Raw genomic sequence first — 43,656 nt, 5'->3', positions numbered from 1 at the left:
CTTCGTCCCCTTCGTGTTGATATGAGCGAATCGAAGGATTACGGAGTGGCCGTCTCTTGTCACATGGATCTCACCCGTACCAGTCCAGGGCTTGATCACCCGCACACCATCTCCCTGGACGTGAACACCGGGGTGGGCCCGCCGCATGCATCCCAACAAGTCGAAGAAGTGGGTCGTCAAACGCTACTTCGGCAAGTTCCACAGGTTCAGAAACGACCAGTGGGTCTTCGGTGACCCCGCCTCGGTCACTGACCATGGCGGCACCCACCACCTGGTCAAATTCTCCTGGACCAACATTGTTCGGCACCAACTCGTCACCGGCAGGGCGTCCCCCGATGACCCTGATCTGATCGAGTACTGGGCCACACGGCGACGGAGGGTCAAACCCCCGCTGGACGGCTACACCCTGGGCCTGCTCACCAGGCAGGACGGCCACTGCCCGCTCTGCCGGGAGCCTCTCCTCGCCGCCGACCAGCCGCCACAGTCCCCACACGAGTGGGAACGATGGTGGCTGAATGTCGTGAAGCGGGCGATAGCCACCGACTATCTCACCCACGAGCGACATGGCCCGCCGGACGGGAAACAAACACGCCTGGTGCATGCCTCCTGCCACCGCAGCCACCTGGCTCGCAAAGGCGGGAGACCGGCTACATTCTCACCCCCGTGACGCCCTCGGGGCTCGCTTGAGCCGTGGTGCGGGGAAAGCTCGCTCGCCCGGTTCTGAGGGGGGCGGCGGCGATCTCCCAGAGTTCATGCGAACTGAAGGTTCCGCGGGATGAACCCGCTGGTCTTCATGGTTTATGGGCGCTTCTGTCCTTGGGTTGGCTGGAACCGGTGGGGTTGTGCTGCTCGGCGGGGGTCTGCAGGAGGTGGCGGGCGATGGTGGCGTAGCGGATGGCGGTGGTGTCGTCGATGCCGAACACGGCGGCGAGGTGGAGCGGGTCGCCGTTGTGGGTGAGGGCTTCCTCGAGTTGGCGGTCGACGCGGAGTGCTTCGAGGGTGGCGGTGAGTCCGCGGCAGGTCTCGGTCAGCCAGTTCTCGCTGACCGCCCGGGTGGTCATGGCGGTCTGCTGGTTGACGATCAGGTGCGGGTTGGCGGTGTCGGGCCATCGTTGGTCTCGATGGTGGAGCCAGGTCACGAGCAGATGCCGGGTGAGGTCGTCGAGGGGGCGGGCTCGGCCGGTGAGGACGAGTCGCCGGTTACCAATGTCGATGTCGGTGAGGCGGAGTTCCCGGATGGTCTTGGGCCGGGCTGCGTGGACGGCGGCCAGGGCGAGCGTGAGGCGGGCTGCGGGGGTGGTGGCGGCTGCTGTGGCTTGGCCGATCTCGTCGGGGCGCAGCGGCTGGATGATGATCAGCGGGCGTTCGCCATCGTGGAGGCCTCGGGTTGGATCACGGAAGATCCTGCCGGTCTTCTTGCAGTGGCCGAACAGCGACCGCAGGGCCGTGAGGGTCTGGCGGCGCCGGGTGGAGTGCAGGGACTCGGTGGCCGCGATGATGTCGGCTGCGGTGACCTCGCGCAGGTGGATGGGTCTGCATGCGGCCGGGGAAACTGCCTGACACCCCCGCGGCAGTGCTCATCCTGCGGGACGGTCCGGTGAGGTTGGCCAAGCTCGCGCACCGCTTCTGCGCCCGGTCTGGGCTGATCGACGTGCCTGGCCTGACCGCCGTGATGTACGACCCGGCCAGGGCGGTCAGCGTCGACGGGGTGGCGGCGTTCCTGCCCTACCAGGCGGGCCACCGCCCGGCTCTGCTGCTGGAGGTCCGTGCGACGGTGAGCACGGACGTCGGGCAGGGTGAGCGCGTCGACCGGGTGGCCGGCTGGCTGCTGGAGCACGGCTTGCACCTGGTGGCCGCCGCCGACGGTGAAGTCGAGGCAGCGCCCGGATGGGCCGTGCACTTGCGCGGCGGCAGTGGGCTGCGGGTGAGCGGCCCGATCGGCGAGCTCTACGACGGCGACCTGCAGGCGGACCTGGCCTGGCAGGACGCGGTCACCACGCAGGGTAGCTGCCTGCTGCTGGTGGGCACCGGCCTGGGCTTGGACCAGGCCCCGCACGGCCTGCAGGAGGCCCTCGACCGGGTCGACGCCGTCGCACGCCAGGGACGGCTGACCGGCGCCCTGGTGACGGTGGAGATCCGTTGAGGCCCCCGATTTCGTCGGCGGCCTGTTGTAGATTGCCGGGTACGGCTAGCGCACAGCCGGTTCCGAGCCGCCCCGCCCACGCCGGGGACGGCGCCGATGAGCGAAGGTCCATGATCGCGCGTTCCTACGAAGCTCACCTTGCGGCTGACGTTTCCTGGGCGAAGACGCGTGGGGCACGCCCTCAAGGGACACCGCCATGACGAAGGACGCCAGGAACAAGCAGAAGACCCGCGCCTACGCCGCCGCGCACAACCTGACCTACCAGCAGGCGCACCAGGCCCTCACCCGTCAGGCCGGCCAGCCCGATCAGCAGCCTAAACAGCAGTCGCGGGCTTCACTGCTCTCCGTCGATGCCGACGAGCTCGTGCGCCTGGTCCTGGCCGATAAGGCGGCGGCGGGCATCCACACCACCGAGGAGCAGGCCCGCCGGGACGTGGCCTTCACCCTCGGGATGCTGGACCGGTACCTGACCTCCGAGCCGTACACGCCGACCAAGACGGACGGGATTCCCCTCCTGGTAGGGCCGCACTGCCAGCACGACGAGAACTGCGCCACCGACGTGTGCCAGGACGGGTACGCGCACTTCGCGTGCCGCAGGCCCGGCTGCCCGATCTGCGGCGCCCCGCCGAACAGCACACCCGAACATTGGGCCGGCGACGTCGTCGCGCAGGCCGTCATGAGCCCGGCCGACGTGGCACGCGCCGAAGCGCATCTGAAGGCGTTCCCGCTGCTGCGCCGCCCGAACGACCTGCCGGTCCTCTCGGAGGAGCGCTTCCACCAGGCGTACCCCGAGGGGTTGGAGTGGTGGGACCCGGACAGATGCGATGAGTGCGGCGCCTACCCGCCCGAGGGCTACAGCTGCGACTGCCCGGTCGGGGGCGACTGGTGATCCCCGACCCGTACGCGGTGTCCGCGCGCGGCCTGGCCGTGTTTGCCCTGAAGCCCGGCAGCAAGCTCGTGTACGGGCCCGGCTGGCAGCGCGTCGCGACCAGCGACCCCGACGTCCTGGCCGCGACCTGGCGGCCGGGAGACAACATCGGCGTCGGCTGCTGGCGCTCCGACGTGCTCGGCGTCGACCTGGACGTCAAAGACGTCGACGGGCCCGCCCGGTTCGCCGCGATCTGCACCGATCACGGCGCGGCATGGCCTGACACCCTCACCGTCCGCACCCCCAGTGGGGGCTTGCACCTGTACTTCCGTGTGGAGGAGGGCGGCCCCGTGATCGGATCGACCACCGGACGCAACCCACGAGCGCCACTCGGCCCCGGCATCGACACCCGCGGGCCCGGCCGCGGCGGCCGCGGCGGCTACCTGGTCGGCCCCGGCTCCGTCATCGACGGCACCGCCTACACCATCGAGGCCGACCTGCCGATCGCCACTGTGCCCGGCTGGTTGGCCGGCCTGCTCGACCTCGCCCGCCCCGTCGCTTCGGCCCGGAGAACGCCATGACCCACCACGACCACCACGACGATGACCTGGACCTGGCCGCGCTGGTGCGCGAGCTCGCCGCCGAACACGGCGACAACCTGCACGTGGTGGACTTCGCCGAGCTCGGCGCGCTGCCGCCGCAGGTGCGCAAGGCCGGCCACCAGCTGGCCGCCGCCACCGCCGCGATGGAGCTTGTGACCAGCTTCCACGAGATCGGCACCTACCATCTGGCCGAGACCATTGCCGCTGCTTACGAGCAGGCCAGCGGCGCCGACGACGGCGGCGGCCTGGAGCTCGACTTGGACGGCGCGGCCACCGCCACCGCTGCCGACCCTGACCTGACCGAACTGTGGGAGGCCGCCCAGACCGGTGCGCGCCGCGACCTGGTCGCCTCGCTCGCCCAGCTGCTGGCGCTCACGCGCCGCCGTCGCGGCCTGGACGCCGATGACGTCGCCGCGATGATCGGCAGTCACGCCCACCCCGGTCGGCTGTGGATGCTCGCCGAACGCCAGCTCGACGACGCCGCGGCATCCGGCCGCGACTTGGAACGCGAGCCGATGCTGCCGGACGCGTCGCACCTACCCGCCCTGGCCACCTCACGGGGCACCGACGAAACCCTTTGACCTGGAGCAATGCGCACTCGAAACTAGGCCTGTTCCGCGCTAACTAAGATCATCTTCCATTGAGGAGGCGGTGGATCAGGCTGGGGCGCGTGCGGCCTGACAGCGGCCCCTTTCGAGCGCTCATGGTTACTGGGCGTGGGCTCGCCAGGAGATGCTGTAGCGGCGCGACCTGGTCGCCGTTGTGCGCCGCGTGGTTCGAGGCCGGCGGCGACACGGGCTCGACTTCGGCGGCGGAGTCCAGCGGGAACGGCGGCGCATGGAGCACACCTCGCCCGCGACTCGGCCGGGATACAAGATGCGCGCCCCAAGGTGCCGTGGCGAGCCTACCTGCCTCCGGCGGCAGGCAATCCGTGCTACGCCCTGAGATGTAGCCGCACCCGTGTCTACTTCCCTGGCGGCAGCGGCAACTGCCGTCGCCTGGGTGACGACGCACCCGGATCGGCCGGGGCAGTATCGCCGCCATGACGAACTCTCACCTTGCGCGGTGGCACACGACGCTGTTCACCCTCCGCATCGTCACCGGTGTGGGCGCAATCTCCCGTTTTCCGCACAAGACGCCCGCGCGTAGATCGTCGGCGTGGCTGCGGTCAGCGACCGTGGTCTTGGCGGTGGCCGTGGCCGGAGGGGGTGTCCTCGACATCGCCCGGCCTGATCCGGCAGCCGCCGCACCCGGCAACGGATCGAACCTGGACAAGTACCTGGGGACATGGAACTACGACCAGCCGGACCGCAAGAGCATGAGGAACATCGCGGAACTCAGCTGTCCGGCCGCGGAGCCGGACTGTGAGAGCTTCAATCCGTTGGCGCCGTCGGGCTCGGTGTTGCAGGTCCCGCAGATCGGCCGGATCGTGTTCTCGAAAGAGGCCGACGGGAAAGTCGTGGGGCGGACGGACCGCGGCTGCACGTGGCGGTTCACGGCCCGGTCGGACTCCCTCCAACTCGACCCGCCGTCCCAATCCTGCTTCAACCGCGTGATCAACTCCGGCTACACCATTACCCGCTGGTCGGTGACCGTCTCGGGCCGGCATGAGAAGGAAACCATCGCAGGCGTGAGCCACCATCCGAGCGGCGACTACGACTTCGCGCTGGAGCACGGCGCCCGCACCAAGGTCACGACAGAGCCGTGGGCCAAGGTGGCGAGGCGATTCACGGGCCAGTGGGAGTACGTCCCGGCAGACCGCTCGCGGCTGGTCAACATTGTCACGTACCGATCGACGGGGCCGGACGGTTCAGCGCAGGTCAGCCACGGGGAGCAGCGCGGTGTCGTCGAGTTGACGGTGAAGCCGGATCGTACGGTGGTCGCCCGGACGGCGGACGGGTGCCGGTGGACCCTGACGGCGCGCGGGAACACGGCCGACCTGAACCCGCCCGGGCAGGTCTGCCGACGCCCCGGCGAGACCATCACCCTCGGCTTCTGGCAGGTGGCGAGCGACGGGAAACAGCAGGCGTCGATCATGAACGGTGCCGTACAGCGTGACGGCCGCACATCCAGCTTCGTACTCAATGTGGGGGCGCTGGCCAGGCGATGACTCAGCAGCCTCCGGCTGTGGGCGCACACGGTCGACCCCGACGGCAAGGATGGCGTGCTCGGCCATCAGCACCTGCAGGACTGAGGGTGCTCAGCAGCCGGCGGGACAGCCGGCGAGCCGACGATCCGGATCCCAGTGGCCGAGCTGCAATGGCGCGGCTTGGCGACGCTGCCTGGCCAGGGTGCACCGAGCAGAATGGTGTCGCCTCATATCGTTCGAGGTCGCCGATGACGCGCATGCGGTCGTCGGCGGCACCACGCTGATCACGCCGTCGGTTAGCCGCAGCGATGTCGGCACACTCATCCAGCGATCGGCCTCACTCAGTCACCGGATCGTGGCCGACGAGGGCAGGCGGTACTGCGGGATCCGCGACCGCCTGCTACGCCTCTCGGTCGGGCTGGAGGACGCCGACGGCCTCTGGGGCCGATCTCGACCAAAGCCTTTCCGCCGCTTATCAGGAGGTACTCCCGTGACATATGACCCGAAGCTTCCGGCTGATCAAGGGTTGATCGACGCGCTGCACGTGACGGGGCCGTCCGGCGAGCACGCCGACAAGCTCATGTTGTTCGGGCAGTTCGTAGGCTCCTGGGACATCGAGTGGTCGGGGATCGGGCTCGACGGCGAGCCCGCCCGGGCCAAGGGCGAGCTCCACTTCGGCTGGGTTCTCGGCGGCCGGGCCGTCCAGGACACCTGGATCATGCCGGGCCGTCACGAGCCGGTGGCGTCGACTCTCCGGGCGTTCCACGGTACGACCGTGCGTTTTTACGATCCGGATCTCGGTGCGTGGCGCTCCACGTGGATCGAACCGGTCAACGCCCGCGTCCGCCGTTTCATCGGGCGACCCGTCGACGGGGACATCATCCTGCTCAGCGACGAGGAGGATCCCTGGCTGAGGTGGCGTTTCACCGACATCACGCGCTCGTCGGCGCGCTGGCTCGGCGAAACCTCCTACGACAACGGGGCGACCTGGGTCTTCGACGAAGAGATGATCCTCACCCGCCGCTCTCGGTGACCGCACGCAACCGGGCCGGGCGGCGATATCGTCCGCTGTCCGGCCCGCTTGGCAAGGGTGAGTCACCGCCGCCGCGTGTATCAGCTTCAGAAGTCGGTGGAAGGTGTAGGTGAGTGGATCGCCCCAGTCGGCTTGGGTGGCGTCGGCTTGACGAGTATGCGGATCATGTGGCGTGAACTCAGGACCCTGGAGCTCTGGGAAATGCCAGGAGAGCACCCCTTGATGTGGGAGTGTGACGCCGCCCTCGCCCGATGTGACTCACCGCTCATCGCGCAGCGGATGTCACATTCCAAGCGCAGAACCTCTCTTGGGAGCATGCGGCGCACCAGATCGTGCTGTTCGAGGATCGAAGTCCGCTTCACCAGAGCTGGCGCGGTCAGGACCTTAAGGCTGTGGCACCACATCACCATGGCGATCAATGAATAACGGACCACTGGGGACGATGCTCGACGACCCCCGATCCGCGCGGACGCCGCCCTTGGCTCAGAACCCGGTCAGGGGGCGCGGAACCGGCTGATGAGATCGCCCCGAGCGAGGGAGTCACGATGGAGGGATTGATGCGGTTCTTCCGCGCATACAGTGCCGTGGCTGCGGCGGTGATGGCAGTGGCCGTCGGTGTGTCGCCGGCTACGGCCGCGCAGTCGCCCACGCGCACCTGGCACAAGCAGACCTTGTGGAAGCAGTACACGACCACGGACCCGGCCACCGGAGGACAGGTGACCACCTGTTTCCGGCTCCCCGCGGTCGTGAAGACCAAGAACGACGTGCTGCTCGCCTTCGCCGAGCGGCGTAACAAGAACAACTGCGCCGACCACGGCGCGTTCGACGTCGTCATGCGCCGTTCCACCGACAACGGTGTCACGTGGGAGGCGAGCCGGACGGTCCTGGCGAGCACCACGGGGGCGGCCCTGCAGGGGAACGCGACGGTGGTCGCGGACTCGACCGGGCCCGTGTTCCTGTTCACGACGTCTGAGCCGACGCCGACCCAGACCACCCCGCGCACGCCGAAAGTCCAGATCAGCCACGATGACGGGAAGACCTGGTCGGCGCCGAAGGATCTGTCGGACGTCATCAAGGCCCCGGCGGGTGCCGGGGATTGGTTCGCCACCGGGCCCGGGCACGGGATCCAGCTGACGCGGCCCGACCACGAGGGCCGGCTCGTGGTGCCTGTCTACTTCGCCGTCGGCAGCCGGCAGAGCGTACGGCTGATCTACAGTGACGACCACGGCGAGAATTGGAAGATCGGCGCGACGGCCACCTATGACAAGTCCGTGCTGAAGCTGGGCGAGCAGACCCTGGTGGAGCGGACCGACGGCAGCATCCTCGTGATCGCCCGCAACGGCGCGGTCCCTGACGACCAGACGTCCGTCCACGGCCTGGCCAAGGGCGTGAGCAGGGACGGTGGCCTGACCTTCGACGGCGGCTTCCGGGCCGACAACGCCATCACCGCCCCGCCCACCCATCCGGCCTTGCTGCGCCAGCGCTGGGACGGTGGTCCCTACACTCGGATCCTGCTGTCCGTGCCGGCCACCCCCAAGACGAACAACAACCCCGTGGGCATGAACGTCCGCTCGTCCTTCGACGAAGGTATGACCTGGCGCAACTGGGACGACACCGTCAACAACGCGGGTGTCCGGATCGACGACGATCATGCTGGATATTCGGACATGACGCTCATCGGCAATGGCGCCATCGGCGTCCTGTACGAGGCGGGCGCGGCCCGCTTCCGGGACGAGATCCGCTGGAACTGGTTCTGGGAGAGCGCCATCGGGCTGTACTGAAAGACGTCGGCATTCCCGGCCGAGGCCACAGCCCAACGTGGCGACGCCTATCGAAGGCGGGACCTTCCTGGTGTCGATGGCGGGCCGAGAGCGCCGTCGGCTGCTCTCGGATCCCAGCGATCAGCGGCGAGCGTAGTCAGGGACGTGTTCCGGGCGCGGGCCGTAGGCGATCAGCCGGGATGGGAACTTCTTGAAGGCGGGGAAGTGCCGTGCCAGGAAGACCAGCGGCCTGGGCGGACGGGCGCCTTTGCCGGCGAAGGCGGGCACGAACAACGTGCGGTGCAGCATGCGCTGGACGGCCTGGACGACAACGGTCGGCCGCCACCTGCGCTTTTGAACCTTAGCCAGGTCGGCGGTGGTGACGTGGCGCCGCCGCAGCGGCTCGGCGAGGATCGTCGCGGCGGCCACGGCATCCTGGATGGCGAGGTTGATGCCCATCCCGCCGGCGGGTGACATGGCGTGTGCGGCGTCGCCGATGAGCAGGGCGCCATCGGCGTACCAGCGCTTCAGCCGGTTCAGCCGCACATCGAGCAGGTGCAGGTCCTCCATGCCGGCGATGTGGTCCACGCGGTCGGCGTACTGAGGGAGCACATCTGCGATGCGCTGGCGGAAGCGTTCGACGCCCTCGGCGCGCAACCGGAGGTCGGCGCCTTTCCTGGTGAAGTACGCGATCTGGTAGTAGTCCTCGCGAGTGAAGGTGAGCGCGATCTGGTCGCCTTTGAACTCGCCGGCGAGTCTGGCGATCTCGTCCTGCTCTCCGGCGTGCCGCGGCAGGCGAAACCACCACGTGTCGAAGGGAACCGGATACTCCTTCGGCGTCAGGCCGAGTTCCTTGCGGATGGTCGAGTGGCGGCCGTCGGCGGCCACCGTGAGCTGCGCGTGAATCTCCCCTTCCACGCCCTCTCCAGGGCGGTAGCGGACGCCCGTGACCTTGCCTTCTTCCTTGATCAGCCCGGTGACGGCGGTGTTCATCCGCAAGGTGAAGCTCGGCTCGGTGGCCGCCTCGGCGGCCAGGAAGTCGAGCAGGTCCCACTGCGGGATCATCGCGATGTAGTTGTACGGCGCAGGCAGGGCTGCGAAGTCGCTCAGCGCGATCCTGCCGCCATCCGGAAGCGGAGCCACCAGATCGCCCAGCCGACTCTGCGGCAACCGGCGGAACCTCTCCCCCAGACCGAGCTCATCCATCAGCCTGACGGTCGAGGCGTGCACGGTGTCACCCCTGAAGTCGCGCAGGAAGTCGCCGTGCTTCTCCAGCACGGTCACCTCGATCCCCGCCCGGGCCAGCAGCAGGCCCAGCATCATGCCGGCGGGCCCGCCGCCGCACACCAGGACGTCTGTTCTTTCGAGGGTCATGGTTGTCCTTTCCGGCGCAGGCCGTAGTGGACGAACAAGGCGATGACCGCCACGCGCAGCGCCACGTTCGCCCAGATCGCGGCATGAATCCCCTGTGTGAACGCGTAGATTTCCACGGCGGCCGTGCACCCGTGGAAAACGATCATGGTCCAGGTGGCCAGCCGCACCCCCTCCGGTTGCCGGAGGGTCCTGCCAGCGAACGACAGGAACGCCACGGCCAGCTCGGCGACTCCCAGGAGGTAGCAGACTAGGTAGGCGTCCGGCGCGACGCGTACGCCGACGGCGCCGGGAATCAGGCCGGGCGCGGCGATGAGCACCACACCCGCGGCGAAGGTGACCAGGGCATGCAGGATGAGCAGCCGGCGCAGGTTCACCGGTCCGCCGCCCGCCGTAGATGGCTCAGGGCAGCCTGCCGGTCGTTGAGGCGCGGGTAGGGCTCGCCTGGTACGGCCACGCCGAGGAAGGCGCACAACCGCTCCCAGCCCTCCCCCGTCTGATAGATCAGAACGCGGTCGGCGGGGAGGACGTCCATGACCTCCGCTGTGCGGCGCTGGAACACCTCGATGGCGTGGTGCTCGTCGGGCATCGGATCGGCCAGCGCGGTTCCGAAGGTGTCGCGCCAGATCCGGTCCAGTAGTGGCCGCATGCCGGTGACCACGGGTTGGACTTCCCGAGGTGCCGTACTGGGGTCGTGCAGCAACGCATAGACGGTGTCGCGCATGCTGGCGTACCAGGCGTGGGGATCGCGCACGGTGACGATGACCTTGGCGTCCGGGTACGTCTGTGCGAGCGGGCGCCAGAAGTGGGCGCTCGGCCAGTCCACCGCCGCCCGGTAGCCCCGCAGCACGCCGCCCCAGTCGACCGGCCCGTCCAGGGTGTGCCGCCAGCGCTCTGCCTGTTCGGGATGGGCGCCGATCTCCTGCATATGGTGGCAAGGGCCGAAGCCGAGCCGCTCCAGCGCCGTCTTCAGTGACGTGGTTCCGGTGCGCGGTAGTCCTGCACCGATCACGTTGACCATGTCGAGCTCCTCCGTCCAGGCAACTTACTTCATCATGTGATGAATCTCTGCTTGAGACGATACACACATGAGGTTCAGATAGGAAGCAGTACCATATGGCGTTGTGGACAAGGAGTTGGTGGATGCCGCGCTGGCGGCCGCCGAGCAGCACGGCAAGGACGTGGCCGATGTGCCGCTCAGGGCGATCGCAGCGGCGGCGGGAATCTCCCGCAGCACCCTGCTGCGCAGGCTCGGCGGGTCACGGGCCAGACTGGACGAGGCGGTACGGCAGAGCGGGGTCGACCCGGGCGGACGGGTTCCGGTCCGGGAGCGGGCGATCGAGGCGGCGGCCGAACTGATCAACCGGAACGGGCTCGGCGCGGTCACACTGGAGGCCGTCGCGGTGGCCGCGCAGTGCTCGCCGACCAGCCTGCACGCCGTCTTCGGCGGCCGTGACGGTCTGCTCGCCTGTATGTTCGACCGGTATGTCCCGGTGCCCGATTTGGAGGTGCTGGCCGCGGATCCCCCGGAGCGGATCGAGGAGACCGTTCACGCCGTCTACCGCGCACTGATCGAGGCGTTCTCCCGGGAGCCGCGGGTGCTGCCAGCCATCTTCGGCGACCTGTTCAGCCGCCCCGATGGCACGGCCGCCCGGATGCTGAAGGCCAACCTCCCCAGAATGTTCGCGAGCCTCAGCACCCTCCTGACCTCCCAGATCGAGGCCGGCCGGCTGCGGCCGCTCCCGCTGCCGCTGCTCATCCAACTCATGATCGGCCCGCTCGCGGTGCATATGCTGCTGCGCCCCACACTGCAGGACACGCTGGGCGACCTGCTCCCCCCAGTGGAGGAGGTCTCGCGGACATTCGCCGAGGCGTTCATCCGCGCCGCCGCCCCGTAAGCCGAGCTCGAGATGGTTCGTCGCTGGAGGAGTTGGAGGCGGAAGTCGGCGGCTGTCGGCCGGGGAAGACCTGGTGGCCCCGGCTGCGGATCACCCAGGAGACGGAGCATCAGGGCTGGGGGCGCCTTTGCCCTCATGAAGCGATGGCATCCCAACATGTGCCGGCCCGACCGGCGAACCGGTCGGGCCGGCACAACAGGTGGATACGAGATCTCCTACTGACAGGTCTGCTGGATGAAGCTGTTCACCGCAGCGGCGAACTCTGCAGGCTTGTCCTCCTGCAGGAAGTGGTGGGCACCGGTGATGACGGTGTGGGGCTGGCCCGCAGCACCTGGAATATGGTCACTCAGGGCGCTGTGGTCACCACCGGTGACGTGGTCCTTGTCGCTGAACAGGCACATGAACGGGGTCTGCAGGGTTGTCAGCACCTCCCACGCCGCCGTGAACTCCGGGGTGGCCTCGTCGTGGGGCGAGAGGGGGATGGACACGGCGAACCGGCGGACCGCGTGCTGGTAGGGATCCCCAGGGTACGGCGCGTCGTACGCGGCCCGGACCGCGGAATCAAGCTCTGTGGTGGTGAAGTTGTCGACAACCTGCGACGCGTACAACGGGTTGGTCCGCTGGCTGAACTGCAGCCATTGGGCCAGATACTGCCAGGCTTGGGCGGGGATCTCCTCCTTCCCCGTCTTGAACGAGGTGTTCGACGCCACCACGCGGCGGAACCGGTCCGGATTCTCCGCCAACAGCCGCAGGCCCAGCAAACCGCCCCAGTCGTGACACACCAGCGTCACATCACGCAGGTCCAGCCGATCGAACACGGCTTCGGTCAACCAGTCCATGTGATGTCGGTAGGTGTACAGGAACCGGTCAGTGGGCTTGTCGGACTTGCCCATGCCGACCAGGTCGAGGGCCACGCAGCGGTGACCGGCCGCGACCAGCGGCGGGATGACGTGCCGGTACAGGTAGCTCCAGGACGGGTTGCCATGCAACAGCAGAATTGTCTCGCCGGACCATTTCGCCCCGTCACGCGGCCGTTCATCGACATAATGCACCCGCACCGCGGTATCGGACCCGTCGCCGAGGCCGACCCATACATAGTGCGGCTGGAACGGATAGTCCAACAGTCCAGCGAACCGCTCCTCGGGGGTACGCAGGACCTTCAGGACCTCGACCAGCGCCGTCTCGCTCTCTGGAGCGGCAACGGGTGGTGTTCGCAGGCCGACGGTGGAGCCGGTCGGGGCACCGCCGGCGAGCGCTGCTGCGTCGGCAAGAACCTGTCGCTGATCCGGTTGGATTGGTCGAGTGCTGCGGTCGGCACCGCCTTCGGACTGCGGGGCGGTGGCGTCTGGATTGCTATGGATCATGCCTTTCCTTGCTCTTTCCTGGTTGGGATGGATGGTTTGACCATCGCGGCGGCGTTCAGGTATCCGAACGCGAGGGTGGCGACGGCGGTCCGTACGACGTGGGCGATCTGCTCTTCATCCCGGACGCTGGCCCAGTCCGCCGGCGGGTTTTGCGCGCTCCAGTCGAGCCGGTCGTTGTTGATCGGTACGCTGACCAACAGCGAGACGACGGAGGCGAGGTCGTCGAGCCGGACGAGCTCGACCTGCCGAAACCCGGGCGTGAGCCCGCGCATCGTAGGTTCGCGGAGTCGGCTCCAGGACGAGGCTCCTCGCGAGGAACCCGCCGAAGATCCCGGCGAACGTCAGGCTCGCAAAGCGCGATGCCGATCACGGTGCTGGTTACGCATGAGTCGGCGCCGCTCAGTAGTGGATGGCCAGGTCGAGCGCCAGGGTGGCGACGGCCGAGGGGAGGAAGAAGCAGCTACCCAGGAAGAACGTTGATGAGTAGTCGCTCACACGGATGTGGGTGTATGCCGCGCAGACGAAGAACAGGATCAGGCCGATCGCGGCAGCCGTCCCGACCAGTGGCACACCGAGGAGCCCCAGCGCCAGGCCAACCGCGCCGGCTGTCTTGAGGGTGCCGATCGGAAAGATCAACCACGACATCGATATCTCAGCCGTTGCGAGGGCGGGCCGGAGCACGTCCATCATCAGCTTGGGGCGGAACATGGCGGCGACAATGGCCGAACCACCGGAGAAGGTGTTGGCCACGATCGTCACCAGGGCTGTGACGAAATAGGCGGTGGACATGAGAGCTCCAACGAAGTCGTCTCGTGGCGGCCTGACTCGCCGCCACCCGGTCGACCTCTGAGAGAGCCCTCATCTCGGAGAGTGTGACATCGCCCATGGCGATGTGATTCATGTCGCTCAACGTCACACTCCCGGCCCCCGAACGCTCTCAGATCGTGAAGTCGTGCTCGATCTGTGAGCCAGATATCGGGAGGTATCACCGAATGACCGTCGCTGAACTCGCCGCATCCGAGAGCGTGGGCGCTATCCCGCTTCCGGGGCGAGACAAAGAGGTCCTCAAGATCAACGTGTTCGAGCGGGGAATGTCGCTCAACACCCAGCTCGCACCCATGTTTCCTTATGTCGGGCCGGGCGACCTCGTCCCGACCGCGTGCCTGCTGCGCGGCCGTCCCGGAGAGGAGTACGGGCAGTTCTGGCACGAGAACTCCCAGGAAGAGGTCACCTATGCGTTCGGGTCGAACCTGGCCATGCTGCCGGCAGGGTCCTTGGTGGTCGCCCCCAAGATCCATGGCGTCAACTCCTTTCTCAAGGAGCCGCACAACCCCGATGCCTTCCTGTTCCTGGTCATCGTCCAGCGGCAGAGCGACGCCGACGCCAACCCTGAAGATCAGTACGAGGCGATACATCTACGCTGCGAGGAGTGTCAGGAAATGTTGCTGAGGCACGTCTTCAGCGCCGACCCCACCAGGCCGCAGGATCACGGCGGTCACGAGGACGACCGGTACCCCGCCTTCGCCACAGTTCACGGTGCCGTAGTGGCCGCTGAGAAGTTCAACAACGACGAGGAACTCCGCACCTGCGGCAAGTGCGGTCACCTCAACGCCCCCTTCCCGGCCGCCACCTGGGGTTGGCACCACTACGTCAGCCAGAGTCGGTTGGTCAACACCGCCCGCTCGCAGGTGTCCCCCACGGCCGCCGACGAGGTCTCGCCAGGGGAGACGGCCGAATGATCAAGCGGGCCAGGTACCAGAACGTGTTCGACCTCGCCCACGAGATCGGCTCGTGGGACGAAAGGCTCGTCGCACCGCCGTTCGCCGATCCTCAGGTGTACATGTCGCGGGGTGCGAGCCCGCAACCTTTCTTCCTGATCTGCGAGAAGGACACGCTGGTCATGCAGTGCACCGGCACCGCCGATGCGGAGCTCCGCTACGCCAGCATGCGCAACACCCGGCTGGAGGTCGGTGACCTCCTTTACGTCCCGGCCGGGACGCCCTGCCGGATCGTCCCGCGGGAGGAGGCCATCCACCTCCGCTTCAAGGCGATCAACCCAGGGCTCGAAGCGGTGGCCTGGTTCTGCCCGTCTTGCGACACCGAAGTCTGGCGGTACGGATTCGACGCGGGATCGACTCCCGTCCAACAGGGCTACATGGACGGCTGCCAGGCGTTCAACGCCGAGGTGGAGCGCCGTACCTGCGCCTCTTGTCGCGCAGTCCACCCACACGTTGACATCACTCGAATCGACTGGGCCCGCACGTCGCAGCCCGGCTGAGGTTGGGGAGGAACAAGATGAGAATCGAACTCAACCGTGAGCTCTGCGCGGGCTCCGCCACGTGCACGGGATTCGTGCCCACGGCATTCAAGATCGGTCAAGACGGCCGAGCCGTACTGCTGATCGATGACGCTGACGAGATCGATGCCGACACCCTCGCCGACGCGGTGGCGAACTGCCCCGTCGAAGCCATCACCCTGATCGAAGCCGAATGACCTGAACAGTGAAGCGGATAGTCGTCGTCGGCGCCGGCCTGGCCGGGCTGCGCGCCGCCGAGGCCCTGCGCCGAGCGGGCTTCGACGGTGCGATCACACTTCTGGGCGCCGAGCAGATCGGCCCGTACGACCGCCCGGCCCTGTCGAAACAGGTGCTGACGGGGGAGAAAGATCCTGCCGATACGGTCTACCGAAGTGACGCTCACTTCGCCGATCTACGGGTGGACTTGCGGTTGGGCCAACCGGCGACGGCGCTGGACCTGACCTCACGCAAGGTCGGGACCAGTGACGGCGACTTGCCCTTCGACGGGCTCATCATGGCGACCGGAGCGACCGCCCGCCTGCCGGCCGTCGAAGGCAAGTCTTCGCCGATCCATCGACTGCGGACGTTGGAGGACGCGCAGGCGCTCCGGAACGCGCTGCCGGAGCATCGGCATGTAGTGATCATCGGGGCCGGGTTCATCGGATCGGAGATCGCCTCCAGCGCCCGCATGCTGGGCCTGGAGGTCACCGTTCTGGAAGCCGCAGCAGCGCCCCTCGCGCGGGTGGCCGGTAGGCAGATGGGCGAGATCTGTGCGGCACTTCATCGGGAGCACGGAACCCGATTGATCTGCGGAACCCGGGTCGCCTCCATCGAGGGCGGGGGCCGGGTGAGGCTTGCAGATGGACGGATCGTCGAAGGTGACCTCGTGGTGGCGGGGATCGGGGCGGTACCGGAGACCGGGTGGCTGGCCGACAGCGGACTGACCGTGGCTGACGGGCTCGTCTGCGATCCCTTCCTGAACGCCGGCCATCCCGCCGTGTACGCCGCAGGAGATGTCGTACGGTGGCCGAATCCGCTGTTCGGCACCAGCATGCGAACGGAACAGTGGACCAACGCGGTGGAGCAGGCCCGACGTGCCGCTGCTAATCTGCTGGCCGGCCCGAGGGGAAGGAAACCCTACGCGGGGGTCAACTATTTCTGGTCCGACCAGTACGGCGTGCGCATCCAAAGCGCCGGCATCGCCGCCGCAGACGAGGTCCGCATCGTCGGCGGGTCACCGGCGGAATTCCGCTTCCTGGCCTACTACCGCAAGGGTGACCGGCTCGTCGGCGCCTTCGCCATGGACCAGCCCGTGCCGTTGATCCGCAGCAAGCTGCTGATCGAAGCGCGCACGAGCTGGGACGAGGCGCTTTCACGCGTAAAGGCAGGAGAGATCCTCGCCTGATCCACTTCGGTTCGATGGAGGTACCCTCCTGACGGCGGTCATGAGAAGCGGTTCTGATCCACTCGCTGTGAACTGACCACGCGCGGTTGCTGATGTTCAGTCCGTGTGGAGGATCTGTAGGCGCAGCAGATCGAAGGAAGCGCACCCATAGCCGTCCCTCTTGATCCGCTTAAGTATCAAGATGATCAAAAGGATCATGTACGGGCGAGCCAACCCCGACCTTCTCCGCATCCGTGTCCTGCACGGCTACTGATCACGAAAAGTGGGCCAGACCCACACGCACTTGGCCGTTGACACCAGCGCGGGGTGAAACGACTCGGAGAAATGTTGTTGTGATTGACGTAGGTTCTCTGAATCTCCCCAAGCAGTCGACCCGCAGGAGCAGGTTCTCCACTGGCGGGTGAGCTCTCCCACGGACGAGCCCGGCCTCGACGGTGTGATCCCTCGCACATTCCTCACAAAGGCGTCACATCCGGACGCCTGGGCCGCTCTCAGGTTCTGGTTACGAAAAAAGCAGTGCCCACCTTGTCCGGGGCACCACAGCACATCCATGTCATCAGGAGATCCGCCATGTCCTCAGTGAGAACCCGCTTCGCCGCGACGCTGGCTGCCGCGACCCTGGTCGGTGGGCTTGGGCTTTCCGCCTCGCCCGCGCATGCCGCTGGCTGGACCTGTAGCGCCAGCTGGGCTTCAAAGTCGTTCGATCTGCCCGGCAAGCCGGACGCCACCGTCTGGGCGCGTGGGTGCATATACAAGGACGGAAGCACCAGGGCGGCCAGGATCGAGTACAAGTGGTCGAGCGGCACCGCGGTCGACGATCGCCGCTTCGACAAGTTCGTGATCCAGACCCGCCTCGAGCGCTACGACTTGATCCAGACCACGCGCTACTGCGACATCACAGACGAGATCAACCACCCCAGCGAGAACAGCGGGGAGGGTCACTGCACCACCCTCCCGTACACCAGCTCTCTCACTGGCGGCTGGACCAGCGACGGCAAGATTATCTATAACATCAACAGTGACGGCAAGGGCGACTTCGAGTGGAACCTGCCCGGGTCGCCGCAGGTCACCGTCGCATAGTGCGCAGAGGGCGGGGCGTCACAGCCCTCACCACGCTCCCCATCGGGGGGACATGAAGGGACAGGTAGATCGGCCCCAACCCGTGCTTGCTGGCGGCCACAGCTGAGATGTTGTCCCTGTTCTCCGCCTCACCGAGCAGACCCCGGCGCTGGCCCCTGGCGCCGGGGTCTTCGCGTTGGATCCAGACCCGAGACACTTTGTACACATCGAGCGGCCGCGCAACGCCGCACTCCTCGACTTCTGCCGGGGGTCTTGTCGATGCCCGGCGCGCGGTTGTCGGCGCGCACCATCGCTCACCCACGCTGAAACTGGTGCCCGTCCTTGGCGGCCACGATTATTCGGCGACCTGTTCGGGGATGTGGGTGAGCTTGTCGGGGTTGCTGATGGTGTAGATGTCGCGTACCTGGGTGCCGTCGGGGGTGAGGTCGACGACCATGACGGCGTACGGGGCGTTCTGGACGAACAGCACCGCGGAGGGCTCGCCGTTGACCTGCCGGTAGTGGAGCTCCAGGCCGTCGATGGGCTGAGCAGCGCTGGCGACCAGCACGCGGGCGACGTTGTCGGGGCCGTGGATGGGACGCGGACCGGCGACCGTCGACTTGCCGCCGCCGTCGGACCACAGGGTCACCTCCGGCGCCAGGAGTTCCATCAAAGCGTCCAGGTCGCCGTCGAACGCAGCGGCCACGAAGCGCTCGGTCACCTGCTGGTGGAGGTGTCGGTCGACCTGGGTGCGGGGGCGGCGGGCCTGGACGTGCTCGCGGGCGCGGTGGGCGAGCTGGCGGACCGCGGCGGGGGTTCGGTCGATCATTGCGGCGATCTCGGTGTGCGGGTAGGCGAACACCTCGTGCAGGATGAACACCGCCCGCTCCAGCGGGGTGAGCGTTTCCAGCACCACCAGCAGCGCGATCGAGAGCGTGTCCACCTGCACCGCGTGGTCGGCGGCGTCGGCGGAGGTGAGGAGGGGTTCGGGCAACCAGGATCCGACGTAGGTCTCGCGACGCCGGCGCAGGGCGCTCTGGTGCGCCAGCGTCTGGTTGACCGCGACGCGCACCAGGTAGGCGCGTGGGTGATCGATCTGATCCGGGTCCCTGGACGACCAGGCCAGCCAGGTCTCCTGCAGGACGTCCTCGGTGTCGGTGACGCTGCCGAGCATGTTGTAGACGATGGAGAACAGTAGCTCGCGATGGTCGGCGAACACCTGGGTGGCATCAGACATCACAGATCCCCCTCAATGCGTGACTGCTTTCAAGAGCCCTTGTCAGGGTCGATGTGTGACACCGTCAGACCAAGAGTGACCTAGATCTCATCAGCCAGAAATTCATTCACCGCGCGCCTGAGCGCGGGCTAGAGTCGCGGATCACGATCTCGTGACGGAGGAGTTGCTTTATATGTGGGTCAATCGCGTGCGTCATCTCGCTGGCTCGGTTATTCGACCATCGCACGTTAGGACTCATTCCTTTGGATCTGCCACGTAGCTTCACCATCCGGGAGCACAGCCACCGGATTCTCGACCCGTTCACCTCGGAAAAGCTCGCCATGCTGGGTGCCGCGATCGGGTTGCGCCCGGGCACCTCCGTGCTCGATCTGTGCTGCGGCAAGGGCGAGATGCTGGCCACCTGGGCTCGCGACCACGGCATCACCGGCACCGGCGTCGACATCAGCACGGTCTTCCTCACCGCTGCGCGCAAGCGCGCCGCCGAGCTCGGCGGCGCCGATCAGGTGACGTTCGTGCACGGCGATGCCGCCGAGTATGTGGCGGCCGAGCGCGTCGATGTTGCGGCGTGCGTCGGGGCGACCTGGATCGGCCAGGGCGTCGCCGGGACCGTCGCTCTGCTGGAACGCAGCCTGCGGCCGGGCGGCATGCTGCTGATCGGCGAGCCTTTCTGGCGCGCCGAGCCGCCCAGTCAGGAAGCCGTCGAAGCCTGCCATGTACGGACGCGGGAGGCCCTGGAGACGCTGCCCGGTCTCGTAGCGCTGTTCGACCGTCTCGGCTATGACCTCGTCGAGATGGTTCTGGCTGATGAGGACAGCTGGGACCGGTACGTCGCGGCCCAGTGGCTGAACATCCGCACCTGGCTGGATGCCAACCCCGGCGACGAGCTCGCACCCGAGCTTCGGGCCGAGCTGTCGCGGGAGCCGCTGCGCTACACCACGTTCCAGCGGCGCTTGCTCGGCTGGGGCGTGTTCGCGCTCATGAAGCGCTGACGATTCCGTTTCGGCCCGTCCCCTGGGTCGGGCTGACCATGGCTGGGCGGCCGTCCTCCCCGCGACCGCCCAGCCGTGTCGGCTCCGCCGAGGGGCCGCGGTTTCTCGCCTTCCTGTGGGTTGGCGTCCGTGAGCCTTCCTTGTACGGCAGGTGGTGGCCGGTTGAGCGGCTTATTCGGCGTGGGTGAAGCCGTACAGGAGGCCGTCGACCAGAGCGGTGAGCTCGCCAGGATCAGGCAGAGGCGTGTCGACGGCGACGCGGACGGCGATGACGCCTGAGATCAGGTCCGCGATCAGCAAGGGACTCGTGGACGCGGGGAGCTCGCCCCGGTTCACCGCGCGTTCCACCAGAACGGTGATCAGCTCCAGGCGACGGTCCAGCACCGCGCGGAACAGGTCGGTGAACGCGGGGTCGCGGCAGGCCTCGCCGAGCCCTTGCCTCATCAGCATGCGCATGCGCGGGTCGGCGAACACCCGCATGATCTGCGACAGCGTGTCGTAGAGATCGCCGCGGATGGAGCCGGTGTCGGCGGGCCGGAACTGCTCGATGCTGACCTGAGAGAACGCCTCCAGGATCAGGTCCTTCTTGGTCGGATGGCGTCGGAAGACCGTGGTGCGACCCACGCCCGCATGAGCGGCAACATCGTCGAAGGTCATATCAAACCCGCGCTCGAACAGCAGTTCGGCCATCGCCTTCCGGATGGCATCGTCCACCTCCGGATCCGGTCGGCGACCTCCACGGTTGGTCGGCATTCATCTACTCCTTGACAAGTTCCGGTACCCAGAGTACCAAATAGGTGAATCGGTACTTCGAGTACCGGAACTTTAAGTATCGAATGGGGATGCCATGAGCGTCATCGTCGTCGGAGCCGGTCCCACCGGATTGGCGCTAGCTGGAGATCTGGCCGGCGCGGGAGTCCCGGTCAAGATCCTGGAACGGCGGGCCGAGGAGTCCAACCTGACCCGGGCCTTCGCGATCCATGCCCGCACGCTGGAGTTGCTCGACATGCGCGGCCTGGCCGACGGGCTCGTCGCCCAAGGGATCCAGGTCCCGGAAGTGCGGCCGCATATCAAGGGCGCCGAGCTGGTGTTCAACATGCGCCACCCGGACAGCCGCTTCCCCTACGTCCTCATCCTGCGCCAGGCGCGCACCGAGGCGGCCTTGGAGGCACGAGCACGGGACCTGGGCGTCGAGATCGTCCGCGGCGCGGAGGTGACCGGTCTGACGCAGGACGCCGACGGCGTCACACTCACCCTGGGCACCGGGGACAGCGAACGTGCCGATTACGTGGCGGGTTGCGACGGAGCGCACAGTGCCGTGCGGCGGCTGCTCGGGGTGGGGTTTTCCGGCAAGAGCTACGACACCCGCATCCTGCTGGCCGACGTGCTACTCAAACGCCAACTGCCGCTGGCCGTGAACCCGTTCATCGGCGACGACGGAGCCGCGCTGCTGCCGCCGTATGGGGACGGCTGGTTCCGTGCCACGATCTGGGACCGCACTGGGCAGAACGTCCCGATCGACGAACCGGTGACCATCGAGGAGGTTCGCGACTCGCTGCGCAGGATCGCCGGCGACGACCTGGGTCTGGCGGAGATGAGCTGGTCCACCCGGTTCCTGAGCGAGCGCAGGCAGGCCAGGGCCTACCGGGTCGGACGCGTCTTCCTCGCCGGAGACGCCGCCCATGTCCACTCGCCGCTCGGCGCCATGGGCATGAGCACCGGCATCCAGGACGCCGCGAACCTGTCCTGGAAGCTCGCCGCCGCACATCAGGGATGGGCACCGTCCTGGCTGCTGGACACCTACCAGTCTGAACGCCACCCGGTGGGCCGCACGGTGCTGCGCCTGACCGATCTGCTGCGCCGCCTGGCCGACGCGCCCGCACCGGTCCGCCTCCTGCGCCCCTATATCGCGCCCGCGATCATCAACCATCCGAAGGTTTCCGAGAAGGCTCGGCTGACACTCTCGGGCCTGGGCATCCACTACCCGGTCCCGGATGGCACGCTCACCTCGCCGCTGGCCGGCCATCGGATGCCCGACCTGCAGCTCGGCACCGGCCGGCTGTATGAACGGATGCGCGGCCGCTTCCTCTTGCTCGACGCCACCACCGCACACCAGGCGGCCACACCCTGGCACGACCGCGTCGACGTGCTGCGCACCGACGACCCGATCCTGTACGGCACGGCCACCACGATGCTGATCCGGCCCGACGGCTACCTCGCCTGGACCGCAACCCGCCCCGATCCGCAACACATCCGCCAGGCGCTGCGGCAGTGGTGTGGGGCGGCGCGGTGATCAGCCCTCCGACACCGTGCCGGTCGTGACGACCGCCGTCGCCGAACGGCCGGTCGCGGGAGGACCCCGACCGTCTGTCACACCAGGACGGCCGTCAACCGTTTGATCTCAACGCACTCGCAGGAGCGATCGCGCACGACTTCGGCCAGCGACTCGGGCGGATATATTCTCGGCCTCTTCGCCACGTGCTTCCTTCCCACACCAGGCTGTCTCTGACCCTACTTGGGTCCGAGACCGGAAGGTTCGGGGCACCTCAGGGTGCCGCTTCTTCGAGCACCTTGCGCCCCTCGCCGGTGATGACGACTGAATCCTTCGCTCGCGTCGGGATCAGTCTGACGCAGCAGCAAGCCGGGTTTCTCCAATTGGAAGACCTGGTACGTCAGGCCGTTTCGTGAGGTGATCACCGGTTGGCGAGCTCGGTCATGCACAGCGGCTGAGCGCCGCTGTCCTCCGCTGCGAGCACATCAGCACATTGAAGGAACATCCAGATCAGCCAGTTCGGCCCGGGAACCGACGCCAAGTTTCGGATAGGCCTTGTACAGGTGGTATTCGATCGTCCGCGGGCTGAGGAAGAGGTGGGCGGCTATCTCCCGGTTGGCCATGCCGCCTGCGGCCAGCCTGACCACCTGCAGCTCCTGCGGCGTGAGGAGGCTGGCCAGGCCCTTGGCCCTGGACACAGCCCTAGATCCCAGCGCTCGCAACTCGGTCCGGGCGCGCCGGGCCCAGGGGTGGGCCCCAAGCAGGTCGAACAGCTCGAACGCGGTCCGCAGGTGCTCCCGCGCCGCGGCCCGCTGCTTGTCGCGGCGCAGGAACTCGCCGTACACCAGCTCGGTCCTGGCTCGCTCGAACCTGTGGTCAGAGCCAGCGTGCCGTTCGTGGATGCGCACGGCCTCGGCCAGGTGCGTCCCGGCCTCGGCGCCGCGGGCGAGCATGCCCCTCGACCGGGCGGCGCCCGCTGCGGTCAGCGGGGTTCCCACCGCCTTGGCCCAGTGCTCGAACTCGGCCAGTGGCTCCAGGGCCAGGTCGGGCCGTCCAGCCCGGACCGCCGCCTCGATCAGGTCCGGCGCGGCGTACAGGGCCACGGTCTGGTGCCTGCGCCCGCCGTGCCAGAGGGGCGCCAGATGCTCCAGCGCCTGTCGCGAGTCGCCCAGGCCGAGGTGGAGCAGCCCGGACGCCCAGGCCCCCATCACCCGGCCCGCCTCCACTGCCAGATCCATGTCGGCGGCCAGCGCCCGGCAGCCTGCGGCGTCTCCGGAGATCGCGGCCAGCCACGCGAGGATGCCGCCGAGATGCTGGACGCGGTGGGACTGCCCGATATCGCGGGCCACCCGCAGCGCCTCGTCGGCCGCCTCCGCCGCGTCACGGTGCCGGCCGTTCACCATCTGGGCCTGCGCCAGCAGGGCGAGGGCCGACGGCAGCACCCCGATCAGCCCTTGGCCGCGACACTGGGCCACCAGCGACGCCCCCACGCGGCACGCCATGACGTGATCGCCCGCAAGCAGGCTCAGCGAGCCCGCGAGGAGGTACCGAGCCGGTTGGTCCTGCGCGGTCTCCAGCAGGAAACCCACCGCCTCGCGCACCGGCCCCAGGTCATGCACCGTCTCATCGTCGATCACCTGGGCGACCGTCATCAGCCCCCGCGCCAGCGAAGTACCCGAAACACCGCGCCCGCCACGCCCATCCAGGCAGGCCAGAGCGGCCGCGACGGCGCGGGCCAGCCCGGCATCGCTTCCGAACACGGCGTTCCTGGCCGCGTCGACCAGCATCAGGGTCGCCGCCTCCGGATCCGCCGCCGCGACGCGCCGGGCGCTCTTGACGAGGATGTGGCCGGCTCGGCTCGCGGACCCGCGCTCGAACTCCACCGACGCCCAGATGTGGTCGGCCCTGGCCCGCACTGGCAGGTCGCAGGTGAGCTCGCCGACGCCTTCTGCCAGGGCAACAGCCTTGTCCAGGTGGCCCGCCCGCACCGCAAGCTCCGCGGCCCGGACCAACCTGCCCGCCCTGGTCCGCTCGTCGGTCGTGAGCGCGGCGGCCCGTTCGAAGGCCGCTGATGCGGCAGGGGTGTCCTGCCGGTCCAGGGCCTGCACAGCTGCGCGTTCCAGCTCCGCGGCGACCTCGTCGTCGGTACCCCGCACCGCGGTCGCCAGGTGCCAGGCTCGGCGGCCGGTGTGCGCCTCCCCGGTCAGGACGGCGGCGAGTGCGCGGTGTGCGGCTACTCGGAGGTGGTGCGGCGTTCCCTGGTAGGCGGCGGCACGGATCAGCGGATGGCGGAACCGAATCCGGGAGACCGAGCCGCCGTCGCCGGTGACGTGCACGATGCCGGCCTGTTCCGCGGGGCCGAGCGCGTCCCCTCCGGCGCCCAGCCTCCCGGCGGCCCGCAGGATCGGCTCGGCGTCCCCCATGTCGTCGGCCGCCGCGACGAGCAGCACGAGCTGCGTGGCCTCGGGAAGGCCCTCGATCCGGGCACGGAACGCCCGCTGGACCCGGCTGGGCGACGGCTCCGCGTCGACGGCCGAGGGGAGGGGACCGGCCCGTCCCGCCCGCTGATCGTCCGTGAGCGCGGCCGAGAACTCCAGCAGAGCGAGCGGATTCCCCGCAGCCTCGTTGAGGATCCGCCGGCTGGTCTGCGCCGACATGGCGCCCGCGCGTGCGCGGAGCAGCTCGCCGGCCGCCACGTCCGGCAGCTTTCCCAGACGCATCCGGAGAATTCCCGGAGCGGGGTCGTCCTCGCGGGAGGTGAAGATCATGCAAACACCTTCCGCTTCCAGGCGCCGCGCGGCGAACAGCAGCGCGGAGGCGGAGGCTGAGTCCAGCCACTGCAGGTCGTCGATCAGGCACAGCACCGGGCCGGGACCGTGCTCGGACAGCAGGGTGAGCGCGGCAAGCCCGGTGAGGAAGAGGTCCTGGGAGGTCGAAGGGCCGAGTCCGAACGCGCCGCGCAGCGCCGCCGCCTGCCGCGGCGGGAGCTTGTGGACGTGGTCGAGCAGGGGACGCAGCAACAGATGCAGCCCGGCGAATGGGTACTTCGCCTCGCACTCGACCCCGAACGCCTCGAGTGCGGTCATCCCCGAGGCACGGGCGTAGCCCAGTAGCGCCGACTTCCCGATGCCGGCCTCTCCGTGGATGATGAGGGCGCTACTGCGCCGGTCGTGCGCCGCCGCCAGCATCCGGTCGATCGTGCACAGCTCTTGGGTACGTCCGTAAAGCATCCTTCCTCCGGGCCGTCCCTACCGTTGATCACCCGAATGACCCGCGACACCGCGAGAAACGGGCGGGCGGCGCCTTCCGGATGAACTTCCGCCTATGTGAGGTCCGGGGGAGGCAAAGTGTGACATCCGTTCGCCCGGCGCGCCTGGCGACCGGTGCCGGGCGGCTGCGGCCGGAAAGCCCGTGGGCCCGGGGAGGCGTGTCGTGGGAGAGGCCGCCCGCAGGGGACGGGCGGTGCTTCCGGACGACGCTGGTCTCCGTCGTGGGAAGGCCGGGCACGGCGGCGCCCCGCCGCCCGGGAGGGAGACGGCGGGGCATACGGCCGGCGCGGTTCATGTGCTCGGCGCCCGCCGCTCAGTCGTGCCTGTGTTCAGCGGTTGTCCTGGTAGTAAAGGGCTAGCGCGGCGCGCTGCAGCGGCGGGACACCATTGCAGGACGTCTTGGAGGCGTCCATGTTCTCCCACCGATAGACGCCACACCACGTCCCTGTCTTGGTCGTCCGTAGCGCGCTATGGTTCATGATCGACCCCGTCGTGGACTGGCTGAAGGTGACCCAGTTGTCGGCCCTCCAGTTGTTGGTGGCCGACTTCCTGCCCACCCGCTCGTCGTGATCGGAGGCGATCGCGGTGTACTCGGTCCCCATCTGGGAGCGCGGGTTGTACGACAGCCACTCCAGGAAACCGCTTCCAGGCCTCATGTCACTGCACTGCTCGTGGGTGGGGGCGCAGGCGGTGGCCCAGTTGGAGCCGGCGTGCGGGGTGCCTAGGGTGACGACGTCCTCGATGTACAGGCGCGCTGGCCACTTGCCGTCGCTGCCGCCGCCGTACCGGTTGACGCCCTCAATCGCCGCCCGGGCCACCAGCCCGCCCATCGAGTGGGCCACGATGTCCACCGGCTTGTGGTACTGGTTCCACAGGCTGTTGACGTACCAGGCGAGCTTGCGGCCGACCTCCTGGATACGGGTGTCGGTGGTCCCGGCGAACTTATAGTCGCAGAGGGTATTCCCCCCGTAGTAGCCGAAGGTGACGAAGCGGCCGGTGAACCCCTTGTCCCGCAGCACGTTCTTGGCCGCGGCCCAGGTGGTGGAGCAGTTGGTGTTCGCGCTTCGGTTCCAGCCGTGGATGAACACGGTCGGCCGCGTCTTGGAGTTCGCGCGTGCGGGCGCTGCCAGCGTGTCGACCGGCGCTTCCACGTCCTGCTCCGGCGTGGGGTCCAGTTCCTGGAGCGGGTCGTCAAGTTCCTCCGGGTCGGGGTCCGGCAGCGGGTCGAGGGGTGGCGGGGTGACCGGCTCGGCGTCCGGTTCCTCAGTGGGCTCGGGCTCCGGAGCCGGCTCGGCCGCGGACATCGCGCCTGAGGTCGAGGGGACTTGCGCGACGGCGGGTGCCGTGGCCAGCAGACCGGTGCACACGGCTAACGCGGCGATGACCGTGCTACCCCGGATTAAACGATTCGTTCTCATTTTGAAACCCTTCTGTGTACTCATGACACAGAAGGTAAGGAGCATGGCGGCGACTCCGAATCCGTAGCCACTACTGGAGTACGACGGCCTGTCGGATGGGATTACGGTGACGATCCCCGGCACGGGCTTCCTCGCCATCGTGGAGGCCGTGCACCGTGCGGGGTTTCATCCAGCCGCGGTGGATATGACTGCGGCCTGCCTGACCGTGGTCAGGGTTCGCGTTGCGTTGTCACTTTGAATGCCGTTCGGCCGCAGCCCGCCGAGGCGGTCTCCGGAAGATCAGAGGCACCTCAACCTCTGCGCCTTGTGCGGCCGCAGACCCGACCAGCCTGCGGGTGCCGGAAATGACATTCGCCGGCCCGATCTGATCACGTGCCTGCAAGACAAGGAGCGCAGTTCACGTCTGCTTGGCCGGCATCACCACGATCTCCGGGAGGCTGACGTGGCGCGGTCGGCCGACAGCGAAGGCGATGACCTCCGCCACGTCCTCGGCGGTGAGCGGATCGATTCGCGTCTTCATGTCCTCTTCCCAGGCGATCCCCAGCTCGGAGCCGGACCGCAGCTTGGTGACGACCATCCCGGGCTGGATGTCGGTGACCCGGACGTTCTGCGGCGCGAGCTCCTGCCTGAGGTGTCTGGACAGATGGCTGACGGCCGCCTTGGTCGCCGCGTACACCGCCGCGCCGAACTCCACCTGGCTCGCCGCGATTGACGAGACGTTGATGAGGTCGGCGGCATCTCCAGTGGACGCGGCTTTGAGCAGGTCCGGCAGGAGGGCACGGGTGAGGCGCAGCAGTCCGGTGAGGTTCACCTCGATCTGGCGCTGCCATTCATCCACCAGGCCGTCCGCCAGCATGCTGGGCGACAGGATTCCCGCCGCGTTCACCACGAGATCCACGCCGCCCAGTTCCCTGGCGGCCAGCCGAGCGCCGTCCTCGATCACGCCCGCCTCGGCCCCGGCGAGGTCGAGGGCGATCGGCACGGCCGAGCCACCGGCGTTCTTGATCTCCGTGTGCAGGGCGTCGAGCCGGTCCTGGCGGCGGGCGACCAGCGCGACCCGCGTGCCCTGCGCCGCGAGTAGCCGAGCGGTGGCGGCGCCGATTCCCGAGGAGGCCCCGGTCACGACCGCGCGCCGACCGGCGAGGGGGGACAGAACAGTCATCGCTTACTCCAGTGCTCGAGAATCGCGGGTGTTCGGCACGATGGTGCAACCCGCGGTACGAGGACAGCCAGGCCCCTGGGGAAGGTGGTACTGGCAGGGTCAGGGCAGCACAGCCGAAAGGTTCGATACTGGATGGCGTGGACATGAGTCGGGAATTGGGTGAGTTCCTCCGATCGCGCCGGGCGCGCGTGCGTCCCGAGGACGCCGGGCTTCCCACCTACGGCGAGCGCCGCCGGGTCGCCGGCCTCCGCCGCGAAGAGGTGGCCCTGCTCGCCGGGGTGAGCGTGCCGTACTATGTGCGCCTGGAGCAGGGGCGCGCCACCAACGTCTCCGACGAGGTTCTCGGCGCGATCGCCCGCGCACTGGGATTGAACGAGGCTGAGCGGAATCACCTGCACAATGTGGCCCGCCCCGCGCGCACTCCTGCGGCGCGCGGGCCGTCGCCGCGCGTGCGTCCCACGCTCCAGCGGCTGCTCGACGCAACCGCAGGACCTGCATTCGTCATCGGCCGCCGCAGCGAACTGCTCGCCTGCAACCGCCTGGCCGCCCTGCTCTTCTTCAGCGACTCCGGCACGGAAACCGCCATACCCGCAGGACTGAACTGCGCGCGCCTGGTGTTCCTCGACGAGTCCGTTCGCGCCCTCTACCTCAACTGGGCCGACAAGGCACGCGAGACGGTGGCGTTCCTGCGGCTCGACGCCGGCCGCCATCCTGACGACCAGGACCTCGCCACGCTGATCGGAGAGCTGTCGATGAACAGCTCCGACTTTCGCCGCCTGTGGGCGGAACACGACGTCAGAGAACGCTCGAACGGCAGGGTCCATCTGGATCACCCGCTGGCCGGCGAACTGGTCCTCGACTACGAGAGCCTGCGGGTCGGCGACGAGCCCGACCAGGTGCTGGTGACCTACCTGCCGGAGCCGGGCTCGCCCAGCGACGAGGCGCTCCGTTTCCTCGCCAGCTGGCACGGCGGGAGCGACCATCACCCGACGCCGCCGGAGAGTCCGGTCAGGAGATCAAGCGGTCGCTGAGCTGGTCCAAGCCCTCAAGGACCTCGACCAGGTCAGCATGCTGTTCTTCCCGCCGGCGTTCATGGGCAAGAACATGGTCGAAGCGCCAAGGGTCGGCCTTCGGCTAAGCCCGTTCCCCTCTGCGTTTGCGCGGAGCTTGTAGCTGGACGGTGCCGCGCAGATGGTCTCGGGCTGTTTCCATGATGTCGGCCAGTTGGGCGACCTGCTCGTTGGACAGCCTGTCGAAAAGGCCTTCGCGCACCGTCCGCACGTGCCCTGGTGCCGCTTCCTCGAGCAGTCTGCGTCCCTCGCCGGTGATGACGACCTGGATCCTCCGCTCGTCGTCGGGGTCGGTCTGGCGTTGCAAGAGGCCGGCCTTCTCCAGTTGAGAGACCTGATACGTGAGGCCGTTCCGCGAGGTGATCATCCGGTTGGCGAGTTCGGTCATGCACAGCGGCTGAGTGCCGCTGTCGTTGGCCCAGTGCAGGATCTCGTACTGGACCATGGTCAGCCCGCGGGCCTCCCGGAGTTGCTGCTCGACATGGCGCTGGATGAGGCCGGAGGTCTCCAGGAAGCCGACCCAGGCACGCATCTCCGTCTCGTTGAGCCAGCGGGGTTCGTCCATGGAAAGACAGCATACCAACTTGCGTCGAATTCGACGCATAAGTAGCATGCCGACTAGATGCGTCGAATTCGACGCATTAGCCTCGCTGCGTCCCGCTGCGAGCACATCGAAGGAGACATCCAGATGAAGATCGCCATTATCGGCAACGGCAACGTCGGATCCGCTCTGGCCCGCCGACTCACCGCGACGGGCCACGAGGTCACCGTCGCGAACTCGGCCACCCCTCCATCTCAGGTGGCGGCCCAGGCCGCGGCGGCGGACGCCGTCGTGCTCGCGGTGCGCTTCGGCGTCATCGCTCAGCTCCACGACCAGGTCAAGGCGGCGCTGAACGGCAAGGTCGTGATCGACGTGACCAACCCGCAGACGCCGGACTTCATGGCCCTGACCATCGGGCACACCACCTCGGCCGGCGAGCAGGTCGCCACGACCCTCCCAGGAGCCAGGGTTGTGAAAGCATTCAACACCATCTTCGCCGCCAACATCGAGGCCCCCGACCTTGGCGGCAGCCCGCAGTTCCTCCCGGTCGCCGGGGACGACGACACGGCCAAGCAGACCGTCATCGACCTGAGCATTCAGCTCGGCTTCGACGCGGTCGACGCCGGCCCTCTGGCCAACGCGCGTTACCTGGAGCCTGCGGTGGAACTGCTGGTGCACCTCGCCTTCGCCTCCGGGCTCGGCACGGGCATCGGCTACACGCTCGCACGAGCCTGATATCCCAGGCACCGACCAGCCCGGAAGCGAGATGCCGGTGCCCGAACCGCACGGTCGCCCGGCCCGTGTCGGTGACGCCCTTGCCCCTGTCACGGGTGGAAAGCGGCGCTTCCGGGCCGGTCGGAGATGAACGGGGTGGATCCACTCGTTCGCTGGAGTACCGCGGATGACCCGAAGCAGCCGGAGATGACAACACGGATCTCACCGACCGGGTCGCGTTACTCACCGCGGCCTCCGGTGGAATCGGCAGGGCGCTGGGGCGACAGCTCATCGCGGTCGGGGCGAAGATCGCCTTCACGTACGGCACACGCGCCGACCCGGCCGATCACCCGGTGACGGAGGCCAAAGCCGCCGGCGTCGAGGCGATCGGGTTCCCGCGCGACTGGTGGGCGCGGTGGCCGACGCTCTGCAAGAACCCGTCGACATCTTTGATCCCCAGCGCGGGCCACGCCGTACAGCGGGACTACACCGACGTCGGTCTCGATGGCTGGGATCGCACACTGCCTCCTTGGCGGGCACCCGAACCGGCGGACGTGCCCAGTGGCGAGCTCGGCTGCGCGAGTACCAGGTCGTGGACATATCCGTCCGAGATTCTTGAAATGCGCCATTCCCGTGCTGTCAGCTCAACAGCAGGGCGCTGTCCCACGATGTCATCGGGATGTTCTCCATGGCGTACGTGTGGAGGGCGAGGGCGATGCCCGCGGCGCCTTCCAGGAAGCCGGGGCGGTCGAGGTCGCGTGCCGCGAGCGAGTGTCGGTACCGGAAACCGAACGGCGCCTGCGGGTCGTACCCGTGTATCACCCGCACGGCCAACTCGTCGGCGGCGGCGTGGTAGCCCGGGTCGGCACTGTCGTGTGCCATGCGCAGCACGATCTGTAGCAGCCCCGCCCACCCGTGGCACAGCGCGGAGTCATGAATCAGCTCGTCGCTCGCCGCGCTCAGCGCGCCACGAAGGGCGGCATGCGCGTCGGCGCGCCAGTCCGCGCGGTCCAGCGCGGCGCCGGCCAGATACACGGCACGGGCCGCACCTGCGGCGCCGTAGCACCACGAGTCTCGCCCGCGTTCCGGCGGTTCCCCGCTCTCGATGTGTGCCAGCGAGATCAGGTGCGGCCAGCGAGGGCCGGCCTCGTCGGTCGTGCGCCAGCGGGACAGCAACGCCATGATCTGCTCGATGGCCTCGTCCTGACGCTCCACCCGCAACCCTGCCCGCCAGGCGAGGGAGAGGAGCGCGAGCGGTCCGCAGACACCGTGTGCGAGACCGAAGTTGACGTGCTCGGCCAGGCCGTGCTCGAGTCCTTCGGTGATCCACCACGCGGGCAGGCGGGTGCCGTGTCGCGCGATGTCGTCGGCGGTCGCCGCGGCCACCAGCGACTCGAGCACGTCGGTCAGGGCAAGCCCCGCTGCCTGCCGTGCTGCCGGCTCGGCGGCCGACTCGTACCGCGCCAGCAGGTAGCGGCCGATTCCGGCGGTGCCGCCGAGGACGTCGTAGCGGTTCCACGTGCCGACCGGCTCTCTGGCGCGCAGCCGCTCCCGGTCGGCTCGCGCGCGTTGCCGGACCTGGTCGGTGATGTGCCGGTCCAGTCCTTCCAGCATCGTGGCGTAGCCGCCGAATGCGGTGGCCGCGTTGTGCCCGGCCAGCGCGAGCGCCACCATGCCGTTGAACAGCGACTGCGGCAGCAACCGGATCCCGCGGCCGAGCGCCGCGGACAGGTGCGCGTGCGCGTGGCCGCGCAGTTCCGGCATCTGCGCGGCCAGCTCCGCGAACAGCAGCGCGACTCCGGGGTGACCGTCGGAAAGCAGCAGTGGATCCCACACGGGTTGCGGGTTGCCCGGATAACGCATGAGGTTGTCGGGCGCTCCCGCGATCTCGGCCACCCGGTCCGGCTCTGCCAGCCGGTCCGCGATCTCGGCGACGATGCCGGCGGCCGCCTGCCGGTGGGCCGGTACCTGGTCAGTCGGTGTCGACGCGGGTGACGGCACGGAAGCTCTCCAATTCCTGAAGCAGGTGGCGGACCTCACCGCGCTGCGGCACGGGCAGTTCACCGACGCGTACCACCTCGCCGCCGTTCAGCCGGTCCAGCACCGCGAGGGCTTCGGCGGTGGCCGTGCCGGACGAGACGTTGCCGTTCGCGGCGTATCCGCGGGCGCCGTCGCCGGGCGCGGTCAGCAGGGGAGCGCACCCGCGGACGGGGGTGTCGTCGTCGAGCGGGCGAAGCTCGGCGGGCTGCTGGGTCGGCCAGAACCCGCCCGCCGTTCTGACCCGCAAGGCCAGATCGGTGGCCCGAGTGGCGAACCGGTCCTGGCTCAGAAGCTCCATGAAGGCGTCCACGGAGTCGGCCAGAGTCGTGGGCAACTCACCGGCCAACCGCCCACCCGGACCGGCATCCGGGGAGAACAACGGGGCCGACGCCGCCGGCACGGTGCCCCGGAACAGATCCTTGATCTCGTAGTACGGCCGGTGCTCGCGGCGGGGAATGCCCACGTTGACACTCGTCGCCGGTGCTTCGCCGGCACTCTCCCCGACGTGGTAATACTTCGACGGCCAGTACAGCAGATCTCCCGGCTCGACCTCCGCGACGAACGAGGAGGCCAGGTACGGCTGGTAGTCCAGCACCGTGTGCACCGGATCCGACCACGGGCGCTCGTCCCAGAACCGCATGCGCTTGGTGCCACGCACACAGAACATGAAGGTGGCGAAGCGATCCTGGTGCACGCCGACAGGGCTGTGCTCGTAGGAGCCGTGGAACATCGTGGAGCCCGCGGTGTGCGTCGGCTGACCGACCCGCTCCCAGAGACCGGCGTAGAACCGCTGCGCGCGCGTCCACAGCGGGTGGGAGAAGGAGTGGAAGCGGTGCACCACGAGGGCGTAACGCTGTCCCCGCAACCGGTCGGCCATGCGCCGCTCGTAGCCGCCGAGCGAGCGGTCCGACAGTTCCGGTAGGTATTCGCCCGGCCGTGTCTGCTGCCGCCGCTCCACGAGGATTTGCACATTTCCCGGCACGGCGAGCGGATGTGGCGGCCGGCTGCCGAGCACAGCGGTCTCGAACACCTCCGCCTCGGCGAACGGCACGACGTCGAGCTGCTTGTACAGTACGGGCTTCCGGTCCCAATACCGCTCTACGAAGACGTCCCAGTCGAACGACTTCTCGATCGTCAGCGTCATCGCGTGGGCACCTCGTTCATCTCGACCACCTCTATGCCGCGCAGCCGGTACAGCTTGTCCAGCAACGCAAGCACGTTCTCGTCGTCATCAGCGACGCCGATAGCGCGGCACACGTCGGCAACGCCAGTCTCCTCGCCGTCGCGAAGCGCGGCGAACACCCGTTCGCTCGCGGCTCTCGGCAGGGTGAAAACGTTCCCGTTGATCGCCCACACCTCGTGCCCGGGCCCCTCAGGCATCCGGACGATCTCGCCCGAGCGGTGGATCCGGCTCTGCGGCGTCATCGGGACGCCTTCGCGCGGCACCGGGATCGGTTCGAGACCGGCCGCGGAACGCAGCGCCGCCCAGCGGACCCGCAGCATCCTGCGCAGTTGCTCGCCGTCCACGACCGTGCGCAGCTCGTCGCCGAGCGCGGACAGATGGGGCAGCACCCCGCCCTGTCCGTCGACGCGGGAGCCGGGGCCGAACGGGAAGTACGGCACGGTCTCGTCGTTGCCCTGCCGGCCGTGCACCAGGTCGGCGAGCAAATCCCGCAACTCGGTGAACGGCAGCCGCCGGTCGGTCGGAACCCGCAGGCGCAGCGCCACACACCGCTCGCGGTAGGTGTCCACGTGCCGCTGGTCGCCCGGCCAGTACAGCAACTCCCCGGCGTCGGCGCTCATGGCTCGCACACCGTCCAGATCCCGGTCCGGGTCAGCGATCGCGGCCGGTGGGGGACCGCGGCGCTCGTCCCACAGCCGTACGTCCATCCGCCCGCGCAGCACCCAGGTCAGCGCAGCGTGAGTCGGCGCCTCGGTCGCGCCGACGTGCTGGGTGAACCGATCGCCGATCAGCACCTCGGCGACGACCGGCAGGTTCGGCCAGCCGACCTCCTGCCACAGCCCGCGGATCGCGTCGCGTACCGCGGACCACAGCGTGTAGTCCAGGAGCAACGGCTGCCGGACGGTGAGCAGGTAACCCTGCTCGGACAGGTCGGCGTCCAGCCGGTCGAGGTAGTCGTCCAGGGTCCGGTCGGTGGTGTCCGGCAGCCGTTCGCCCGGCGCGCGCAGCCAGCCGTCGCCGGCCAGGAACCGGACGTCGGGCATCACCCAGAACCGGGTGCCGGCGCGGAACGGGGCGCACGACTGAACGGTCAGAGCATGGATCTGGTCGAGGCCGACCGGCGGCCGTACACACAGCCGGGCGGGCTGCCTCTCCCAGTACCGCTGCCCGAACAGCGCCCAGTCGACGTCGCCAGACGCCTGTGACACCTCGTGGATCAGTGTGGTCATGATGCTTCCTTCCCCGCCAGGGGGAACCGCTGCCGGATCCGGGCCGTGTAGTCCGCCAGCGGCTCCATGCCCATCGCGGCGCGTCGGTGGTCCACGTCGTCCGGCTCCTCGATCGGGTACGGCACCAGCCTTCCGGCCACGGGCTCGAACTTCGTGCCGTACACCTGAGGGAGTCCGTCGGCGAGGCGCAACTCGTCGGTCAGGTACGCGACCTCCCGCCACGGGAGGTCGCCGCCCGCTGCCGCCTGCCGCATCAGCTCAAGGCAGTGCCGGCGAAAGTCCAGGTGCCCTCTCGCGTGCTGCACGAGGCGACTCGCCGCGGCGGCCGCCGCGGCACCGACCATCGCGTGACCCGGCCACCCATGGTCGGTCACGACCCTGGACAACCAGGCGATGCCGGCGTCGGTCAGGGTCCGCAGGCGGCACTCGGCGGTGCCATCGACCATGCCGCCGTCCGCCCACGGCATCCGGATGGCACCGTCGAGCCGGTCCAGCCGCAGCAGCCGGCGCCGGACCTCACCGGCCGGCGCCGGCTCGACCGGGACCTCCGGCGCGTCCACCGCGTCGATGCGCAGGCGTACCTTCTCCCGGTTCCAGATGTAGGTGACCCGCCTGCCAACCTCCGGCCAGTCGAAGCCGACCTGGCCCTCGGCAGGACTCTGCAGGTGCAGCCGGACGCCCAGCGACTCGTCCGTGACGACGTGCTCCGTCACATCGTCGAACACGTGCTCCACCGCGTCCCGAAGTGCCACTCCGAGACCGGCCAGCTCCAGGTTCGCGCCGTTGAGCAGCTCCGGCAGCGGGGGCCAGCCGCCCTCGGGCTCTGGCCGGGCCGCGACCGCAGCCGTCTCGAACCCGGCCGTCTCGAACGGCCGCTGCGGCGGCTCGATCCGCAGCACCGGGCCACCGTCCAGCGGCCGAACGAAGTAGGGCACGTCCATACGCCGGAGCTGGTCGAGTTCCGCCCGGTCGAAATGGACGTCCGGCTCGGCGGGCACCGGTGCGGCACCGCCGCCGGACAGCCATCGCGGCACCAGCGCGTCGAAGTACCGGTACGTGGGCTGCCGCAGCACCCGGACGTAGTGGCCGGAGGCGGCGGTCGACAGGAATCGCCGGATGGCCGGCCGCTGCCGGCACATCAGGGTCCAGGCGTCGAACATGCCACGCAGCATGACCGGCAGGTAGTGGCCGTACCCGGCCCTTCCTTCGGTGTCCGCGACGACGGTCCTGGTCTCTTCCCTGGTGTAGGGCCGCCGGCGGCGATACAGGCGCAGCGCCCCCGTCTCCGTACGCCAGCACACCGCCGGGCCCTCGGCGCTGCACCATCGCGGTGTGCTCTCCAAGCCGACGTGGTGCTGGTCGATCTCGGCGGTCCGGTCGTGCAGCAGACCCGTGTCGTAGAGCCGGGAAACCCGGCAGAAGTAGATCTCCAGGTCGATCGGATACAGCAGCGGTTCATGCTCGCCGGGCCTGGTCCCGGTCACCACGTTGCTGCCGATCACGTCGGTGATCCCGAATGCGAACATCGCGGCGGCCAGCGAGCCGGTCCGGTGCCAGAACCGCGCCGCCTCCTGCGGGGACAATCGGGTGCCGGTCAGCCGCCACTCCCCGGACGTGCGGATCGGTCCCCACTGCGCCGGCGGCTCGATCCATTCCTGCCACAGGTAACCAGGGCCGGCACCGGACCAGCACGAAAGCACCGGCAACCGGACCTCACCGGACGCCGCAGGCGCGTCGTTGAGCATTTCGAACACCGACGCCGGCGAGCCGGCTCCTCCTTGCGCGGTGAACAGCAGCTCGCCGGACGCCGGCCGCGGTTTGTACGCGACCCGGCCACCACCTGCGCAGTCCAGCCGCAACACCCGTTGCCGGCCGTTGTGGGTTTCCTCACCATGCGCCCACAAACCGATGACGGGTCCCTGAAAGGCCGGCTCCTCGGGCCAGCAGACGCGCATGTCCCGCAGTAACCGGTCAAGGAAGAGCGTCAGAAATGCCTGGCAACGCTCCGCCCACTCCGCCACCCGGTCGCGGGCGTAATGCGCTCGTCCGGTCGCGCACGCCACGAACGCCTCGGACACCACCGGTCCGAAGAGGTCGGCGTTGGTAACATCCAGCACTCCACCGGCTATGACCGTCGAATATTGCCGCGCGGCGCGAACGCACCAGCCGTCCAGCCGTTCCAGCATCGCCAGCAGCGGCGTGAACCGCTGGTCCGCGAGCGCGTGCGCGAGCATCCGTGCGTCCGCCGCGCCACCGAGCAACCGGTCGAGCCTGACCGTGCCTTCAGGGCCAGCCGTGACAACAGGAGGGAAAAGCCCTCCCGCCCTGCCTTCGCGGACCGCGACGATCAATCGCCGCGCAACCGGCGGAAGCGCGGCGGAAACGTCCTCATCGGCGTCGCCGGTCGGGGCGCACATCTCCCAGAGCGACTCGACGACCGCTGACGCATCCAGCAAAACTTCCCTCCCAACTCGTTGCTGCGGAGCACAAGGCACAGCCGGGTGGCGCCGCCGTCAGCGGCACCACCCGGCATGTGTCAACAGCAGTAGATGCCTGCGCAGGTGCCACAAGCGGTGCCGCTGCCCGAGTTCGTCGGTGACGCGAGCGGCGGAATCTCCAGTTCCAGATCGCCGATCACCAGGTCGAACACCTCATCGGTGGTCTGCTCCGACCAGACCACGGTCTTCTCGTCGACAGCCTGCATGAGTACCCCTTCTCGAGTGGGCGACAATGTGTCTGACGTATTTCCTGGAAAGGAAAGTGGTCGCATGCTGAGAGGTTCATGTGTCCCCAAAATGTGACATCGGCCAAGGAAGTGTGACTTAGGTCACGAATGATGGCTTTCGAGGCAGCCGTCGATTCAGCAGGTCGGCGGTCGCGAGATCCCGCGCCAGCAGGGCGGGAGTGTAGAAGTGGCGTCCAGCACGTACAGTAGGCGCCCAGACGTGCCCGCCGGATAGCCTCGGCCGCCTTCATCAGTGCTGGGAGTGGCGCGGGTTTCCAAGGTGGTCGATGACCGCGATCGTGTCGAAGCTGAGGTCTTCGGCCATCCGGTAGCGCTCGACCCGCTCGCGACGGTCGCCCGTGGTGTTCCGGTCCGGGTCGGCGACGGCCTCAAGCGGTAGGTGTGTCACCCCGTAGGTGGCGGGCAGCCGGGCCCCATCGCCCCTGATCGTGGCCACTTGACACTCCCTCCGACAAAGGCATTGATGATTTCCGCGAGCCGTTGTGGCTGGTCTTCCTTGACGAAGTGGCCAGCGTTGGTGATCCTGATCCAGGTGGCGCTGGGGATGCGTTCGGCGATGCGTTGACCATGCGGGCCAGTCACCGTGTCCCAGCGCGAGGTGTAGTTGATATCGAACAACTACTTGATCACAGTGGTGAGGCGGGACAGGACGGGCTCCAACGCTGATCACCCAGCCATGGGCACCGGCGCGCAGTTCAGCATCACCGTCATCGCCCTAGTAGTCGGCTTCATCGCCCGCACAGTATTGATCCTCCCGCGCTGACCGCCATCGGTACCTCCCGAACGCGTGGGTAGATCTGTGCGAAGGTGGCCAGCCCCGCCAAGGCCCCTAACGTGAAGAGGAAGAACGCTCCAGTCTTGAGCATGAACGACGGGTAGAGCGGCGCGCTGCAAGCGCGCATCACTCTCTGCGCGTGGATGTCACACTCCAGACGCTCGCGTCGCTCTCAGGATGTGACCCACCCGCGTAGGACCCCTCAGACCCATCCACCCTGCGCCCGGCTTTCGGAACACCCCATCAAGAGAGATCGGAGGGTGGCAAAGACCCATGAAGTCCACTGAGCACGACACCATGAAGTGGTTCGCAAAGGGTGATGTCATCACCCTTCGCAGGCTGACGACCATCCGGTCCGAGCGGATCCTCCTGCCCGCCCTCGACGGGCTGACGCATCTGCAGTTCCGGCGCTACGCCGGATGTCCGATCTGCAATGTGCACCTGCGCTCGATATCCGCGCGGCACGACGAGATCGGCGCCGCAGGGATCCACGAGATCGCAGTGTTCCACTCCTCCGCCGAAGACATGCTGCCCCACCAGGGCGACCTTCCCTTCGACGTGATCGCCGACCCGGGCAAGAAGCTATACGCCGAACTCGGCGTGGAGGCCTCCCTGCGGGCCGTACTGCACTCGCGGGCCTGGAGCGCGCCATTGAAGCCGCGGACCATCGGCGTCGTGGTGCGCGGCATCCGGGCCGGTGGGAAACCTGCCCCGGCCCGGGGTGAGAGCGTCCTCGGCCTGCTGGCGGATTTCCTCATCGCCTCCGACGGGCGGGTGCTGGCGGTCAAGTACGGCAGCCACGCCGGCGACCAATGGTCCGTTGACGAACTGCTGCACCTGGCCGCGACAGCTGACTTCTGAAACACGCGCGGGTCACCCACCCGCCGCTCATCGACGTAAAGGTGAAACGTATGCCACTCCCCAACAGCCGTCCGTTCCGGTTCGGCGTGGCCCTGCACGTGGCGGCCACCCGCCGCGAGTGGGTGGAGAAGTGCCGCAAAGCCGAGGCGATTGGATTCGACACGATCGCTGTCATCGACCATCTCGGCAAGCTCGCTCCATTCCCCGCCCTGATGCTGGCCGCCGAGGTCACCGACCGGGTACGGCTGGGCACGTATGTACTCGACGCCAGCTACTACACTCTCGCCCTGCTCGCGCGGGACATCGCCACCACCGACCTGCTGATCGACGGCCGGCTCGAAGTCGGCATCGGCGCCGGACGGCCGTCGGGCACCCAGGAGAAACTGGCGGCCCTCGGCCTGCCCTACCCGACGGGCGCCGAGCGGGTGGACAAGCTGGAGCACCTGGTGTCCGAGCTGCGGCGGCTGCTCTCCGACCCGGACACGCATCCGCAACCGGCGCAGCGATCAGGACCGCCGCTGCTCATCGGCGGCCGTGGTGACAGGGTCCTGCGGCTGGCGGCACAGCAGGCCGACATCATCGCCTTCACCGGCGCGGCCAGTAGCCGGTATGGGAACGTGGGGCTGCCCGCCTTCGCCGGAGCCGAGGCCGTGGCCCAGCGGGTGGAGTTCGCGCGCGCCGCGCTCGGCGATCGGATCTCCGAGGTGGAGTTCAACCACGAGGCTCCCGCAGTGATGGTGACCGGTGAGCGGCGAGCGGCTCTGGAGCAGCTCCAGCGCTTCGCGCCGTCGCTGAGCATGGAGGAGCGCGGACAGGTGCCGGGCTTCCTGGTCGGTACGGCCGAGCAGATCGCTGACAAAGTCAGAAAGAACCGTGAGCGGTTCGGCTTCAGCTACATCACGGTCCTGGAAGGCGGCGTGGGAGGCGGCATGGACGCCATGGCCCCGGTCATCGAGCTACTACGTCACCAGTAGGGCCCGACCAGGGAGCACACCGGTCGGGTTCGGGCTAGGGTTCTTGCAGGTCGGCTCAGTGTGCCCGGACAGTGGTCTCGACCGGGTCGAGGCCATCGCGGGCAGTCGGCGGTGAGAAGTCACCGCCGGCACGATCGCTCGCCGGCGTCTCCGGGCGGGCCTGGAAACGCCGGCGAGGTCTGTGTTCACCTCGTCCCGTGCTGCTCAGCTGCGACGTGCGATTCCTTGCCGCACAAGCGACGGGCCGAGCGAGCTCGGGGACTCCGAGGTCAAGGGGGCGAACGCCTGCCTCAGGTCAGCAGCGATCAACTCGATCGCGTGACGCCCGGCGGACAGGACGCCGCAGAAGTTCAGGAACGCGTGCATCGTCTTGGCGAATTCCAGGTGCGTCACATCCACCCCTTCGGCGTCCAGCCGCATGGCGTAGCTCCGCGCGTCATCACGCAGCGGATCCCGGCCGGCACCGATCACCAGGGCGGACGGCAGCCCGGCCAGCGTGCCTGCACGCAACGGCGCCGCGTACGGGCTCACCGGTTGCCCCGCCAGATACTGGATCTCGGACCATCGGCCTGGCTTGATGCTCAGAAACACCCCATCGAACTCTCGGAAGGATTCAGTGTCCTGGCCGAAGTCCAGCACCGGATAGCACAGGATCTGGCGAGCCAGGGCCGGTCCACCGTTGTCCCGCGCCATCAGGCATGCACCGGCGACCAAGGCGGCTCCCGCGCTTTGCCCGCCCGCCGCGACCCGCCCGTCGCCGCCGATCATCGATGCGTGCTCGCCCAGCCAGCACATGGCGTCGTAGGTGTCGTACAGCGCGGCCGGAAAAGGATGCTCGGGCGCCAACCGGTAGTCGAGGGACACTACGGTGACCTCGGCCAAGTATGCGAGCCGGGAACACACGTGGTCGAGATCGTAGACGGATCCTCCGATGAAGGCGCCACCGTGCAACCACAGCAGAACGGGCTGCGCTTCGAGCGCCGACCGCGTCCGGTAAACGCGGGCCAGTACCGGGCCACCTCGCGCCGCTAGGTAGAGATCTGCCACCTGTACCGATGGATCGAGGTGGCCCGACAGTGCCGGGTCTGGGAGCGCCGCGCGAGCAGAGAGCAACGTCCGGTAGTCGGCGATTTCGTGCCGTGGCCCGATTTGCCCGAGCAATGCTTCGGTCTCCTCAGCGAAGCCCGGCTCGTCACAGTGATGCGTTCTCATCCGAACATGCTTTCCTTCCGCGGTCGGCGGCCGGTGACAGGCGGATCGGGCGGCACCTGAGCAAGGTGGATCGCGGCATGCCAGAACGCCGGCTGTCCAGGCACGGTCCACACCCTGTGGGCCACTGCCCCGATTCCACCCGGATACTGAGGGGCGCCATTCCATGCCTGCTCGCTGATCCGGCCGAGGTCCTGCAGGATCGCGTCGTGCACGGATGCGAACCGGTGCAGGAGCAGGGAGGTCGGAAGGTGCCGGCCTGCTTCCACCCCACCGCGGTTCATGGCGCGCCCGATCGCCGGGTCCTCCCAGCGAGGATCGAGGCTCCAGTGCGACCGGCCGGTGACGGCCTCCCTCAGCGCCGCCAGGTTGATCTCATCCCACATCAGCACGTGCGCTATGAGGTCGTGCAGGGAATCGCAGAAATCGCCGAGCGGGCCGGAGTCCACCAGGTAGTCGGCGGCGAGTTCCGCCGCGGTCAGGCCCGTGACGCGACCGAGGAGGATCTCCCGATCGGTACGCAGACGGCCGACGGCCTCCTCCCGCGACAAGATCGTCACAACGTTTCTCCCTCTATGAGCGGCTGGAGCGACCCCATCACCGCCGCAGCCTCCCGGCCAGCGGACTGACGGATCTCGTCAATCGTGCTCAGCGCAGCAACAGCGCCAGCACATCCCTGCCGAGCGCTTCGAGGACGTCGGCGTCGAGCTGGTATCGCACGAACCGCCCGTGGCGGGTCGCCCGAGCCAGTCCAGCCGAGGCCAGAGCGCGCAGATGCCGGTTGACCTGGGTCGGGTCCATCTTCCACAACATGGCGATCTCACCGGCCGTTCGCGGCTCGGTCGCGATCGCCCTGGCCACTTCGAGGCGCCCCTGGTGCGCGACTACCTCGAGCCGGCGCCGCAACTCGGCAACGGAGGGGACCGGCGAGCCCGCGGTGGCGGGATGGATGAGCAGGAGGGGCCGTCTGGGAACGTCCGCCACGTACAGATGGGGCCAGATGAAGGTACTGGGCGCCACGATCAGGCCCCGCCGCGACACGTCATGACGGGTGACTTGCACCTTCGCGATACGGACTTCGTCTCCGGACGGGCCCATCGAGATCGAGGGGTCGAGCGCGGTGAGCGCCGGCCCGGGCCCGTGCAACGATGCGGTGTCGGCGAAGCGCCGCGCCCGGGCCGCCAGCACCGGTCGGATCCGCGCCCACTCGGCCCGAAACCACTCTCGCCAGCTGTGCTCGAGGAACGACAGGAATTCCCCGATCGCGTCGTCCGGGCGCGTGGCGAGCGCTTCAACACGATCCGCAACGGCCGGATCCCGCGACTGCGACCAGTGGAGCGCGACCTTGACGTCACCGGACCGTGAAATCGGTCGCAGAAGCAGGCCGGCCAGTTGCCGGGCGGGCATGGCGCGCAGCCGTTCCAACTGCACTTCAAAATCGTCCGCCGGTGGTGTGGGCGCGACGAACGGCGTTGATCTGATCGCCTGTGTCGTCCACCACCACGACCGCGTCCACGCGTCCAGGCGGGGGCTCATCTCCGTGCGGATCCTCGCCGCCCACTCCTCCAGGCCGTGGTGGCCGGGATCGCGCAAGACATGCAGAGCCGAGCCAAGTTCGGTCATCGCCGATATGGCCGACACCAAGGATCCCGCCAGCATGCAACCGTCAAGACCAGTGATCACTGTGGGCACGGCAACGATTCCATCATCCGTGTCCCAGATGCGGATCGCCGGAAGCGGACGGACGCTTCAGCTGAGCTGACGACCGGGACAATCTCGAACTCGACCAGACTCGCTCATTACCGAGCCACGCTACCAGCAGCGACGGATCGTCGGCCTCCATGAGCTGCAACAGTGGTAGAGCCGGTCGGCGGCGATCCGGTTGCCGACGAAAGCAATGCCCGCTGTCAACCTTCGGCTCCACTCAGCGGCTCGCCAAGACCATGGGGGCATGTCGCCGGCCAGCTTCATGGGACCACTTGGGAGGAGTTTCTGCCACGAGCATGGGACCACCCGGTTGCCAGTGATGGGACCACCCGGCGTGTCACGTTCAGGTGGTTGATCACTTCCGGTTACGAC

Annotated in this window: 42 protein-coding genes and 1 pseudogene; 21 read left to right on the top strand and 22 right to left on the bottom strand. The window is 68.3% G+C overall.

The features are described 5' to 3' along the window. Positions 1-145 precede the first annotated feature (145 nt). Positions 146-667, top strand: a complete 522-nt coding sequence (locus Q9G87_RS58495; protein WP_305925350.1) for a hypothetical protein — start codon at positions 146-148, stop codon at positions 665-667. A 124-nt stretch (positions 668-791) separates the two neighbouring features. Here Q9G87_RS58495 and Q9G87_RS58490 read toward each other — a convergent pair whose 3' ends face one another. After that, positions 792-1,139 carry a hypothetical protein gene (locus Q9G87_RS58490; protein WP_305925349.1) on the bottom strand — a complete coding sequence of 116 codons (348 nt, stop codon included), beginning with the start codon at positions 1,137-1,139 and terminating at the stop codon, positions 792-794. A 398-nt stretch (positions 1,140-1,537) separates the two neighbouring features. Between Q9G87_RS58490 and Q9G87_RS58485 the strand changes: the two genes are divergently transcribed. The 8 genes and pseudogenes from Q9G87_RS58485 (at position 1,538) to Q9G87_RS58455 (ending at position 8,516) form a co-directional block, all read left to right on the top strand. Then, positions 1,538-2,143: a hypothetical protein gene (locus Q9G87_RS58485; RefSeq protein WP_305925348.1), complete on the top strand. Its 606-nt coding sequence runs from the start codon at positions 1,538-1,540 to the stop codon at positions 2,141-2,143. Positions 2,144-2,339: 196 nt separating this feature from the next. Continuing rightward, on the top strand, positions 2,340-3,032 hold the full coding sequence (locus Q9G87_RS58480; RefSeq protein ID WP_305925347.1) for a hypothetical protein: 693 nt from the start codon (positions 2,340-2,342) through the stop codon (positions 3,030-3,032). After that, complete coding sequence (locus Q9G87_RS58475; RefSeq protein ID WP_305925346.1) at positions 3,029-3,592, top strand: bifunctional DNA primase/polymerase; 564 nt, start codon at positions 3,029-3,031, stop codon at positions 3,590-3,592. The genes Q9G87_RS58480 and Q9G87_RS58475 overlap by 4 nt, the downstream gene beginning before the upstream one ends. Then, the gene (locus Q9G87_RS58470; protein ID WP_305925345.1) at positions 3,589-4,194 is read left to right on the top strand and encodes a hypothetical protein; all 606 of its coding nucleotides are present in this window, start codon (positions 3,589-3,591) and stop codon (positions 4,192-4,194) included. Before Q9G87_RS58475 ends, Q9G87_RS58470 begins: the two co-directional genes overlap by 4 nt. Before the next feature lie 461 nt (positions 4,195-4,655). Next, complete coding sequence (locus Q9G87_RS58465; RefSeq protein ID WP_305925344.1) at positions 4,656-5,723, top strand: hypothetical protein; 1,068 nt, start codon at positions 4,656-4,658, stop codon at positions 5,721-5,723. Beyond that, positions 5,698-6,129: pseudogene (locus Q9G87_RS61235) on the top strand (PLP-dependent transferase); the annotation flags it as partial. The gene Q9G87_RS58465 and the pseudogene Q9G87_RS61235, both read left to right, overlap by 26 nt. Before the next feature lie 63 nt (positions 6,130-6,192). Beyond that, positions 6,193-6,735, top strand: a complete 543-nt coding sequence (locus Q9G87_RS58460) for a hypothetical protein (protein ID WP_305925343.1) — start codon at positions 6,193-6,195, stop codon at positions 6,733-6,735. A 545-nt stretch (positions 6,736-7,280) separates the two neighbouring features. Then, a complete protein-coding gene (locus tag Q9G87_RS58455) occupies positions 7,281-8,516 on the top strand; it encodes a sialidase family protein (protein WP_305925342.1) in 1,236 nt (411 codons plus the stop codon). A gap of 120 nt (positions 8,517-8,636) precedes the next feature. Here Q9G87_RS58455 and Q9G87_RS58450 read toward each other — a convergent pair whose 3' ends face one another. Genes Q9G87_RS58450 through Q9G87_RS58440 form a run of 3 tightly spaced genes read right to left on the bottom strand, consistent with a single transcriptional unit; the run spans position 8,637 to position 10,887 of the window. Continuing rightward, on the bottom strand, positions 8,637-9,869 hold the full coding sequence (locus tag Q9G87_RS58450; protein ID WP_305925341.1) for an FAD-dependent oxidoreductase: 1,233 nt from the start codon (positions 9,867-9,869) through the stop codon (positions 8,637-8,639). Further along, on the bottom strand, positions 9,866-10,243 hold the full coding sequence (locus tag Q9G87_RS58445; protein WP_305925340.1) for a hypothetical protein: 378 nt from the start codon (positions 10,241-10,243) through the stop codon (positions 9,866-9,868). Before Q9G87_RS58445 ends, Q9G87_RS58450 begins: the two co-directional genes overlap by 4 nt. Beyond that, positions 10,240-10,887, bottom strand: coding sequence for a sulfotransferase family protein (locus tag Q9G87_RS58440; protein ID WP_305925339.1), 648 nt, complete (start codon positions 10,885-10,887; stop codon positions 10,240-10,242). Before Q9G87_RS58440 ends, Q9G87_RS58445 begins: the two co-directional genes overlap by 4 nt. A 103-nt stretch (positions 10,888-10,990) precedes the next feature. On the opposite strand from Q9G87_RS58440, the gene Q9G87_RS58435 reads away from it, so the two are divergent. Then, positions 10,991-11,764 carry a TetR/AcrR family transcriptional regulator gene (locus Q9G87_RS58435; protein ID WP_305925338.1) on the top strand — a complete coding sequence of 258 codons (774 nt, stop codon included), beginning with the start codon at positions 10,991-10,993 and terminating at the stop codon, positions 11,762-11,764. Positions 11,765-11,979: 215 nt separating this feature from the next. On the opposite strand, the gene Q9G87_RS58430 is transcribed toward Q9G87_RS58435, so the two are convergent. From Q9G87_RS58430 to Q9G87_RS58420, 3 genes are all read right to left on the bottom strand, one after another. Further along, on the bottom strand, positions 11,980-13,128 hold the full coding sequence (locus Q9G87_RS58430; RefSeq protein WP_305925337.1) for a haloalkane dehalogenase: 1,149 nt from the start codon (positions 13,126-13,128) through the stop codon (positions 11,980-11,982). Further along, positions 13,125-13,400 (bottom strand): hypothetical protein, encoded by a 276-nt coding sequence (locus Q9G87_RS58425; protein WP_305925336.1) that lies wholly within the window; start codon positions 13,398-13,400, stop codon positions 13,125-13,127. The genes Q9G87_RS58430 and Q9G87_RS58425 overlap by 4 nt, the downstream gene beginning before the upstream one ends. 127 nt (positions 13,401-13,527) lie before the next feature. Further along, positions 13,528-13,917 (bottom strand): DoxX family protein, encoded by a 390-nt coding sequence (locus Q9G87_RS58420; protein ID WP_305925335.1) that lies wholly within the window; start codon positions 13,915-13,917, stop codon positions 13,528-13,530. A 203-nt stretch (positions 13,918-14,120) separates the two neighbouring features. Between Q9G87_RS58420 and Q9G87_RS58415 the strand changes: the two genes are divergently transcribed. From Q9G87_RS58415 to Q9G87_RS58395, 5 genes are all read left to right on the top strand, one after another. Further along, a complete protein-coding gene (locus Q9G87_RS58415) occupies positions 14,121-14,867 on the top strand; it encodes a cupin domain-containing protein (protein WP_305925334.1) in 747 nt (248 codons plus the stop codon). Next, positions 14,864-15,406 carry a cupin domain-containing protein gene (locus Q9G87_RS58410; protein ID WP_305925333.1) on the top strand — a complete coding sequence of 181 codons (543 nt, stop codon included), beginning with the start codon at positions 14,864-14,866 and terminating at the stop codon, positions 15,404-15,406. Before Q9G87_RS58415 ends, Q9G87_RS58410 begins: the two co-directional genes overlap by 4 nt. A 17-nt stretch (positions 15,407-15,423) precedes the next feature. After that, positions 15,424-15,621, top strand: a complete 198-nt coding sequence (locus tag Q9G87_RS58405; RefSeq protein WP_305925332.1) for a ferredoxin — start codon at positions 15,424-15,426, stop codon at positions 15,619-15,621. Between the two features lie 8 nt (positions 15,622-15,629). Next, complete coding sequence (locus Q9G87_RS58400; RefSeq protein ID WP_305925331.1) at positions 15,630-16,829, top strand: NAD(P)/FAD-dependent oxidoreductase; 1,200 nt, start codon at positions 15,630-15,632, stop codon at positions 16,827-16,829. A 570-nt stretch (positions 16,830-17,399) separates the two neighbouring features. Further along, on the top strand, positions 17,400-17,909 hold the full coding sequence (locus Q9G87_RS58395) for a hypothetical protein (protein WP_305925330.1): 510 nt from the start codon (positions 17,400-17,402) through the stop codon (positions 17,907-17,909). A 334-nt stretch (positions 17,910-18,243) separates the two neighbouring features. Here Q9G87_RS58395 and Q9G87_RS58390 read toward each other — a convergent pair whose 3' ends face one another. Beyond that, complete coding sequence (locus tag Q9G87_RS58390) at positions 18,244-19,125, bottom strand: RNA polymerase sigma-70 factor (protein WP_305925329.1); 882 nt, start codon at positions 19,123-19,125, stop codon at positions 18,244-18,246. 242 nt (positions 19,126-19,367) lie between these two features. Here Q9G87_RS58390 and Q9G87_RS58385 point away from each other — a divergent pair, with 242 nt between their 5' ends. After that, the gene (locus Q9G87_RS58385) at positions 19,368-20,114 is read left to right on the top strand and encodes an SAM-dependent methyltransferase (RefSeq protein WP_305925328.1); all 747 of its coding nucleotides are present in this window, start codon (positions 19,368-19,370) and stop codon (positions 20,112-20,114) included. A 171-nt stretch (positions 20,115-20,285) separates the two neighbouring features. Here the strand turns inward: Q9G87_RS58385 and Q9G87_RS58380 are convergent, their stop codons facing one another. Next, positions 20,286-20,867, bottom strand: coding sequence for a TetR/AcrR family transcriptional regulator (locus tag Q9G87_RS58380; RefSeq protein WP_305925327.1), 582 nt, complete (start codon positions 20,865-20,867; stop codon positions 20,286-20,288). 94 nt (positions 20,868-20,961) lie between these two features. Between Q9G87_RS58380 and Q9G87_RS58375 the strand changes: the two genes are divergently transcribed. After that, positions 20,962-22,407: an FAD-dependent monooxygenase gene (locus tag Q9G87_RS58375; protein WP_305925326.1), complete on the top strand. Its 1,446-nt coding sequence runs from the start codon at positions 20,962-20,964 to the stop codon at positions 22,405-22,407. 464 nt (positions 22,408-22,871) lie between these two features. On the opposite strand, the gene Q9G87_RS58370 is transcribed toward Q9G87_RS58375, so the two are convergent. The 3 genes from Q9G87_RS58370 to Q9G87_RS58360 all read right to left on the bottom strand — a co-directional run bounded on the left by Q9G87_RS58370 (position 22,872) and on the right by Q9G87_RS58360 (position 28,235). Beyond that, positions 22,872-25,616, bottom strand: coding sequence for a helix-turn-helix transcriptional regulator (locus Q9G87_RS58370; RefSeq protein ID WP_305925325.1), 2,745 nt, complete (start codon positions 25,614-25,616; stop codon positions 22,872-22,874). A gap of 368 nt (positions 25,617-25,984) precedes the next feature. Further along, a complete protein-coding gene (locus Q9G87_RS58365; RefSeq protein ID WP_305925324.1) occupies positions 25,985-27,073 on the bottom strand; it encodes an esterase/lipase family protein in 1,089 nt (362 codons plus the stop codon). Between the two features lie 397 nt (positions 27,074-27,470). After that, positions 27,471-28,235, bottom strand: coding sequence for an SDR family oxidoreductase (locus tag Q9G87_RS58360; RefSeq protein WP_305925323.1), 765 nt, complete (start codon positions 28,233-28,235; stop codon positions 27,471-27,473). Between the two features lie 143 nt (positions 28,236-28,378). Between Q9G87_RS58360 and Q9G87_RS58355 the strand changes: the two genes are divergently transcribed. Next, positions 28,379-29,266 carry a helix-turn-helix transcriptional regulator gene (locus Q9G87_RS58355; RefSeq protein ID WP_305925322.1) on the top strand — a complete coding sequence of 296 codons (888 nt, stop codon included), beginning with the start codon at positions 28,379-28,381 and terminating at the stop codon, positions 29,264-29,266. A 103-nt stretch (positions 29,267-29,369) separates the two neighbouring features. Here Q9G87_RS58355 and Q9G87_RS58350 read toward each other — a convergent pair whose 3' ends face one another. Then, on the bottom strand, positions 29,370-29,870 hold the full coding sequence (locus Q9G87_RS58350; RefSeq protein WP_305925321.1) for a MarR family winged helix-turn-helix transcriptional regulator: 501 nt from the start codon (positions 29,868-29,870) through the stop codon (positions 29,370-29,372). A gap of 123 nt (positions 29,871-29,993) precedes the next feature. On the opposite strand from Q9G87_RS58350, the gene Q9G87_RS58345 reads away from it, so the two are divergent. After that, positions 29,994-30,581 (top strand): NADPH-dependent F420 reductase, encoded by a 588-nt coding sequence (locus tag Q9G87_RS58345; RefSeq protein WP_305925320.1) that lies wholly within the window; start codon positions 29,994-29,996, stop codon positions 30,579-30,581. Between the two features lie 618 nt (positions 30,582-31,199). Here the strand turns inward: Q9G87_RS58345 and Q9G87_RS58340 are convergent. The 6 genes from Q9G87_RS58340 to Q9G87_RS58315 all read right to left on the bottom strand — a co-directional run bounded on the left by Q9G87_RS58340 (position 31,200) and on the right by Q9G87_RS58315 (position 38,194). Then, on the bottom strand, positions 31,200-32,561 hold the full coding sequence (locus tag Q9G87_RS58340; RefSeq protein WP_305925319.1) for a lanthionine synthetase C family protein: 1,362 nt from the start codon (positions 32,559-32,561) through the stop codon (positions 31,200-31,202). After that, positions 32,533-33,744, bottom strand: coding sequence for a JmjC domain-containing protein (locus Q9G87_RS58335; RefSeq protein ID WP_305925318.1), 1,212 nt, complete (start codon positions 33,742-33,744; stop codon positions 32,533-32,535). Before Q9G87_RS58335 ends, Q9G87_RS58340 begins: the two co-directional genes overlap by 29 nt. Then, positions 33,741-35,012 (bottom strand): hypothetical protein, encoded by a 1,272-nt coding sequence (locus Q9G87_RS58330; protein ID WP_305925317.1) that lies wholly within the window; start codon positions 35,010-35,012, stop codon positions 33,741-33,743. Before Q9G87_RS58330 ends, Q9G87_RS58335 begins: the two co-directional genes overlap by 4 nt. Then, complete coding sequence (locus Q9G87_RS58325) at positions 35,009-37,468, bottom strand: DUF4135 domain-containing protein (protein WP_305925316.1); 2,460 nt, start codon at positions 37,466-37,468, stop codon at positions 35,009-35,011. The genes Q9G87_RS58330 and Q9G87_RS58325 overlap by 4 nt, the downstream gene beginning before the upstream one ends. An 80-nt stretch (positions 37,469-37,548) precedes the next feature. After that, positions 37,549-37,716, bottom strand: a complete 168-nt coding sequence (locus Q9G87_RS58320) for a hypothetical protein (protein ID WP_305925315.1) — start codon at positions 37,714-37,716, stop codon at positions 37,549-37,551. Positions 37,717-37,987: 271 nt separating this feature from the next. Further along, positions 37,988-38,194 carry a hypothetical protein gene (locus Q9G87_RS58315; protein ID WP_305925314.1) on the bottom strand — a complete coding sequence of 69 codons (207 nt, stop codon included), beginning with the start codon at positions 38,192-38,194 and terminating at the stop codon, positions 37,988-37,990. Positions 38,195-38,806: 612 nt separating this feature from the next. On the opposite strand from Q9G87_RS58315, the gene Q9G87_RS58310 reads away from it, so the two are divergent. Together Q9G87_RS58310 and Q9G87_RS58305 are read left to right on the top strand one after the other, a co-directional pair. Further along, a complete protein-coding gene (locus tag Q9G87_RS58310) occupies positions 38,807-39,394 on the top strand; it encodes a peroxiredoxin-like family protein (RefSeq protein ID WP_305925313.1) in 588 nt (195 codons plus the stop codon). 50 nt (positions 39,395-39,444) lie between these two features. Beyond that, complete coding sequence (locus tag Q9G87_RS58305; RefSeq protein ID WP_305925312.1) at positions 39,445-40,368, top strand: TIGR03621 family F420-dependent LLM class oxidoreductase; 924 nt, start codon at positions 39,445-39,447, stop codon at positions 40,366-40,368. A 204-nt stretch (positions 40,369-40,572) separates the two neighbouring features. Here Q9G87_RS58305 and Q9G87_RS58300 read toward each other — a convergent pair whose 3' ends face one another. From Q9G87_RS58300 to Q9G87_RS58290, 3 genes are all read right to left on the bottom strand, one after another. Continuing rightward, a complete protein-coding gene (locus Q9G87_RS58300; protein WP_305925311.1) occupies positions 40,573-41,580 on the bottom strand; it encodes an alpha/beta hydrolase in 1,008 nt (335 codons plus the stop codon). After that, complete coding sequence (locus tag Q9G87_RS58295) at positions 41,577-42,137, bottom strand: hypothetical protein (RefSeq protein ID WP_305925310.1); 561 nt, start codon at positions 42,135-42,137, stop codon at positions 41,577-41,579. Before Q9G87_RS58295 ends, Q9G87_RS58300 begins: the two co-directional genes overlap by 4 nt. Before the next feature lie 88 nt (positions 42,138-42,225). After that, a complete protein-coding gene (locus Q9G87_RS58290) occupies positions 42,226-43,236 on the bottom strand; it encodes an ArsR/SmtB family transcription factor (protein ID WP_305925309.1) in 1,011 nt (336 codons plus the stop codon). Positions 43,237-43,656: the final 420 nt, after the last annotated feature.

It is taken from the genome of Nonomuraea turcica (assembly GCF_030718205.1).
Lineage (GTDB): Bacteria > Actinomycetota > Actinomycetes > Streptosporangiales > Streptosporangiaceae > Nonomuraea.
The sequence above is the reverse complement of the archived record's forward strand: the minus strand, read 5'-3'. Positions and strand labels throughout refer to the sequence as shown.

What these genes read in the sequence shown, in the direction of transcription:
- Q9G87_RS58495 (WP_305925350.1), top strand. Translation starts at nt 146, where the DNA reads ATGCATCCCAACAAGTCGAAGAAGTGGGTCGTCAAACGCTACTTCGGC.
- Q9G87_RS58370 (WP_305925325.1), bottom strand. Translation starts at nt 25,616, where the DNA reads ATGCTTTACGGACGTACCCAAGAGCTGTGCACGATCGACCGGATGCTG.
- Q9G87_RS58395 (WP_305925330.1), top strand. Translation starts at nt 17,400, where the DNA reads ATGTCCTCAGTGAGAACCCGCTTCGCCGCGACGCTGGCTGCCGCGACC.
- Q9G87_RS58430 (WP_305925337.1), bottom strand. Translation starts at nt 13,128, where the DNA reads ATGATCCATAGCAATCCAGACGCCACCGCCCCGCAGTCCGAAGGCGGT.
- Q9G87_RS58365 (WP_305925324.1), bottom strand. Translation starts at nt 27,073, where the DNA reads ATGAGAACGAATCGTTTAATCCGGGGTAGCACGGTCATCGCCGCGTTA.
- Q9G87_RS58345 (WP_305925320.1), top strand. Translation starts at nt 29,994, where the DNA reads ATGAAGATCGCCATTATCGGCAACGGCAACGTCGGATCCGCTCTGGCC.
- Q9G87_RS58410 (WP_305925333.1), top strand. Translation starts at nt 14,864, where the DNA reads ATGATCAAGCGGGCCAGGTACCAGAACGTGTTCGACCTCGCCCACGAG.
- Q9G87_RS58355 (WP_305925322.1), top strand. Translation starts at nt 28,379, where the DNA reads ATGAGTCGGGAATTGGGTGAGTTCCTCCGATCGCGCCGGGCGCGCGTG.
- Q9G87_RS58305 (WP_305925312.1), top strand. Translation starts at nt 39,445, where the DNA reads ATGCCACTCCCCAACAGCCGTCCGTTCCGGTTCGGCGTGGCCCTGCAC.
- Q9G87_RS58455 (WP_305925342.1), top strand. Translation starts at nt 7,281, where the DNA reads ATGGAGGGATTGATGCGGTTCTTCCGCGCATACAGTGCCGTGGCTGCG.
- Q9G87_RS58320 (WP_305925315.1), bottom strand. Translation starts at nt 37,716, where the DNA reads ATGCAGGCTGTCGACGAGAAGACCGTGGTCTGGTCGGAGCAGACCACC.
- Q9G87_RS58450 (WP_305925341.1), bottom strand. Translation starts at nt 9,869, where the DNA reads ATGACCCTCGAAAGAACAGACGTCCTGGTGTGCGGCGGCGGGCCCGCC.
- Q9G87_RS58335 (WP_305925318.1), bottom strand. Translation starts at nt 33,744, where the DNA reads ATGACGCTGACGATCGAGAAGTCGTTCGACTGGGACGTCTTCGTAGAG.
- Q9G87_RS58290 (WP_305925309.1), bottom strand. Translation starts at nt 43,236, where the DNA reads ATGCTGGCGGGATCCTTGGTGTCGGCCATATCGGCGATGACCGAACTT.
- Q9G87_RS58375 (WP_305925326.1), top strand. Translation starts at nt 20,962, where the DNA reads ATGAGCGTCATCGTCGTCGGAGCCGGTCCCACCGGATTGGCGCTAGCT.
- Q9G87_RS58350 (WP_305925321.1), bottom strand. Translation starts at nt 29,870, where the DNA reads ATGGACGAACCCCGCTGGCTCAACGAGACGGAGATGCGTGCCTGGGTC.
- Q9G87_RS58485 (WP_305925348.1), top strand. Translation starts at nt 1,538, where the DNA reads ATGCGGCCGGGGAAACTGCCTGACACCCCCGCGGCAGTGCTCATCCTG.
- Q9G87_RS58470 (WP_305925345.1), top strand. Translation starts at nt 3,589, where the DNA reads ATGACCCACCACGACCACCACGACGATGACCTGGACCTGGCCGCGCTG.
- Q9G87_RS58405 (WP_305925332.1), top strand. Translation starts at nt 15,424, where the DNA reads ATGAGAATCGAACTCAACCGTGAGCTCTGCGCGGGCTCCGCCACGTGC.
- Q9G87_RS58420 (WP_305925335.1), bottom strand. Translation starts at nt 13,917, where the DNA reads ATGTCCACCGCCTATTTCGTCACAGCCCTGGTGACGATCGTGGCCAAC.
- Q9G87_RS58440 (WP_305925339.1), bottom strand. Translation starts at nt 10,887, where the DNA reads ATGGTCAACGTGATCGGTGCAGGACTACCGCGCACCGGAACCACGTCA.
- Q9G87_RS58465 (WP_305925344.1), top strand. Translation starts at nt 4,656, where the DNA reads ATGACGAACTCTCACCTTGCGCGGTGGCACACGACGCTGTTCACCCTC.
- Q9G87_RS58360 (WP_305925323.1), bottom strand. Translation starts at nt 28,235, where the DNA reads ATGACTGTTCTGTCCCCCCTCGCCGGTCGGCGCGCGGTCGTGACCGGG.
- Q9G87_RS58330 (WP_305925317.1), bottom strand. Translation starts at nt 35,012, where the DNA reads ATGACCACACTGATCCACGAGGTGTCACAGGCGTCTGGCGACGTCGAC.
- Q9G87_RS58390 (WP_305925329.1), bottom strand. Translation starts at nt 19,125, where the DNA reads ATGTCTGATGCCACCCAGGTGTTCGCCGACCATCGCGAGCTACTGTTC.
- Q9G87_RS58310 (WP_305925313.1), top strand. Translation starts at nt 38,807, where the DNA reads ATGAAGTCCACTGAGCACGACACCATGAAGTGGTTCGCAAAGGGTGAT.
- Q9G87_RS58300 (WP_305925311.1), bottom strand. Translation starts at nt 41,580, where the DNA reads ATGAGAACGCATCACTGTGACGAGCCGGGCTTCGCTGAGGAGACCGAA.
- Q9G87_RS58415 (WP_305925334.1), top strand. Translation starts at nt 14,121, where the DNA reads ATGACCGTCGCTGAACTCGCCGCATCCGAGAGCGTGGGCGCTATCCCG.
- Q9G87_RS58425 (WP_305925336.1), bottom strand. Translation starts at nt 13,400, where the DNA reads ATGCGCGGGCTCACGCCCGGGTTTCGGCAGGTCGAGCTCGTCCGGCTC.
- Q9G87_RS58480 (WP_305925347.1), top strand. Translation starts at nt 2,340, where the DNA reads ATGACGAAGGACGCCAGGAACAAGCAGAAGACCCGCGCCTACGCCGCC.
- Q9G87_RS58380 (WP_305925327.1), bottom strand. Translation starts at nt 20,867, where the DNA reads ATGCCGACCAACCGTGGAGGTCGCCGACCGGATCCGGAGGTGGACGAT.